Source organism: Mycolicibacterium bacteremicum (assembly GCF_002086115.1).
GTDB lineage: Bacteria > Actinomycetota > Actinomycetes > Mycobacteriales > Mycobacteriaceae > Mycobacterium > Mycobacterium bacteremicum.
This window is the reverse complement of sequence record NZ_MVHJ01000017.1, coordinates 1-57,671: the sequence shown is the minus strand read 5'-3', so window position 1 is coordinate 57,671 and position 57,671 is coordinate 1. Positions and strand designations below refer to the sequence as shown.

The 57,671-nt window shown below is 69.9% G+C and carries 29 protein-coding genes (1 of these 29 running past the window's edge); 4 read left to right on the top strand and 25 right to left on the bottom strand.

Going from position 1 to position 57,671, the window contains the following annotated elements; translation table 11 throughout:
* The 16 genes from BST17_RS19060 to BST17_RS18985 form a co-directional block, all read right to left on the bottom strand.
* A protein-coding gene (locus tag BST17_RS19060; protein WP_083060470.1) for an NADH-quinone oxidoreductase subunit M crosses the window boundary here: on the bottom strand, window positions 1-107 show its 5' portion. 1,468 nt of this gene lie to the left of the window's left edge; the window shows 107 of its 1,575 coding nt (coding positions 1-107); the start codon lies at window positions 105-107; the stop codon falls past the left edge of the window.
* Window positions 104-1,993: an NADH-quinone oxidoreductase subunit L gene (gene nuoL, locus BST17_RS19055; protein ID WP_083060469.1), complete on the bottom strand. Its 1,890-nt coding sequence runs from the start codon at window positions 1,991-1,993 to the stop codon at window positions 104-106. Before nuoL ends, BST17_RS19060 begins: the two co-directional genes overlap by 4 nt.
* Window position 1,994: 1 nt before the next feature.
* Complete coding sequence (nuoK, locus tag BST17_RS19050; protein WP_083060468.1) at window positions 1,995-2,294, bottom strand: NADH-quinone oxidoreductase subunit NuoK; 300 nt, start codon at window positions 2,292-2,294, stop codon at window positions 1,995-1,997.
* The gene (locus BST17_RS19045; RefSeq protein ID WP_083060467.1) at window positions 2,291-3,016 is read right to left on the bottom strand and encodes an NADH-quinone oxidoreductase subunit J; all 726 of its coding nucleotides are present in this window, start codon (window positions 3,014-3,016) and stop codon (window positions 2,291-2,293) included. Before BST17_RS19045 ends, nuoK begins: the two co-directional genes overlap by 4 nt.
* Window positions 3,013-3,552: an NADH-quinone oxidoreductase subunit NuoI gene (nuoI, locus tag BST17_RS19040; RefSeq protein ID WP_083060466.1), complete on the bottom strand. Its 540-nt coding sequence runs from the start codon at window positions 3,550-3,552 to the stop codon at window positions 3,013-3,015. Before nuoI ends, BST17_RS19045 begins: the two co-directional genes overlap by 4 nt.
* Window positions 3,536-4,744 (bottom strand): NADH-quinone oxidoreductase subunit NuoH, encoded by a 1,209-nt coding sequence (nuoH, locus tag BST17_RS19035; protein WP_234807730.1) that lies wholly within the window; start codon window positions 4,742-4,744, stop codon window positions 3,536-3,538. Before nuoH ends, nuoI begins: the two co-directional genes overlap by 17 nt.
* Before the next feature lie 44 nt (window positions 4,745-4,788).
* Complete coding sequence (locus BST17_RS19030) at window positions 4,789-7,164, bottom strand: NADH-quinone oxidoreductase subunit G (RefSeq protein ID WP_083060464.1); 2,376 nt, start codon at window positions 7,162-7,164, stop codon at window positions 4,789-4,791.
* Window positions 7,165-7,255: 91 nt separating this feature from the next.
* The gene (gene nuoF, locus BST17_RS19025) at window positions 7,256-8,536 is read right to left on the bottom strand and encodes an NADH-quinone oxidoreductase subunit NuoF (protein WP_083060463.1); all 1,281 of its coding nucleotides are present in this window, start codon (window positions 8,534-8,536) and stop codon (window positions 7,256-7,258) included.
* Window positions 8,533-9,375, bottom strand: coding sequence for an NADH-quinone oxidoreductase subunit NuoE (nuoE, locus tag BST17_RS19020; protein ID WP_083060462.1), 843 nt, complete (start codon window positions 9,373-9,375; stop codon window positions 8,533-8,535). Before nuoE ends, nuoF begins: the two co-directional genes overlap by 4 nt.
* A complete protein-coding gene (gene nuoD / locus BST17_RS19015; protein ID WP_083060461.1) occupies window positions 9,372-10,673 on the bottom strand; it encodes an NADH dehydrogenase (quinone) subunit D in 1,302 nt (433 codons plus the stop codon). Before nuoD ends, nuoE begins: the two co-directional genes overlap by 4 nt.
* The gene (locus tag BST17_RS19010; RefSeq protein WP_083060501.1) at window positions 10,673-11,374 is read right to left on the bottom strand and encodes an NADH-quinone oxidoreductase subunit C; all 702 of its coding nucleotides are present in this window, start codon (window positions 11,372-11,374) and stop codon (window positions 10,673-10,675) included. Before BST17_RS19010 ends, nuoD begins: the two co-directional genes overlap by 1 nt.
* A 31-nt stretch (window positions 11,375-11,405) precedes the next feature.
* Complete coding sequence (locus BST17_RS19005; protein WP_019514407.1) at window positions 11,406-11,960, bottom strand: NuoB/complex I 20 kDa subunit family protein; 555 nt, start codon at window positions 11,958-11,960, stop codon at window positions 11,406-11,408.
* A complete protein-coding gene (locus BST17_RS19000) occupies window positions 11,951-12,325 on the bottom strand; it encodes an NADH-quinone oxidoreductase subunit A (RefSeq protein ID WP_083060460.1) in 375 nt (124 codons plus the stop codon). Before BST17_RS19000 ends, BST17_RS19005 begins: the two co-directional genes overlap by 10 nt.
* Window positions 12,326-12,539: 214 nt before the next feature.
* On the bottom strand, window positions 12,540-12,938 hold the full coding sequence (locus BST17_RS18995; protein WP_083060459.1) for an Rv3143 family two-component system response regulator: 399 nt from the start codon (window positions 12,936-12,938) through the stop codon (window positions 12,540-12,542).
* Between the two features lie 10 nt (window positions 12,939-12,948).
* Window positions 12,949-13,458 (bottom strand): YceI family protein, encoded by a 510-nt coding sequence (locus tag BST17_RS18990; protein ID WP_083060458.1) that lies wholly within the window; start codon window positions 13,456-13,458, stop codon window positions 12,949-12,951.
* 9 nt (window positions 13,459-13,467) lie between these two features.
* The gene (locus BST17_RS18985) at window positions 13,468-13,848 is read right to left on the bottom strand and encodes a nuclear transport factor 2 family protein (RefSeq protein ID WP_083060500.1); all 381 of its coding nucleotides are present in this window, start codon (window positions 13,846-13,848) and stop codon (window positions 13,468-13,470) included.
* Between the two features lie 41 nt (window positions 13,849-13,889).
* Here BST17_RS18985 and BST17_RS18980 point away from each other — a divergent pair, with 41 nt between their 5' ends.
* Window positions 13,890-14,498: a class I SAM-dependent methyltransferase gene (locus BST17_RS18980; RefSeq protein ID WP_109750208.1), complete on the top strand. Its 609-nt coding sequence runs from the start codon at window positions 13,890-13,892 to the stop codon at window positions 14,496-14,498.
* A gap of 26 nt (window positions 14,499-14,524) precedes the next feature.
* Here BST17_RS18980 and BST17_RS18975 read toward each other — a convergent pair whose 3' ends face one another.
* The 9 genes from BST17_RS18975 to BST17_RS18935 form a co-directional block, all read right to left on the bottom strand.
* Window positions 14,525-14,872, bottom strand: coding sequence for a DUF6285 domain-containing protein (locus BST17_RS18975; protein ID WP_083060456.1), 348 nt, complete (start codon window positions 14,870-14,872; stop codon window positions 14,525-14,527).
* Window positions 14,869-15,816, bottom strand: coding sequence for a phosphotransferase family protein (locus BST17_RS18970; RefSeq protein ID WP_083060455.1), 948 nt, complete (start codon window positions 15,814-15,816; stop codon window positions 14,869-14,871). Before BST17_RS18970 ends, BST17_RS18975 begins: the two co-directional genes overlap by 4 nt.
* On the bottom strand, window positions 15,813-17,051 hold the full coding sequence (locus tag BST17_RS18965; protein WP_083060454.1) for an acyl-CoA dehydrogenase family protein: 1,239 nt from the start codon (window positions 17,049-17,051) through the stop codon (window positions 15,813-15,815). Before BST17_RS18965 ends, BST17_RS18970 begins: the two co-directional genes overlap by 4 nt.
* 16 nt (window positions 17,052-17,067) lie before the next feature.
* Complete coding sequence (locus BST17_RS18960; protein ID WP_083060453.1) at window positions 17,068-17,694, bottom strand: TetR/AcrR family transcriptional regulator; 627 nt, start codon at window positions 17,692-17,694, stop codon at window positions 17,068-17,070.
* Window position 17,695: 1 nt separating this feature from the next.
* A complete protein-coding gene (locus BST17_RS18955) occupies window positions 17,696-18,598 on the bottom strand; it encodes a hydroxymethylglutaryl-CoA lyase (RefSeq protein ID WP_083060452.1) in 903 nt (300 codons plus the stop codon).
* Between the two features lie 2 nt (window positions 18,599-18,600).
* Complete coding sequence (locus tag BST17_RS18950; protein WP_083060451.1) at window positions 18,601-19,812, bottom strand: CaiB/BaiF CoA transferase family protein; 1,212 nt, start codon at window positions 19,810-19,812, stop codon at window positions 18,601-18,603.
* A gap of 109 nt (window positions 19,813-19,921) precedes the next feature.
* Window positions 19,922-21,112, bottom strand: coding sequence for an alpha/beta hydrolase family protein (locus tag BST17_RS18945; protein WP_083060450.1), 1,191 nt, complete (start codon window positions 21,110-21,112; stop codon window positions 19,922-19,924).
* A gap of 63 nt (window positions 21,113-21,175) precedes the next feature.
* Entirely contained in the window at window positions 21,176-22,279 is a 1,104-nt protein-coding gene (locus BST17_RS18940) for a homogentisate 1,2-dioxygenase (protein ID WP_083060449.1), read from the bottom strand.
* Window positions 22,280-22,442: 163 nt separating this feature from the next.
* Window positions 22,443-22,886: a DUF3887 domain-containing protein gene (locus tag BST17_RS18935; RefSeq protein ID WP_165762305.1), complete on the bottom strand. Its 444-nt coding sequence runs from the start codon at window positions 22,884-22,886 to the stop codon at window positions 22,443-22,445.
* Between the two features lie 549 nt (window positions 22,887-23,435).
* Here BST17_RS18935 and BST17_RS18930 point away from each other — a divergent pair.
* Genes BST17_RS18930 through BST17_RS18920 form a run of 3 tightly spaced genes read left to right on the top strand, consistent with a single transcriptional unit; the run spans window position 23,436 to window position 57,528 of the window.
* Entirely contained in the window at window positions 23,436-23,651 is a 216-nt protein-coding gene (locus BST17_RS18930; RefSeq protein WP_083060447.1) for an MbtH family protein, read from the top strand.
* Window positions 23,652-23,689: 38 nt separating this feature from the next.
* Window positions 23,690-54,586 carry a non-ribosomal peptide synthetase gene (locus tag BST17_RS18925; protein WP_083060446.1) on the top strand — a complete coding sequence of 10,299 codons (30,897 nt, stop codon included), beginning with the start codon at window positions 23,690-23,692 and terminating at the stop codon, window positions 54,584-54,586.
* Window positions 54,583-57,528: an MMPL/RND family transporter gene (locus BST17_RS18920; RefSeq protein ID WP_234807726.1), complete on the top strand. Its 2,946-nt coding sequence runs from the start codon at window positions 54,583-54,585 to the stop codon at window positions 57,526-57,528. The genes BST17_RS18925 and BST17_RS18920 overlap by 4 nt, the downstream gene beginning before the upstream one ends.
* Window positions 57,529-57,671 lie beyond the last annotated feature (143 nt).

Below are 57,671 nucleotides of genomic sequence, written 5' to 3'. Positions count from 1 at the left end.
GCGAGCGCGGCCCACCGGGCAAACAGCTTGGACGGCAGCAGGATCACGATCGCCGCGCCCACCATCGGCACCGCCCACAGCGCGGTCAGCCAGCCGATCCCGTTCACCAGACCCTCACCATCAGAATCGCCCCGATCACCAGGACCGTGCCGGCCAGCATGGACAACGCATACGACCGGGCGAACCCGGTCTGCCAGCCCCGCAGCCGCCGCGAGGTACCGGCGATCAGCGCGGCCAGCCCGCGGGTGGCGCCCTCGACGGCCTCGTCGTCGATCTCGACCAGCCCGGCGGTCAGCTGCGCACCGGGACGCATCAGGGCCCGCTCGTTGAGGGCGTCACCGTAGAGATCCTGGCGTGCGGCGACGGTCAACGCCGAACCCGCCGGTGCGGTTTCGGGGATCGGCCGGGTGGCGTACATGCGGTAGGCGATCACAACGCCGATCGCCACGACGGTCAGGATGACGGCCGTCATCGCCCACACCGGGATGACGTGGTGCACCTCGGTGCCGCCCGGGTTGACGACGGGTTCCAGCCAGTGCGCCAGACCGCCGCCGACCGCGAGGAGCGCGCCGGCGCCGACGGATCCGAGGGCCAGGATGACCATGGGGGCGGTCATGATCGCGGGGGACTCGTGTGGGTGCGCAGTGTTGTCGTGCCAGCGGCTGTCGCCGAAGAACGTCATCAACATCACCCGGGTCATGTAGAACGCCGTGATCCCGGCGCCCAGCAGCGCCGCCCCGCCCAACAACACACCCTTGACACCGCCTGCGCCGAAGGCGGTTTCGATGATGGCGTCCTTGGAGAAGAACCCGGCGAACGGGGGCAGCCCGATGATGGCCAGGTAGCCCAGGCCGAAGGTGACGAAGGTGATCGGCATGACCTTGCGCAACCCGCCGAAGCGGCGCATATCGGTCTCGTCGTTCATCCCGTGCATCACCGAACCTGCTCCGAGGAACAGCCCGGCCTTGAAGAACCCGTGCGTGATCAGATGCATGATGGCCACTGCGTAGCCGACCGGACCGAGTCCGGCGGCCAGCACCATGTAGCCGATCTGACTCATCGTCGAGGCGGCCAGTGCCTTCTTGATATCGTCCTTCGCACAACCGATCACCGCGCCGAACAACAGCGTGACCGCACCGACGACCGTGACGGCGACCTGCGCGGCGGGTGCCAGGTTGAACACCGGCCCGGCGCGCACGATCAGGTAGACCCCGGCGGTGACCATGGTGGCGGCGTGGATGAGCGCGGACACCGGCGTGGGGCCCTCCATCGCATCACCCAGCCACGACTGCAGCGGCACCTGCGCGGACTTACCGCACGCCGCGAGCAGCAGTAGCAGTCCGATGGCGGTGAGCGTGCCCTCCGACAGTTGCGGGGCGGCGGCGAACACGCCTGCGTAGGAGACGGTGCCGGCCGAGGAGAACATCACCATCAGCGCGACGGCCAGGCCGATATCGCCCACCCGGTTGACGACGAACGCCTTCTTGGCCGCCGTGGCCGCACTGGGTTTGTGCGACCAGAAGCCGATGAGCAGGTAGGACGCCAGACCGACACCCTCCCAACCCATGTAGAGCCCCAGGAAGTTGTCGGCGAGCACCAGCAGCAGCATCGCCGCCAGGAAGAGGTTGAGGTAGGCAAAAAAACGTCGACGACCGGCGTCCGCCCGCATGTAGCCCACCGAGTACAGGTGGATCAGCGACCCGACCCCGGTGATCAGCAGGACGAAGCAGATCGACAGCGCATCGACCTGCAGGCCGAAGTCGACCCGCAGCTGCCCGACCGGCACCCAGCTGAACAGCGTCTGCGTCACCGCGCGGTCTTCGGCGGGCCGGCCCAGCAGGTCGGCGAACAGCACCACGCCCAGCGCGAAAGAGCCCAGCGCGGTGGCGCAGCCGAGCAGATGCCCCCACCCGTCGGTGGCACGGCCGCCGAGCAGCAGCACCGCCGAACCCGCCAGCGGCAGGGCGATCAGCAGCCAGCTCAGCGTGTCCATGTCAGTTCTTCAGCAGACTGGCGGCGTCCACCGAGGCGGACTGGCGGGCCCGGAAGATGGCCATGATGATGGCCAGCCCGACGACCACCTCGCAGGCGGCGACGACCATGACGAAGAAGGCGACCGTCTGACCGTCGAGGTGGCCGTGCATCCGGGAGAAGGTGACGAAGGCGAGGTTGGCGGCGTTGAGCATCAGCTCGACGCACATGAACATGACGATCGCGTTGCGCCGCAACAGTACTCCGGCCGCCCCGATGGTGAAGATCAGTGCCGACAGGTAGAGGTAGTTCGCCGGGTTCACTGGTCACGCTCCCGGGTGCGCGGGATCAGCACCGAACTGACCGAGGTGGGTGCGGCGGTGCCGTCGGGCAGTCGCGCCGGCACGTCGACGGCGTTGTGCCGGGCATACACACCGGGATTGGGCCGTGGTGTCGGATGCCCGCCGGGGGCGAACCGCTCGGCGGCCAGTTCGCGTTGCGTCTTGCGCCGGTCGAACCGCTCCCGGTGAGCCAGCAGCATCGCGCCGACCGCCGCGGTGATCAGCAGCGCGCTGGTCAGCTCGAACGCCCAGACGTAGCGGGTGAAGATCAGCACCGCCAGGCCCTCGACGTTGCCCGCGCCGTTTGCCTGCGCGAGTCCGGTGAATCCGCCCATCGTCCCGTCGACGAAAGAGTTGCCGATGCAGCCGATCAGCAGCACACCGAAGCCCAGCCCGGCGACGATGGCCGCGATGCGCTGTCCGCGAATGGTTTCCACCAGCGACTCCGAGGAGTCGACCCCGATGAGCATCAGCACGAACAGGAACAGCATCATCACCGCGCCGGTATAGACGACGATCTGCACCACACCGAGGAACACGGCATCCTGGGCGATGTAGAGCACCGCCAGGTTGATCATGGTGACGGCCAGGAAGAGCGCGGAGTACACCGCCTTCGGCGCGGCCACCACGCCGATCGCGCCGATCAGCGCCAACGCGCCGAGTACCCAGAACACCACCGCCTCACTTGTCGACGTCACCGTCATCGCGTCGTCTCCGACTCGTGCGCCAGCCCCTGGGCGCCGATGTTGCCGCGGTAGTAGTCCTCGTCGGTGCTGCCGGCGGCCATCGCGTGCGGCGGCGCGGTCATGCCGTCGGCCAGCGGGGCCAGCAGTTTGTCCTTGCCGTAGATCAGGTCGGCGCGGTTGTCGTCGGCCATCTCGTAGTCGTTGGTCATCGTCAGCGCGCGGGTCGGGCAGGCCTCGATGCACAGTCCGCAGCCGATACAGCGCAGGTAGTTGATCTGATAGACGCGTCCGTACCGTTCGCCGGGGGAGAAGCGTTCCTCGGCGGTGTTGTCTGCCCCCTCGACGAAGATGGCGTCGGCCGGGCAGGCCCAGGCGCACAATTCGCAGCCGATGCACTTCTCCAGGCCGTCGGCATACCGGTTGAGCTGATGTCGCCCGTGGTAGCGCGGGGCGACCGGTCCGGGTTTCTCCGGGTACTGCTCGGTGATCGGCTTCTGCAGCATCGCCTTGAACGTGACACCGAAACCGGCAAGTGCGTCACCGACCTTGGACATCGGAGTACTCCTTCGGTTGGATGCGCGGCGGGCTCGGAATCGGGGGAATCGGGAAGGAACTCACCGCATCCGGGTCGGTGGGCAGGGTGAAGTGCGGGACGGCTCGGCGGCGCAGCGCGCGGCGGATCAGGACGGCCAGTGCCAGCGCCGCGACCGCGGCGGCACCGACCGCGGCCGTGGTCCAGGCCGGCGCGCCCTGATCGCGCAGCGTCTTGGTGATCGAGACGATGACGATCCAGCCCAGCGACAGCGGGATCAGCACCTTCCAGCCCAGCGTCATGAACTGGTCGTAGCGCATCCGGGGCAGGGTGGCCCGCAGCCACATGAACAGGAACAGGAAGCCCCACACCTTCGCGACGAACCACAGCAGCGGCCACCACCCGGAGTTGGCGCCGTCGATGAGGCTGAACGGCAGCGGGGCCTGCCAGCCGCCGAGGAACATCGTGGCGGCCAGCGCCGACACCGTCGTCATGTTGACGTACTCGGCGAGCATGAACATCGCGAATTTCAGTGAGGAGTACTCGGTGTGGAACCCGCCGACCAGTTCGCCCTCGGCCTCGGGGAGGTCGAACGGGGCCCGGTTGGTCTCACCGACCATCGAGGTCACATACACCAGGAACGACGGCAGCAGCAGGAACACGAACCACGTGCTGTGCTGGGCGGCAACGATTCCCGAGGTCGACATGGTGCCGGCGTAGAGGAACACCGCCACGAAGGACAGTGCCATGGCGATCTCATAGGACACCACCTGGGCGCTGGATCGCAGACCGCCCAGCAGCGGGTAGGTCGACCCGGAGGCCCAGCCGGCCAGCACGATGCCGTACACGCCGATGGAGGTGACGGCCAGCACGTAGAGCACCGCGACCGGCAGGTCGGTCAGCTGCAGCGCGGTGGTGTGCCCGAACACCGAGACCTCACCGCCCATCGGGATGACGGCGAACGCCATGATCGCCGGGATCACCGAGATGACCGGTGCCATCAGGTAGATCGGCTTGTCCACCCCGGCCGGAATCAGGCCCTCCTTCAGGGCCAGCTTGACACCGTCGGCAAGGCTCTGCAGCAGGCCGAACGGGCCGACCCGGTTCGGGCCGAACCGCAACTGCATGCGGCCCAGCACCTTGCGCTCGACCAGGATGGCGACCAGCACCGTGAGCAACAGGAACACGAAGATGGCGAGGCATTTCGCGAGCATCAGCCACCACGGGTCGTGACCGAAGGAATCGAGCGTCGGGTAGTTCACATCGCCTCGATCCGGACCAGCGATCCCAGCGGCGCTTCCAGCGTGCGGTAGACCGCCGCGCCGGACGTGTTCAGCGGCACCCACACCACCCGGTCGGGCATCTCGGTGACCGCGACCGGCAGGGTCAGTGCGCCGCGTTCGGTCGACACCTGCACCGCATCACCGTCGGCGCAACCGATCTCGGCCGCGGTGGCCGCGGAGATCCGGGCGACGGCGGGGCGGGCCGTGCCGGCCAGATGGGGTTCGCCGGTCTGCATCCGGCCGCCGTCGAGCAGCATCCGCCACCCGGTGAGAACTGCCTGTCCGGGCCCCGGCACGACCGGTTCGGGACGGGTTGCCTGCGGCGCGGGCGGCCGGGTTCCGTCCCAGCTGCCCAGTCGGTCGACATCGGCGCGGACGGTCGCGGTGTCGGACAGGCCCAGATCGACACCGACCTCGTCGGCCAACGCGGCCAGTACCCGCATGTCCGCGGTGGCCGCCGGGGGCAGGGCGGCCTCGAACGACCGCTGGCGGCCCTCCCAGTTGACGAAGGTGCCCGCCTTCTCGGCGACCGGCGCGACGGGGAACACCACATCGGCGCGGTCGGTGATCGGGGAGTGCCGCAGTTCCAGGCTGACCACGAACGGTGCGGCGTCGACGGCGGCCAGCGCCGCCTCCGGGTCGGGCAGGTCGTCGACGTCCACCCCGCCGATCAGCAGGGCCTGCAGGGCACCCGCGGTGGCGGCGGCCAGGATCGCGTCGGTGTCGCGCCCCGCATCGGCGGGGAGGTCCTCGACATTCCAGGCGGCGGCGACCTCGGCGCGTGCGCGATCGTCGGCGACGGGCCGCCCGCCGGGCAGCAGGTGCGGCACGGCGCCGGCCTCCAGCGCACCGCGATCACCGGCGCGGCGTGGGATCCAGGCGATGCGGGCTGCGGTGGCCGCCGCCAGCGCGCACAGTGCCGAGCAGGCACCCGGTGCGGCGGCGATCCGTTCCCCGGCCAGGATGACGGTGCCCGGGGGCAGGTCGTCGTGCAGACCCGCCAGCACGTCGGCCTCGGCGCCCGGGGCGGCGGTGACCAACCGGCCACCCATCTTGGCCAACCCCCGGGTGGCGAACGGTGCCACGGCCGTCACCGGCAGGCCACGCTTGCGGAAGGCCTTGCGCAGCCGCAGGAACACGATCGGCGACTCTTCCTCCGGTTCGAATCCGACCAGCAGCACCGCCGGTGCCGCCTCCAGATCGGCATAGCTGACCGCGTGTGGTCGTCCGGCGACGGCGTGGGCCAGGAACTCGGACTCCTCGGCCGAATGCTGCCGGACCCGGAAGTCGATATCGTTGGTGCCCAGCATGATCCGGGCAAACTTCGCGTAGGCCCAGGCGTCCTCCATGGTCGACCGGCCGCCCACCAGCACCCCGGCCCGGCCGGTGGCCGCGGTCAGACCGCGTACCGCGACGGCGACCGCCTCGGACCAGGAGGCCGGGCGCTGGCTGCCGTCGGCATCACGGATCAGCGGGGTGGCAATCCGGTCGCCCTGGGTCGCATAGGTGAATGCCCAGCGCCCCTTGTCGCAATTCCACTCCTCGTTGACCTCGGGGTCGTCACCGGCCAACCGGCGCAACACCTTTCCGCGCCGGTGATCGGTGCGCTGCGCGCACCCCGACGCGCAGTGTTCGCAGACGCTGGCCGACGACACCAGGTCGAACGGGCGGGCCCGGAACCGGTAGGCGGTACCGGTGAGGGCGCCGACCGGGCAGATCTGCACGGTGTTACCGGAGAAGTACGAGTCGAACGGTTCGTCACCGGCGATGCCCACCTGTTGCAGCGCACCGCGTTCCAGCAGCTCGATGAACGGGTCACCGGCGATCTGATCGGAGAACCGGGTGCAGCGGGCGCACAGTACACAGCGTTCGCGGTCCAGCAGCACCTGCGCGGACAGGTTGATCGGTTTCGGGTACGTCCGTTTGACGTCGGTGAAGCGGGAGTCCGCCCGCCCGTTGGACATCGCCTGGTTCTGCAGCGGGCACTCGCCGCCCTTGTCGCAGACCGGGCAGTCCAGGGGATGGTTGATCAGCAGCAGTTCCATCACACCGTGCTGGGCCTTGTCGGCGATCTCGGAGGTCAGCTGGGTGCGCACGACCATGTCGGGGGTGACGGTGGCGGTACAGGAGGCCAATGGTTTGCGCTGGCCCTCGACCTCCACCAGGCATTGGCGGCACGCGCCGACCGGGTCGAGCAGCGGGTGATCGCAGAAGCGCGGGATCTGGATGCCCATCAGCTCGGCGGCGCGGATCAGCAGGGTGCCCTTCGGCACGCTGATCTGGTGGCCGTCGATGGTCAGCGACACCATCTCCACGGTGGCGGTGTCCTTGGCAGGTCCGGCCAGCGTCATGCGGGCGCCCCCTTCCTCTCGGCGAGCAGACGCAAAACTGCCCCTTTTCGGCCCTGAAAGGGCAGTTTTGCGTCTGCTCGCGGGGAAATGGTCACCGGCCGGCCTCCGCGGTCGCGAACACGGTCGACGCGTGCGGATCGAACGGACAGCCCGACCCCAGATGGGCCAGGTACTCGTCGCGAAAATACTTGATCGAGGAGATGATCGGGCTCGCGGCGCCGTCACCGAGGGCGCAGAACGATTTGCCGAGGATGGCATCGGAGATGTCGAGCAGCGTGTCGATGTCCTCCGGGCCCGCGTGGCCGGTCTCCAGGCGTTCGTAGATCTGGGCCAACCAGTAGGTGCCCTCCCGGCACGGGGTGCACTTGCCGCAGGACTCGTGGGCGTAGAACTGCGTCCACCGCCGGACCGCACGAACCACGCAGGTGGTCTCGTCGAAGATCTGCAGGGCCTTGGTGCCCAGCATCGATCCGACGCCGGCCACCCCCTCGTAATCCAATGGCACATCGAGGTGTTCGGCGGTCAGCAGCGGGGTCGACGATCCGCCGGGAGTCCAGAACTTGAGCTCGTGGCCGGCCCGCACCCCGCCGGCGTAGTCGAGAAGCCGGCGCAGCGTGACACCCAGCGGCGCCTCGTACTGACCCGGTCGGGTGACGTGCCCGGACAGCGAGTACAGCGTGAAACCCGGCGACTTGTCCGAGCCCATCGAGCGGAACCAGTCCACTCCGCCCGCGACGACGGCGGGCACGCTGGCGATCGATTCGACATTGTTGACCACCGTCGGGCAGGCATACAGACCGGCAACGGCCGGAAACGGCGGGCGCAACCGGGGCTGGCCGCGCCGGCCCTCCAGCGAGTCCAGCAGGGCGGTTTCCTCGCCACAGATGTAGGCCCCCGCCCCGGCGTGCACCACAAGGTCGAATCCGGCTCCCAGGTAACCGGCGTCGTATGCCTCGGCGACGGCACCCTGCAACCGGCGCAGCACCGGCACCACCTCACCACGCAGATAGATGAAGGCGTGCGCGGCGCGGATGGCGTGCGCGGCGATGATCGCGCCCTCGACCAGCACATGCGGATTGGCCATCAGCAGCGGGATGTCCTTGCACGTACCGGGTTCGGACTCGTCGGCGTTGATGACCAGATACTTGGGTTTCGGATCGTCCTGGTTGATGAACGACCATTTCTGCCCGGTCGGGAACCCGGCACCGCCGCGCCCGCGCAGCCCGGCCTCCTTCACCAGCGCGATCACGTCGTCGGGATCCATGGTCAGTGCCGTGCGCATGGCCTCGTATCCGCCGCGGCGCCGGTAGCCGGCCAGCGTCCAGGAATCGGGGTCATCCCAGTGCGCGCTCAGTACGGGGGCAAGCGTCACGGGCGGTCCCCGTTCCTGGGCGGTACGTCGACGGACGGGGCGGGGGCGGGCTGATCGCGCAGCGTCTCCTCGGCGATGCGCTCGTCATCCGGTTTCTGCACCTGGGCCGGCGTGCCGGACTCGGGTGCGGTCATACCGCGTTCGCGGGCGATGCGCAGGCCCGCCAGCGTCGCCTGTCCGGGCGCGCCGTCGTTGGCACCCGGGCGCTCGTCGGGGAATCCGGCGAGGATGCGGGCGGTCTGCTTGAACGTGCACAGCGGCGCGCCGCGGCTGGGTGCCACGACGGCCCCGGAACGCAGGGTATCGACGAGATCGGTTGCTGCGGAGGGCGTCTGATTGTCGAAGAACTCCCAGTTGACCATGATGACGGGCGCGAAATCGCACGCCGCGTTGCATTCGATATGCTCCAGGGTGATCGAGCCGTCCGGGGTGCTCTGCCCGGCGTGGATGCCGAGATGATCCTGCAGGACCTCCAGGATCGCGTCACCGCCCATGACGGCACACAGCGTATTGGTGCACACCCCGACCAGGTACTCACCGGTCGGGGTGCGCCGGTACATCGAGTAGAAGGTGGCCACCGCGGTCACCTCGGCCGGGGTGAGCGAGAGTTGACCGGCGCAGAAGGCGATACCGGCGGGGGTGAGATAGCCGTCCTGCGACTGCACCAGGTGCAACAGGGGGAGCAGTGCCGAGCGGGCCACCGGGTAGCGCCCGATGATCTGCGCGGCATCGGCAGCCAACCCGGCCGTCACCTCATCCGGATAGGACTGCGGGCCGGCGCTGATCGGTGGTCCGGCCTCGTCGGGCCGCTGGCCGAGCGTGAGATCGACAGTTGTCATCTATCTACCCCGCCCATCACCGGGTCGATCGACGCCACCGCGGAGATCGCGTCGGCGACCATGCCGCCCTCGCACATCGCCGCGACCGCCTGCAGATTCGTGAAGGAGGGGTCGCGGTAGTGCACGCGGTAGGGCCGGGTCCCGCCGTCGCTGACCATGTGCACGCCGAGTTCGCCGCGCGGTGATTCGACGGCGACGTACACCTGCCCGGGCGGCACCCGGATGCCCTCGGTCACCAACTTGAAGTGGTGGATCAACGCCTCCATCGACGAGCCCATGATCTTGGCGATGTGCTCGGGCGAGTTGCCCAGACCGTCCGGGCCGAGCTTCAGATCGGCCGGCCAGGCGAGCTTCTTGTCGGTGAGCATGACCGGGCCGGGCTTGAGCCGCGCCACGCACTGCTCGACGATGCGCAGCGACTGTTTCATCTCGTCGACACGGATCAGATAACGCCCGTAGGCGTCGCAGCCGTCGTCGGTGCAGACGTCGAAATCGTAGGTCTCGTAACCGCAGTACGGCTGGGCGCGGCGCAGATCGTGCGGTAACCCGGTGGAGCGCAACACCGGTCCGGTGACGCCGAGGGCCATACAGCCGGTCAGGTCAAGGTAGCCGATACCCTTGCTGCGGGCTTTCCAGATGTAGTTCTCGCGCAGCATCTTCTCCAGGTCGCGCAGCTGACCGGGCAGCACCTCGAGCAGGCGGCGCAGTTGCGGCATGGCCTCATCGGGCAGGTCGGCGGCCAGCCCGCCGGGCCGGATGTAGGCGTGGTTCATCCGTAGCCCGGTGATGGTCTCGAACAGCGCCAGGATCTCCTCGCGGCCGCGGAACCCGAAGAACATCGCCGACATGGCGCCCAGTTCCATCCCGCCGGTGGCCAGCGCGACCAGATGGCTGGAGATGCGGTTGAGTTCCATCAACATCACCCGGATGACGCTGGCGCGTTCGGGGATGTCGTCGGTGACGCCGAGCAGCTTCTCCACGCCCAGGCAGTAGGCCGTCTCGTTGAAGAACGGGGACAGGTAATCCATCCGGGTCACGAACGTGACACCCTGTGTCCACGTGCGGTATTCGAGATTCTTCTCGATGCCGGTGTGCAGATAGCCGATACCGCAGCGGGCCTCGGTGATGGTCTCGCCCTCGATCTCCAGGATCAGGCGCAGCACACCGTGGGTGGACGGGTGCTGCGGACCCATGTTGACCACGATCCGTTCGCCGGCGTGTTCGCGTGCCGCGGCCACGACCGCATCCCAGTCCTGGCCGCCCACCATCACCACGGGCGGATCTGTCTCGATCGTCATCAGTTGTAGGACCTCCGCTCGTCGGGCGGCGGAATCTGGGCCCCGTGATATTCGACGGGGATGCCGCCCAACGGATAGTCCTTGCGCTGCGGGTGCCCCACCCAGTCGTCCGGCATCTCGATGCGGGTCAGCGCCGGGTGCCCGTCGAAGATGATGCCGAAGAAGTCATAGGTCTCGCGCTCATGCCAGTCGGTGGTGGGGTACACCGAGAACAGCGACGGCACACGGGGATCGGTGTCGGGCGCAGCCACCTCCAGGCGGATCCGCCGGTTGTGGGTGATCGACATCAGCGGGTACACGGCGTGCAGTTCGCGGTGCTGCTCAGCGGGGAAGTGCACACCCGAGACCCCGAGGCACAGCTCGAATCGCAGGGCCGGATCATCGCGCAGGGTCTGCGCCACGGTCAGCAGGTGCTCGCGGCGCACGTCGATGGTGAGCTCGTCGCGGAATACCACGATGCGTTCGACGGCGTCGGTGAACCGGTGGCGGCCCAGCGCCGCGTCCAGGGCGTCGACCACCTCGTCGAAGTAACCGCCGTACGGTCGCGGCGAGCTGCCCGGCAGGGCCACCTCGCGGATCAGCCGACCGTAGCCGGAGGTGTCGCCGGTGCCGGTGACCCCGAACATGCCCCGACGGGTACCGATGACCTCGCGGTCCTGCTGCTCGGTCATGCGATTCCCTCGCAGGCTCGGGTCTCGCATGTCATCTGTCTGTTCGCTCCGCACGCGTCGCTCATCGCAGCAGCCCCGTCAGCTCGATGGTCGTCGGCGATGCCAGCGCGGCCTGTTCGGCGGCGGCCACCGCCTCGGCGCGGTTCACCCCGAGCGGCATCTCGGCAATCTTGGCGTGCAACTTCAGGATTGCGTTCAGCAGCATCTCCGGCCGCGGCGGGCAACCGGGCAGATAGATGTCCACCGGGACGACATGGTCGACGCCCTGAACGACCGCATAGTTGTTGAACATCCCGCCCGAGGACGCGCAGACGCCCATCGCCAGAACCCATTTGGGCTCGGCCATCTGGTCGTACACCTGACGGAGCACCGGGGCCATCTTCTGGCTGACCCGGCCGGCCACGATCATCAGGTCGGCCTGGCGCGGGGTGGCCGAGAACCGCTCCATACCGAAGCGCGCGATGTCGAACCGGGGTCCGGCGGTCGCCATCATCTCGATGGCGCAGCAGGCCAGGCCGAAGGTGGCCGGCCACAGCGACCCCTTGCGGACATAACCGGCCACCTTCTCCACGGTGGACAGCAGGATGCCGCCCGGCAGCTGTTCTTCTAATCCCATGACAGACCACCTCGGCGCCATACGTAGGCGTAGGCCACGAAGACGGTGAGCATGAACAGCAGCATCTCCACGACTGCGAACAGGCCCAGCGAGTCGAAGGACACCGCCCACGGGTACAGGAACACGATCTCGATGTCGAAGATGATGAACAGCATCGCCGTCAGGTAATACTTGATCGGGAATCGCTGCCCCGTCGCGATCTTGGCGTCCGCCGCGGGCAGCAGTGGTTCGATGCCGCATTCGTAGGCCTCGAGTTTGGCCCGGTTGTAGCGGCGGGGTCCGATGAACGTGGCGATACCCACCGAGACGATGGCGAACGCCGCCGCGATCGTCCCGAGCACCAGAATCGGTGTGTAGACGTTCATGTCTGTGCCGCTCTCTCGGTGGATTGTCGATGTGAGCTAGAACACAGCTTAGACACGTCGACGGTCGAGGCGCCGCATTTCCGATAGGATTTCAGTCAACAGCTGGGTCGCCCACCCTCATCGGCGAGGGTGATGAAGAGCAAACGGCCACAGTGTGTTTCGTGCTGTAATGCTCGTGTCTGAACTACTCGTATCTGAACTACTCGCACCCGAACTACGAAGTCGACCGGAGCAGGTCGGCCACCGCCTCGCCGAGGCGGATCGGATCGACGGGGTGTGACACCGCGGCCTCCGCGCGCGACCAGGACGCCAGCCAGGCATCGTCACGCCGCCCGGTCAGCACCAGGATGGGCGGGCACACCTCGATCTCGTCCTTGAGTTGCTTGGCAAGCCCCATGCCGCCGGTCGGTGTCGCCTCGCCGTCGAGGATCAGTAGGTCGAAGCCGCCCTCGGCGACCCGGCTGACCACCATGGGGGCGGTCGCCACCTCCAGATAGCTCAATTCGGGCAGGTCGGGGTGGATACGCCGGCCCAGCGCCGAACGCACCTGATCCCTGGTGCGGTTGTTGGAGCTGTACACCAGGATTCGCAGCTGCGCATCGGGGTCGGCCACAGCGCCGATGCTACGGCTGCCGGACGAACACCGCGGCCGCTTCGACGCCCGCGGCGTCGCCCATCATGCCCAGCAGATTGCCGTCCACACCCAGGCTGCGCCGATTCAGGGTGGCCGTGGTGCTCAGCTGCACCGCGCCCCCGCCCAGGTTGCGCACGTGCGTCGGCAGGTCGAGCTCCTGCTCGCGTCCCTTCGCGGTCAGCCGTACATGCAGCGTCACCCATGACGGCGAGGTGACCTCACCGGATTCGGCGACGATCTCCACCGTCGGGAACGCCTCGACATCGAAGAACTCCGCCGACCGCAGATGCGTGTCACGGCGCTTGATGCCGGTGCGTACCGAGGCCGCATCGATCCGCAGCGTGCCGGTCAGCCGGTCGTCCTCGACCTCGGCGCGGCCGTCCAGGGCGCTGAACACGCTCTTGACGTGGACGAACCCCCAGAATGTCGGGCTGTGCGTGGTGATCGTGGTGCGTTCGGGATCCAGCAGCCAACGACCCTGGAAATCCTGCAGGTCCATCTGTGCTCCTCAGTGGCCCAGCAACGGCGCCATCTCTGCGGGGTCGAAGTACTCGTCGATCCTGGTGATCAGTCCCTCGGTGCCCACCTTGATCACGATGCATACCCGCAATCGGATCGAAGCGCCATGGCCGGCCGCGGCGTGCAGGATGTGTTGCTGCACGAACCCGCCGTCGAAGAACTCACGATCCAGGATCTCGTACCGGCGCGTGGTTGTCACCCGCAGGAACCAGCGGATGACCTTCAGGGCCCGGGCGCGATCGTTGTCCGCGGCGTCGCCGCTGTGCCACACCAGGACGTCCTGGGCCCACAGCGCCTCGACGTCGGGGTAGTCACCGCGTTCGATGGCCCCGAACAGTCGGTCCGCGGTGTTGTTCAAGGCTGTCGACATGTACTTGACCTCAACTCCCATTCAGGTTGAACACTGGCGGCATGAGACAACACTTCGACACCGCCTACGAAACACACACCGCGCCTTGGGTGATCGGTGAGCCGCAGCCCGCAGTGCTGGCATTGGAGCGCACCGGCGTGCTGCGCAGCCGCATGCTGGACATCGGTTGCGGGCTCGGTGAGCACACCATCGCGCTGACCCGGCTGGGCTACGACGTGCGCGGTGTCGACTTCGCGCCGCACGCCATCGAGCAGGCCCGGGCCAACGCCGCCGCGCACGGGGTGGACGCCCGCTTCGACATCGGCGATGCGTTCACCCTCGACGGCGTATACGACACCATCCTGGACAGCGCGTTGTTCCACATCTTCGACGACGCCGACCGGACCCGCTATGTCGACAGCGTGCACCGCGCCCTGGTCCCGGGCGGGTACCTGCACCTGCTGGCGCTCTCGGATACCGGCCGCGGCTTCGGGCCACAGGTCGGCGAAGAGGTGATCCGGACGGCTTTCGCCGTCGGCTGGGAGCTGGAGTCGCTGACCACCACCACCTACCGCGGGGTGGTGGGGGAGGCGCACGCGCCGTTGCTGGGCCTGCCGGCCGGCACGGTGGTCGACGAGCCGGCCTGGCTGGCCCGGGTGCGCCGGATCTGAACAGGCGGTGCTCACCGCCCGCACGCTCACTCCTGCTCGTAACCGGGATGCGCCACGGCCACCCGACGCGCCACCAGGGCGTGCAGCACGGGCAGTAGCTCGGCGTCGCGGCCGTCGAGATCCCCGGCCCGGATGGCCGCCGCCAGCGCCGCCTCATCGGCGAAACCCAGCAGTGCGGGGGCGGGCTCGGTGTCGAGCAACTCACGTTCGACGGTGCGCAGGACGTTGGCGGCGACGCGGGCGTGGAAGTTGAGCGCGGCCGCATCGGCGAGCCCACTGTTCGGCCCGGTGTTCGCCCGGACCTCGCCCTCCAGGAACTCCGCGACGGCGGCGACGAGTTCGGCCGCGGTGGGCCGATAGTGCAGATCCGTCACGGTGTTCCCTTCAGCAGGCTCAGCAGGTCGTATTCGGTTTCGCAGACCCGGCGCCCGATCGCCGCGAGCTCCACCGAGCGGGTCTGCCCGGACCGGTGCCGCTCGAACTGATAGCGGCAGATGACACCCCAGCGCAGCGTGGCGGCCACCAGCCACCAGCGCAGCGCGCTGCGGTCGACCGCGGCGCCGCCGGCGGCCTCATACGCGGCGACGAAGTCCTCGATGCTGCCCAGCCCGCCGGCGCCGAGTTGGCGCGGGGCGCCGAACCGCCAGGCCCGGATGCAGAACCAGGCCAGGTCGTCGAGTGCCTCACCGATGTGGGTGAGCTCCCAGTCCAGCACGGCGGCCAGCCCGTCGTCGTCGACGATCAGGTTGCCCATCCGGAAGTCCCCGTGCACCAGCACCGGGGGTGTACGCGCCGGCCGATGGTGTTCCAGCCACCGGAAGGCGTACTCGAATATCGCTGTGGTGTCGCCCATCTCGTCGAGTTGGGTGCGCCACTCCGTCAACGGGTCGGTGGGCGACAGTCCGATACCGTCCGGGTCGGCACGGTGGATGGCGGCCAGCGCCTGCGCGCACTGGTTCAGCAGCCGCGCGCGGGCGGTGTCGTCGAGGGTGCGCGCGATCTTGCGCACGATCGTCTCCCCGCCGATGAAGTCACAGATCAGGTAGGGATCGCCCACGATCGCACCGGAATCGTCGGCGGCCAGGATCTGGGGGACGGGCGCTCCGGCGGCCGCCGCCCGGCGCAGCGCGGCGGCCTCCAGTTCCATGCCGGCGTGCACATCGTCGGGTGGGCCGGTGCGCAGGATGAGCGGCCGGTCGTCGGCGCTGAACGCCCAGGTGGCCCGGCTCGCGCCGCCGGTGAGTACGCGCAGGTCGGTGACGCGCTCGGCGCCCAGCACCGTGGCCAACCGGTCGGCGAGCTCGCCCTGATCGGTCATTTGTGGCCGAACTTCAGCATCCGTTGGGCCACCCGGCGGATCTGGATCTCCTCGGCGCCCTCGGTGATCCGGTACCGGCGGTGGTGGCGGTAGATGTGCTCGAACGGCTCGTGCCGGCTGTAGCCGATACCCCCGTGGATCTGCATGGCCCGGTCGGCGGCCTCGCACACCAGGCGGTTGGCGCGGTAATTGGCCATCGAGACCTTGTCGGAGACCTCCATGTGGTGGTCGCGATCCAGGTGCCAGGCGGCGTAGTAGACCAGCAGCCGGACCATCTGCGCCTCGGTCTGCAACTCGGCCAGCGGCCACTGCACGGCCTGGTTCACCGACAGCGGCTTGCCGAACACGATACGTTCCCCGGCGTAGCCGGCTGCGCGGTCGATACAGTACTGCGCGGCGCCCAGGCTGCTGGCGGCCTGGCGAATCCTGTTCTCGTGCAGGAAGGTCTGGCCGACCGCCAGGCCGTGATCGACCTCACCGAGCACCGCATCCGACGGCACCCGGACGTCGGTGAGTTCGACCTCGCCGTGATCGCTGGGCATGTTGAAGGTCCACCAGTAGTACGGCACCGTGAAGCCCGGGGTGTCGGTCGGCACCAGGAATGCGGTGATACCCACCGCCGAGCCCGCCTCGCCGGAGGTACGGGCGAAGATCAGGTCGTGGGTGGCCCGGTGCACCCCGGTGTTCCAGCGCTTGGAGCCGTTGATGACCCAGTCGTCGCCGTCCCGCACGGCGGTGGTCTCCAGCCAGGTGGCGTCGCTGCCGTGACCGGGTTCGGTGAGGCCGAACGCCATCGATCGGGTCCCGGTGAGCATGGCTTCGATCCATTCGGCCTTCTGGACCTCGGTGCCGAACGTGCTCATCATGATGACCTGCGGGAAGTTGCCGACGATCGAGGACTCGTCCTGCAGATCGTTGTGCAGCCCGAGTCCCTTGTGTGCCAGGTGCTCTCGGATGACGGCCATGTCCAGGTTGGAGCCACCGCGGCCGCCGAACTCCTCGGGCAGCCCGTAGCGCAGCCAGCCGGCGGCATCGGCGCGGCGGCGCATCTCGTCGAGCAGGTCCTCCCATTCCCGGGCCGGGACGCCGCCGTTGTCGAGGTCGGTGCGGGCGAATTCCCGGCGCCGGTCGAAAAACTGCATGTTCTCGCGTTCCAGCGGCTTGATCTCGGCCTCGATGAAGGCGTCCATCTCTGCCAGCAGACCCGGGAGATGTTCCGGTAGGGCGAAATCCACGTTGACCTCTTTCGATTCAGTTGCCGTACAGGGTTTTCTTCCAGATCGTCGACAAGGTGGTGATGGCGTCGGCGTCGCTGATCTGCAATTCCGTTCCCGGATTTCCGACGACGACGACGGTGAAGTTCTCGAACAGCAGCGCAATGGCCGCCGCGATGTGTTCGGCTTCGAGGTCCTGGGCGTAACCCTGTTCGCGGGCGCGGCGCACCGATTCGGCCACCATGTCCATCCCGAACCGGCGGAACTGGTGCTGCACCTTGGCGAATCGCGGCTGGGTGGCGGCAAGCTGGGCGACGGCGATCATGATGCCGATGTTGCGTTTGAACAGATTCCAGTAGCCGGTGACCACGGTGTGGAAATAGTCGGTATCGGCCGGGGAGTCGGGCAGCGGGACCTTCGTACCGGACGGTTCGACGATATCGTGCAGGAAGGACTCGGCCAGCGAGGCCAGCAGATCCTCCTTGTCGTCGAAGTACCGGTAGAACACCGCGGCGGATTTGCCGGCCGCCGAGGTGATGTCGGCCAGGGTGGTGCCGTGGAAACCGCGCTCGGCGAACAGTTTCCGGGCGGCGAGCGCGATGGCCTCCCGGGTCTGTCGGCCCTTGGCCGTCAGCGGCGCCGGCGCGCCGGAGGGTTGCGCCATCTCAGCCCACGATTCGGTCCCCCGCGCGCAGCAGCGCGCTGGGAAGCTCGTGGCCGACGGCCCGTTGGGCGACCCCGGCCGCCGCGATGGCGGCACCGAGGTCGACATCGGTGGCGATACCACTGTCGCGCAGCAGATAGACCAGATCCTCGGTGGCGATGTTGCCGCTGGCACCCGGTGCGAAGGGGCAGCCGCCCAGCCCGCCGATGGACGCGTCCAACCGGGTGATGCCGGCCTGCACGGCGGCGAACGCGCTGGCCAATCCGGCCCCGCGGGTGTTGTGGAAGTGCGCGCCGAGGGGCAGCCCGTCGACGATCGGCCGGATGGCCTCGACCAGGGCGCCGACCCGGACCGGGGTGGTGGTGCCGATGGTGTCGGCGATGGCGATCCGGTCCACCCCCAGCTCCACTGCAGCCGTGGCGATCTCGAGGACGCGGCGCGGGTCGGTGGGGCCGTCGAACGGACAATCCCAGGCCGTCGCGATGATCACCTCGACGGCGGCCCCGTGGTCGTGGGCGATGCGCGTGACATCGGCGATCGCCGCGGTCGACTCCGCAGTGTCGCGTCCCACGTTGGCGCGGCTGTGCGCGTCCGATGCCGATACGACGTATTCGATGGAGTTCAGCCCGGCGGCGACGGCGCGTTTGGCGCCGTTGGCGCTCGCGACCAGTGCGGAGAACTCGACTCCGGCGAACCGGTGCAACTCGGCGGCCAGGTCGGCGGCGTCGGCCAGCGCGGGCACCTTGGACGGGGACACGAAGGCGGTCGCCTCCACCTCCCGGACGCCGGTGGCGACGATGGCCTCCAGGATCTCGATCTTGGCGGCCAACGGGATCGGCGCCTCGATCTGCAGGCCGTCGCGCAGGCACACCTCACGGATGTCGACCTTGCCGGGCAGATCCATCGTCACAGCACCCCCTCGGTACGCAGGGATTCGAGTTCCTCGGCGGTGTGACCGAGCAGGCCGGTGTAGACCTCGTCGTTGTGCTGACCGGGCCGCGCGGACCCGGAACTGCGGATGGTGCCCGGGGATTCGGAGAGCACCGGCACGATGCCCGGCCCCTTGACGTTGCGCTGGATCCGTTCGTCCCAGTGGTCGGCGATCATGCCGCGGGCTTGCAGTTGCGGGTCGGTGACGACCTCGGCGACGGTGTTGATCGGGCCGCTGATCACCCCGGCGTCCGAGAGTGTGGCGATGATGTCCTCGGGGCGGCGTTGCGCCGCCCAGTCGCCGATGATCTTGTCCAGTTCGTCCTGATTGCGCCCGCGCGCAACGTGATCGACGAACCTTTCGTCGGTGGCCAGGTCCGGATTGCCCATCGCCGCGCACAACCGGCGGAAGACGGTGTCCTGGTTGGCCGCGATGACCACCCAGCTGCCGTTGGCGCTCTGGTAGATGTTCGACGGCGCGATGCCCTCCAGCCGGGTTCCCGACGGGCCGCGGACCACGCCGCCGACGTCATAGTCGGGAATGGTGGATTCCTGGACGGCCAGGCAACTCTCGGTGAGCGCGGTGTCGACGATCTGGCCCTCGCCGGTGACGGTGCGCCGGTACAGCGCCGCCAGCGCGCCCTGGGCGGCGAACATCCCGGCCAGGCTGTCACCGAGGGACAGCGCCAACCGCGGTGGCGGTCCGCCCGGGAAGCCGTTCATGTGGCGCAGGCCGCTGGCGGCTTCGGCCACCGAGGCGTAGCCGGCCTTACCGGCATCCGGCCCGGTCTGCCCGTAGCCGGAGACCCGGACCAGGATGATGCCCTTGTTGCGGTCCTTGAGCACGTCGTAGCCCAGGTCCCACTTCTCCAGCGTGCCGGGGCGGAAGTTCTCCACGATCACATCGCTGCGGTCGACGAGTTCGAGGAATAGTTCCCGGCCGCGGGCGGTGCGCAGATCCAGGGTCACGGCCTTCTTGTTGCGGGCATGCACCGTCCAGAAGAAGTGGTGCCCGTCGAGTTCGGCCTGCCCCCAGGTGCGCAGCGGGTCCGGGGTGCTCGGCAACTCGATCTTGATGACCTCGGCACCCATGTCGCCGAGCAGTCGCGCCGCGAACGGACCGGAGATCAGGGTGCCCAGCTCCAGCACCCGGATACCATCGAGCGGTCCCGTGACCGCCGCACTCATGTGCCCGGCCTCTCCGCGAGCTGGGGGCACCTCCCGGTTGCGGGGGAACGCCAACTCGCCGCACATCCTGCCCAAATGTGCACGTTTGTGTCTGCTCGCCGGTGCGTCATCACTGCGAGAGCCCGTGCCGGTGCAGCCAGTCGGTGCAGATGCCGACCGCCTCACGCAGCGTGCCGCGCTGATCGGGACCGGAGTAGTAGTGGTTGGCACCGTGGATCTCGTGCATCTCCTTGTCGGGGTGCCCGATCGCCTCGAAGAGCCGGCGGGTGTGGCTGGGCGTGCAGGCATCGTCGGCCAGGTTGCCGATCACCAGCGTGGGCACCGCGATATCGGGTCCGGCCTTGACCGCGTCGCCGTTGGCGTCGTCATAACTCCACTGTGACAGCCAGCTGCGCAGGGTGCAGAACCGGGCCAGACCCACCGGGCTCATGTTCACCACCTGAGGATCGCCCAGATAGCACTGTCCCGGGGTGCGTTCGTTGGGATCCACCGCCGGGTCCAGCCAGCGCGGGTCGGCCATGGTGCCGTGCACGACGAAGGCGTACTCGTCATCCGGGCGGCCGGCCGCCTTGAGCTCGGCCAATTTCTCCTTGACCCAGGCCGTGATTCGCCGGTTCCGCGCGATCTGCGCCGCGTGGTAGCGGTCCAGGAACTCCTGGGTGTACGGCGGTTGGTTGGGATTGTCCGGGTTGTACAGATCGAGCTCGGGATCGCGGACGGTGGGGTCGGACTCGTCCAAGATGGAGGCGTCCATCCACTCGGTCATGGTGCCGTGCCGGCTGATGTGCGCCGCCAGCAACAGGATGGCATCGGCGGGGATGAGGCCCAGCGTGGTCAGGTCCGGGCCGTCGCCGGACGGGCTGGCGGTGACGGTGGGATGCTGTGCCTGCTGCTGATAGAACACCGACAGCGAGCCGCCGCCGCTCCAGCCGGCCAGCACCACCTTGTCGTAGCCCAGCCGGTTCTTGGCGTCCTTGATGCACTCGCCGAGGTCCTCGACCACCTTCTCCATCAACAGCGCGGAGTCGGTGCCGCGGAACCGGCTGTTGCAGTAGATGACATGGTGGCCAGCGCGGGCCAGGGCGTTGATCATCGGCAGGTAGGCGCCGCCGCCGATGGGATGCATGAACACCAGCACGGTGTCCGAGGGCTTGGCCTTGGGCTTGAGCAGATAGCTCTCCAGGACCACGAGTTCGGCGACACCGCCGTAGACGTCGCGCACCGCGGCCGTGTTCTGGTAGGCGACCAGATACGGGATGCGGTCGTACTCGTGCTTCACGGGTGCTTCGGTCGTTGTCATCAGTGCTCTCTGTTCTTCGCGCAGGCGCTCATCAGTGCTGGCTGTTCTTCGCGCAGGCGCTCATCAGTGCTGCCCCAGGTCATTGGCGAGGATCTCGGCGGACGGGACGAGCCGGCGTCGCGTGTCGATGGCGATCACCGACCAGTCCACCCGGTCGTAGTCGTCGAACTTGCGGCGGGCGCGCTCGCGGGCCTTCTCCGGTGCACCGTGGTGAACCCCCTGCGGGGCATGCGAAACCAGCCCCGGCGGCATCGGGATGCCGTAGAGCGAACCGGAGTGGAAGAACGCGATCTCGTCGTAGTCGACATTGCGGTGATACCACGGGGTGCGCTCGGTGCCGGGCACGCTCTCGGCGGGCTTGGGCAGAAAGTTCATCACGTACACCCCGGTGGCCTGCATGAACAGATGCACCGTCGGCGGCAGATGCACGCTCTCGGAGGTGATGACGGTGTAGTCCTCGATGTTGAAGGTGAACGGGAAGTTGTCGCCGCGCCACCCTTCGACGTCGAGGGGATTGTGTTGGTAGAACAAGGAAGTGGAGCCCACCCCGTCGACCGGTGAGTGGATGAGCCGCACCTCGTACTCTTCCCTGCCGTCATCGTCGATGGGGGAGGGTTCGGGAATGGTCACCTGTGCCGGGTCGAACGGGAAATGTCGGCCCAGCGTGCCTGCCGGCGGAACCCGGAAGTCGTCGGTGGCCTGGATCATGAGCCAGGTCGATTCTTCGTCGGGGATCTGCCGGAAGGTGCACGCCTTCGGGATGTAGACCCAGTCGCCCTCCCGGTAGCGCAGCGGACCGAACTCGGTCTCCAGCAGGCCGGCGCCCTTGTGCACGAACACCAACAGATCGCCGTCGACGTACCGCACGAAGAATGGCATCGGCTCACTGCGCCGGCTCAGCAGCACCTGGCAGTCGTCGTTGGCGAACATCAGCAGCGGGCCACCGTGCGCGTCGGTCGCATCACCGGGCTTGAGTTCCGAGGACAGCACGTCGGTCGGGCGTAGCGGGCCGACGGTGCGGTAGGCGGTCGGGTCGTTGCGCCGATACATGTTGGCGGTGCGACCGACGAATCCGCCGCGGCCGAGTTCGTCGTCCTTGAGGCCGTCGAGATCGGCGTGCACACGCTTGGGTGTCTTACCTTTGCGCAGGTGAACGAAGGATTCCATGATGCTCCTCGGCAGTCGGAAACCATAAAACTGAAAGTGACGTTACTTTTTGTTTCGGTACCGCGCAAGGCCTGTTCGTGACGAGTGGCCGCACACCGTGCGCCTCGATCGGCGTGTCGTGTACCGACGCGGTCGGTCGCGGAGACAGGGGATGGAGCCGGGCCTACGGGACCGGGACGCCCTCACGCAGGAAGGTCAGGCTGGCGACGCTTCCGTCGGGCTGGACCGTCAACCGGAACTGCCCGGGACGCTGCGCCATCTGCAGGGGCACGTTGACGACGGTGGCGTCACCGCGCGCGATGTTCTCCGGCATGCCGTGCGACACATAGCGCCCGAACATCTGCTGATACATGTCCCAGGACTGCTGCAGCGCGGGCGGCGACAGGAACATCTTCATGGTCGGGTTGAACTCCGCCGCGGCGGCCGGGAAATCGCCGCGCACGATCTCGTCCAGCGTCGACAGCGCGACCTGGTCGGGCGCGACCTCCGCCGCGGCAGTGGGCGGCATGGCCAACGATGACATGCCCAGGCCGGCAGCGGTCAGCGCGCAGGCCGCCCCTGCTGCGGTGCGCCGTCGAAGATCGGTGAGCGTCTTTGCTGGGCGCATGAGCATCACAATAGGGCGCGGCGGGGGCGCATTCGACGGTTTCGCCGATCCGATTTCGGTGGTCGACGACGCGTCGACCCGATGTGTGCGCATCTGACTGCGCCGCAGTAATTTTCGCACAGGTCAATTCGCGACGGATCGGCGTTGCACGGCCTGCGGTTTTTGTCTTGACACGGCTCGATGTCGCGGTGAGGTTGGGTATGCTCGCGCCCGGGTGGTTGCCAGGCGGGAGGTGATGATTGGATATGTGCGGGAACGAAATCCGGTCTCGGCACCACACCGGTTGCACCCGAGTGCCGCTATCGCGGAGAAGGTTGTTTTCGCTTTGACGTCTGTGGGTTCACCTGCGCCCATCCTCTCGGGGAGCCCCGGAGGCTGCTCCGTCCCGGCCGGCCCGGGCAACGCCCCGCATGTCGGCGACACCCGCACTGAACTGCCGAACCCGGTGGCGGCGGTGTCCTCAGGAAACACATCGACGGCACCCGGCGCGTGTCACCGGTGCGGCCACCGCCATGAATCGTCCTATTCGCCAACTATTTCGGAGGCAGCGTGACCACCAACCCGTTCGACGATGACAACGGCCGCTTCGTGGTGCTCGTCAACGACGAGGAGCAGCACAGCCTGTGGCCGACATTCGCCGACGTCCCGGCCGGGTGGCGTGTCGTCTTCGGCGAGGACGACCGTGCCGCATGCCTGGACTACATCGAACGCGAGTGGACCGATATCCGACCCAAGAGTCTGCGTGACCGATTGGCCGCCAACTGAGCGAGCCGGTGGGCCGAATTCGCGATCCGAGGGTGGGGATGGAAACTGGTGAAGTAGCCGCACCGGTCAGCCGTGCGCAGCTGGACATCTGGTTGGCGCAGGAAACGGGTCAGTCCGACACGGAATGGCAGCTCGGGCTGTTCGTCGAGATCGACGGGACCCTGGACCGGCGTGCCCTCAAGTGGTCGGTCCGCCGTGTCGTCGAGGAATCCGAGCCGCTGCGTGTCAGCTTCTTCGAGGACGACGGTCGGGTGTACCAACGCCTGGCCGACGATGCGCCGGCCGAGCTCACGGTCATCGATCTGCGGAAATCGGCCGACCCCGCCGGGGAGGCCATGCGGCACGCGCTGGACATCCAGCGCACGCCGATGCCGCTGGACGGCCGGCTGTACACGTTCACGCTCTTCCGGGCGGGCCCGACGAAGAACTACCTGTTCGTCTGCGCACACCACATCGTCGTCGACGGTATCGGCATGGTGCTGGTGTGTCAGCGGATCGCGGCCATCTACTCCGCGGCCGTCGCCGGCGCCCCGATCTCCCCGAGCGTGTTCGGTTCCCTGACCGACCTGCTGGAATCGGAACGCGCCTACGAGGATTCCACGGCCTACGCCGCCGACGAGGCGTACTGGCGCGAGCATCTGCCCAGCGGTTACGGTCGCGAACGTGCGGCGGCCGGTATCGCCGCCGGCGAGCCGGACCTCGCGCTGGAACGGATCCCGCTGGATCCGGAGATCCTGGCCCGGGTCGAGAAACTGACCCAGACCCAGAACATCCCGCGATCCTCCCTCATCACCGCCGCATGCGCACTGATGCTGCGCGGACTCTTCGCCGACGGGGACGAGATCGTCTTCGACTTCCCGGTCAGCCGCCGCGTCGAGGCGGAATCCAAGACCCTGCCCGGCATGGTGGCCGGGGTGGTTCCCCTGGTGCTGCAGCTGTCACCCCGGATGTCGGTGGCCGACTTCTGCGCCCACGTCGACGAGCGTATCCGGGAAGCCGTTGCGCATCAGCGCTTTCCGGTGGAGGCATTGGAACGCGAAGTCGATATGCGCGCACCTGGCGAGGTGGCCGACCGCCCCGTCATCGACTTCCTCCCGTCGGCGTTCACCGTGCCGTTCGGTGGCGCCACCGCGTCGGCCGTCCTGATGTCCGGTCTGGGTCGCGGCTCCGGGCTGATGTTCACCGGCGCCGGTGACGACCTGCTGCTGAGCACCTTCGGCAGCGACCCGGCCTTCGCGACCGTGCCGGTCACCGAGATCGCCGGCCGGCTGCAGCGGGTGCTGGCCGCGATGACCGCCAACCCGGTCCGCGCCCTGTCCACCGTGGACCCCGGCGCCCCGGGCGCCGACCTTGCCGCACTGGGCAATTGGTCGACACTGCGCGATGCGGCCGGTGCGCCGATGTCCATCCCGGCGATGTTCGCCGCCCACGTGCGCGCCACCCCCGACGCCGTCGCGCTCAGCGGACCCGACACCGCACTGAGCTATGCACAGCTCGACGAGGCGTCGAACCGGTTGGCGCAGCGCCTGATCGGCGACGGTGCCGGCCCGGGGCAGGTGGTCGCCATGCTGCTGCCGCGCACGGTCGACGCCGTCGTCGCCATCATGGCGATCCTCAAGACGGGTGCGGCCTACCTGCCGATCGACCCGTCGCTACCCGCGTCCCGCATCGCGTTCATGCTTTCCGACGCCGCCCCGTCGGCCGCCGTCACCCACGCCGAGTTCGCCGACCGGCTGGGCGATTTCGCCGGCCGGGTCATCGACATCACCGAACCCGCCGACCACCCTGCCGCGGCCGTGCCGGTCGCGGTGTCGCCGGCCGATATCGCCTACCTGATCTACACCTCCGGCACGACCGGAACCCCGAAGGGGGTGGCGATCACCCACCACAACCTCACCCAGCTGATCGCCTCGCAGGACGGTGGGCTGCCCGCCACCGCGGAGCAGGCCTGGTCGCACTGGCATTCCTACTCGTTCGACTTCTCGGTCTGGGAGATCTTCGCCGCACTGCTACGCGGCGGCCGGCTGGTGGTGATCCCCGAGTCGATCGTCGGCGCACCCGAGGAGTTCCACGACTATCTGGTGGCCCAGCGCGTCACTGTGCTGACCGAAACCCCCTCTGCCATCGCCGTGTTGGACCGCGACGGCCTGGAATCGACGGCGCTGGTGATGGGCGGTGAGGCCTGCTCGGCCGCGGTGGTGGATCGGTGGGCGCCGGGCCGGGTGATGATCAACGCCTACGGGCCGACCGAGACCACCATCTACGTCTCGGTCAGTGCGCCGCTGCAGGCCGGATCCGGGCCGGCCCCGATCGGGGCGCCGGCGCCGGGGTCGGCACTGTTCGTTCTCGACGGTTGGCTGCGGCCCGTCTCGGCCGGGGTGATCGGTGAACTCTACGTCGCCGGTGCCGGCGTGGGTGTCGGCTACCTCGGCCGGTCCGGGCTGACCGGATCTCGTTTCGTGGCATGCCCGTTCGCGTCCGATGGGCAGCGCATGTACCGGACCGGTGACCTGGTCTACTGGGGCGCCGACGGTCAGCTGCGGTACGTCGGCCGCGCCGACGAGCAGGTCAAGATCCGCGGCTACCGCATCGAGATCGGCGAGGTACGCGCGGCGCTGGCCGGTCTCGACGGTGTCGAGCACGCGGTCGTGATCGCCAGGGAGGACCGGCCCGCGGATGTGCGGCTGGTCGGGTACGTCACCGGCGCGGTGGACCCGGCACAGGCCCGCGCCGCGCTCGGCGCGCGGTTGCCCGGCTACATGGTCCCCGCCGCGGTGGTGGTGCTGCCCGAGCTCCCGCTGACCTCCAGCGGCAAGCTCGACACCCGGGCCCTGCCCGCGCCCGAGTACGCCGGTGCCGAACACCGGGCTGCTGAGACGTCGACCGAGAAACTGCTCGCCGGAATCTATGCCGAGGTGCTGGGTCTGGATCCCGCGGCGATCTCCGTCGACGACTCCTTCTTCGAACTCGGCGGCGACAGCATCATGTCCATGCAGGTCGCCTCACGGGCCCGGGCCGCCGGCCTGACGTGTCGCCCCCGCGACATCTTCGTCGAGGAGACGGTGGCCAAGCTGGCCCGCGTCATCGGCGCGGGCGCGGATCCCGATGCCCCCATCGATCACGGCATCGGCGCCGTCACCGCCACCCCGATCATGCGCTGGCTCGGCGGTCTCGGTGGTCCCGACGGGTGGGCGGCGGGTTTCAACCAGACCATGGTGCTGCACCCGCCCGCCGGAGCGGATCGCGCCGAGGTCGAGGCGGCGCTGCAGGCGGTCCTGGACCAGCACCCGGCGCTGCGGCTGCGGGTCGGCGAGGACGGGTCCCTCGACATCCCTGCGGCGGGCAGCGTCCGGGCGGGCGACTGCATCCACATCGTCGACGAGTTGACCGACGACGCAGTGCTGTCCGCGCGGGACAGCCTGGACCCGGCGACCGGCAACATGCTCAGCGCGCTGTGGGCGCCGGCCCGCGGGGAGCTCGCACTGATCATCCACCACCTCGCCGTGGACGGCGTGTCCTGGCGAATCCTGCTGGAAGATCTGAGTATCGCCTCCGCCCAGCGGCGCGCCGGACGACCTGTCGAGCTCGGGCCCACCGGCACCTCGTTCCAGCGCTGGGCGCAACTGCTCGCCGAGCACGCCCATCACCCCGACGTCGTCTCCAGCGCCGATACCTGGCGACGGGCCGTCCGCCCCGCCGCGCTGCCCGCTCCGTCGGAGGCCGACACCTTCGCCACGGCGGGCCGGGTCTCGGCGAGCCTGGATGCCGAGAACACCCGCACCCTGCTCGGCGCCGCACCGGCGGCCTTCCACGCCGGCGTGCAGGACATCCTGCTGATCGGATTCGCGCTCGCGGTGGCCGAATTCGTCGGCGAGCCGAGCATCCTCGTCGACGTGGAGGGCCACGGCCGGCACGAGGAACTCGCCGATGTCGACCTGTCCCGCACCGTCGGCTGGTTCACCACGAAGTATCCCGTCGGCCTGGTGGTCGACGTACCGTCCTGGTCGCAGGTGTCGGCCGGCGGCGCGGCGCTGGGCGCGGTGATCAAGCGCGCCAAGGAGCAGCTGCGGGCGCTGCCGCACCCGCTGACCTACGGCCTGCTGCGCTACCTCAACGACGATGTCGAACTCGACGGCGCCGACCCGGCGATCGGGTTCAACTACCTCGGCCGGCTGGCCGCCACCGCCACGCACGGTGACGAGGACACCTGGCGGGTCGGTCCGGACGGACTGTCGCTGACCGCGACCGCCTCGGCGCTGCCGATGCCGCTGCCGCACACCGTCGAACTCAACGCCGGCACCGTGGACACCGCGGAAGGGCCGCGGTTGCAGGCGGATTGGACGTGGGCTACCTCGGTGCTCGCCGAGGACCAGGTCGCCCGGCTGAACCGCCTGTGGTTCGAGGCGCTGGCCGGTATCTGCGCGCACGTGCGCGCCGGCGGGGGCGGGCTGACGCCCTCGGATATCGCTCCCGCGCGGTTGACCCAGTCGCAGATCGACGAGCTGACCGCCAGGCATCGCATCGCCGACATCCTGCCGCTCACTCCGCTGCAACAGGGTCTGCTCTTCCACACCGGCGGCGCGCACGCCGACATGTCCGCCGACATGTATTCGGTGCAACTGGACTTCACCCTGACCGGCACGCTGGACCCGGAGCGACTGCACCGGGCCGTACAGGCCGTGGTGGCCCGCCACCCGCACCTGGCGGCCCAGTTCATTTCCGACTACGACGAACCGGTGCAGATCCTGCTGCGAGATCCCGAAATCGCCTGGAAGTACCTGGATTTCAGCGGTGAACCCGACGAGGACGCGATCGCCCGGCTGTGCGCCGACGAACGGGTGGCCGTCGGCGACCTGGCGAACCAGGCGGCGTTCCGCGCCATGCTGATCCGGGTCGGCGCCGACCGGCACCGGTTCGTGCTGACCAACCACCACATCCTGCTGGACGGCTGGTCCATGCCCATCCTGCTGCGCGAGATCTTCGCCAGTTACGCCGGCACCCGGCTACCCGCGGCCGCGTCGTACCGGACCTTCCTCACCTGGCTGGCCGACCGCGATCTGGACGCCGCGCGCGATGCGTGGCGCGGCGCGCTCGCCGGGTTCGACACCCCGACGCTGGTGGCCGCACCGCACCGGCGCCAAGACCGACTGGGCCGGGGCGGACGCGGTTTCGCCGCCTTCGAGATACCGGCGCAGACCACCACCGCGCTCGGCGAACTCGCCCGTGCGTGCCGCACCACCGTCAGCACGGCGCTGCAGGGCGCCTGGGCGGTGCTGCTCACCTCGATGACCGGCCACACCGACGTCGCCTTCGGCACGGCCCGGTCCCGATTGGGTCAGATCGACATGGCCGACGCCGAATCGATGATCGGCCTGCTCATCAACACCGTGCCGGTGCGGGCGAACATCACCGCGACCACCACCGCCGCCGAACTGCTGGAACAGTTGCACACCGCGCACAACGACACGCTGGCCCACCAGCACCTCGCGCTGGCCGACATCCACCGCGCCGCCGGCCACGAGCAACTGTTCGACACCCTGTTCGTCTACGAGAACTACCCGGTGGACACCGGTGCGGCGCTGGGCGTCGACGATCTGGCGATCGCCGAGTTCAGCAACCGCGAGTTCAACCACTACCCGCTGACGGTCGAGGCCCTGCCGGGTGACCAGCTCAACCTGCACGTCGAATACGACACCGATGTCTTCACCGCGGGCGCCATCGACGCGCTGATCGCCCGGCTGGCAAGGCTGCTGCAGGCGATGACGGCCGACCCCACCCAGCGGCTGCTGTCCATCGACATCCTCGGCGACGAGGAGCAGCGCCGGCTGGCCCAGTGGTCCGGTGCCGGGGTACGGGCGCCCGTCGGCCTGGCGCAAGACCTGCTGACCGCCGCCGTGACCGCCGACCCCGATGCCCCCGCCATCATCGACGGTGACCGCGAGCTGACCTACCGCGACCTCGACACCTGGTCGAACCGCCTGGCGCGCAAACTCATCGACGCCGGAGTCGGACCCGGATGCGCCGTCGGCGTAACCCTGGACCGCAGCGCCGAACTGGTGGCCGCCTGGTGGGCGGTACTCAAGGCCGGTGGCACCTATGTGCCGGTGGACCGCACCCATCCGGTGGAACGCATTGCCACCGTGCTGAATTCGGTGCGCGCGGTCACCGTGCTGACGACCGGCGCCGACACCGTCGCCGGCGCCGGGACACGCCCGGTGCTGCGCATCGACACCGTCGACCTGTCCGGTGTGACCGGTGACGCGCTCACCGATGCAGACCGCCCGGCCGCGCTCGGCATCGACGACACCGCCTACGTCATCTTCACCTCGGGCTCCACCGGTGAGCCCAAGGGCGTGGCCGTCGGGCACGCCGGGCTGCTGGGAGCCGCAGCGGCGCAACGCACCATGTACGGACTCGGCCCGCAGTCGCGGGTGCTGATGGTCGCCGCACCGACCTTCGACGCGTCGCTGTTCGAGATCCTGATGGCCACCGGATCGGGTGCGGCGCTGGTCGTCGCGCCCAAGGACGTCTATGCCGGCGATACGCTGACCGCGTTGATGCAGCGCCATCGGGTCAGCGCCACCCTGCTCACCCCGACGGTCGCGGCATCGCTGGACCGGTCCCGCCTGGACTGCCTGGACACCCTGGTGACCGGCGGGGAGGCCTGCCCGGACGAGCTGGTGGCGGCCTGGGCTCCCGGGCGGCGGATGTTCAACGCCTACGGCCCGAGCGAGTCGACCATCTGGGCGGCCGGCACCCCGCTGGCACCCGAGCGCCCGGTCTCCATCGGATCCCCGATCGCCGGTACCCGCACCCTGGTGCTCGACGCCGGCCTGCGACCGGTGTCGGCCGGCGTGGTCGGCGAACTGTATCTGGCCGGATCGGCGCTGGCGCACGGTTATATCGGCCGGGCCCGGCTGACCGCGGACCGGTTCGTCGCCGACCCGCACGGCGGCCCCGGTGAGCGGATGTACCGCACCGGCGATCTCGCCCGGTGGAACGACGACGGCACCCTGGACTATCTGGGCCGGGTGGACACCCAGATCAAGCTGCGCGGGCAACGTATCGAACTGGGCGAGATCGAGAGCGCGCTGCTTGCCTGCCCACAGGTCGGCCAGGCTGCCGCCGCCGTCCACCACGGCACCGCCGGTTCGCAACTGGTCGCCTACATCACCTTCGAACACGCCACCGATGCCGGCCGCGACGACGGCCACGACAGCGAGATCGTCGGGGAGTGGCAGAGCATCTACGACGAGCTGTACGGCGCCGATATCGAGGCGCCCGGGTTCGGTGACGACTTCCGCGGCTGGAACAGCAGCTACACCGGCGAGGCCATCCCGCTGGACCAGATGCGCCAGTGGCGGGCAGGCACCGTCGAACGGATCCTCGCACTGCAACCCCGCCGGGTACTGGAAATCGGCGTCGGCTCCGGCCTGCTGCTGTCCCAGGTCGCCGGCAGCTGCGAACAGTACGTCGGCACCGACATCTCCGGGGTCGTCGTCGACTCCATCGCCCGGGCGTTGCAGCACAACGACATCGGATGGCGGGACCGCGTCGAGCTGATGGCCCGTCCCGCCCATGTCACCGATGGGCTGCCGCACGCGCACTTCGACACCATCGTCATCAACTCGGTGGTGCAGTACTTCCCCAACGCGGCGTATCTGGCGGAGGTCATCGACAACGCGCTGGACCTGCTGGTTCCCGGCGGGACGCTGTTCATCGGCGACGTCCGAAACCACAGCCTGCAGAACGCGTTCCAGACCGGTATCGCGATGGCGCGGCACGCCGGGGCGCAGCTCGACGCCGCCGTCATCCGCCAACGCGTCCAGCACGCCGTGCTCGGCGAACCCGAACTGCTGCTGGCACCGGAGTTCTTCACCTCTCTGGTCGAGCGTCACGAGGCGGCCGCCGGGGTCGACATCCAGGTCAAACGCGAAGCGTCGGACAACGAACTCAGCCGCTACCGCTATGACGTCGTCATCCACAAGGGCCCCGTCGCGGTGCGCTCGGCGGCCGACGTCCCCGTCCGGGCGTGGGCGGACGTCGCCGATGTGGCCGGCCTGCGCGCCGAGCTCACCGCCACGGACGCGGTTCGCGTCACCGGCATCCCGCGCGCCGGGGTGCTCGCAGATGTACGGCTCGAGCAGTCCCTGACGTCCGGGGCACCGGCCGACGCCGAAACCCTCTCGCTCACACCGCACGAGCTCTACACGTTCGGGGAGGAGTTCGGCCACCGGGTGGCCGTCACCTGGGGTCGCGAACCGGGCACGGTGGACGCGGTGTTCCTGCGAACCGCCGACCGGCAGGCACTGACCGACCTGTACCTGCCCGCGCCGCACGCCGCGCACGCCAACGAACCGCACAGCGCCACCAAGGTCAGCGCGGTCCGGCAGCGGTTGAGCACCTGGCTGCCCGACTACATGGTGCCGCCGCACATCGTGGTGCTCGACGAGATGCCGCTGACCTCCTCGGGCAAGCTCGACCGCCGTGCGCTGCCCGCGCCGGAATTCGGTGAGGCCGACGGCTACCGGGCACCCTCGGGTGTCGTCGAGGAGATCCTGACCGACATCTTCGCCCACGTGCTGGGACTGCAGCGGGTCGGCGTCGACGACTCCTTCTTCGACCACGGCGGGGACTCGCTGTCGGCGATGCGACTGATCGGTGCCATCAACACCAGCCTGGACGCCGACCTGTCGGTGCGCACCATCTTCGAGGCACCGACCGTCGCCGAGTTGGCCCCGCGGGTCGGCGGGGATGCCGCCCGACTCGCGCCGCTGGTCGCCGGTGCGCGTCCCGAGGTCATCCCGCTGTCCTTTGCGCAGAACCGGTTGTGGTTCTTCGACCAGCTGCAGGGCCCGTCCCCGATCTACAACCTGGCAGTCGCGCTGCGGCTGCGCGGACACCTGGACGCCGATGCGCTGCGGCTGGCGATCAACGATGTGGTCGCCCGCCACGAATCGCTGCGGACCCGCTTCATCGCGCCCGGGGGCACCCCGCAACAGGTCGTCATCGCCGCCGAGGATGCCGATATCGGTTGGGAGAGCGTCGATGCCGCCGGATGGCCGGAAGAGCGCATCGACGAGCAGGTCGGCGCGGCGGCGCGGCACACCTTCGACCTGTCCGCCGATATACCGTTCCACGCCACCCTGTTCCGGGTGGCCGAACGCGAACACATCCTGGTGGCCGTCGTGCACCACATCGCCGCCGACGGCTGGTCGGTGACCCCGCTGGTCCGCGATCTCGGTCTGGCCTATGCCGGCCGGTGTGTGGGGCAGGCGCCGGGCTGGGCGCCGCTGCCCGTGCAATACGTCGACTACACGCTGTGGCAGCGCACCCAGCTCGGTGAGCTCGACGACGCGGACAGTCCGATCGCCGCGCAGCTGGCCTACTGGGAGACCGCGCTGGCGGGGATGCCCGAGCAGCTGCAGATCCCGACCGACCGCCCGCATCCGGCGGTCGCCGACCACCACGGCGCCCGGGTCGTGGTGCAGTGGCCGACCGACCTGCAGCAGCAGGTTCGGCGGGTGGCCCGCGAGTACAACGCCACCACCTTCATGGTGATCCAGGCGGCATTCGCCGCGCTGCTCGCCCAGATCAGTGCGTCGACCGATGTCGCGGTGGGCTTCCCGATTGCCGGGCGGCGCGACAGCGCACTGGATGATCTGGTCGGCTTCTTCGTCAACACCCTGGTGCTGCGCGTCCAGCTCGACGAATTCCCCGGCGCGGACCCGACTTTCGCCGAGCTGCTCGGCCAGGTGCGCGGCCGCAGCCTGGCCGCCTACGAACATCAGGACGTGCCGTTCGAGGTGCTCGTCGAGCGGCTCAACCCGACCCGCAGCCTGACCCGACACCCGCTGGTGCAGGTGCTGCTGGGCTGGCAGAACTTCGCCTGGCAACCCGGGGACGCCGCCGGCCTGGCGCTGGGCGACCTGCAGGTCAGCCCGATCGCGGTCGACACCGAGACCGCCCGGATGGATCTGGCGTTCTCGCTGGGGGAGCGGTGGACAGGCGACGGTGACCCCGACGGACTCGATGTCACCGTCGAGTACCGCACCGACATCTTCGACGCAGCCGGGGTGCAGGCGCTGGTCGCGCGGCTGGAGCGAATGCTGGTCGCGCTCACCGATGATCCGCAGCGCCGGCTGTCCTCGATGGATCTGCTCGACGATGTCGAGCGCGCCAGGCTGGACCACTGGGGCAACCGGACCGTGCTGCACCAGCCGTACACCGCGGCCACGGTGCCGCAACGCTTCGGCGCCCAGGTGGCCCGCACACCCGACGCGGTGGCGGTCGTCTGCGGACAGACCGCCCTGACCTACGCCCAACTGGACGAGGCCGCCAACCGGTTGGCGCACCTGCTCATCGCGCACGGCGCCGGCCCCGGCCGGTCGGTGGCGCTGCTGTTCGGCAAATCCGCCGAGGCCATCGTGGCGATCCTGGCGGTGCTGAAATCCGGTGCGGCGTATCTGCCGATGGATCCCGCGATCCCCGATGCCCGCATCGAATTCATGCTCGCCGACGCCGAACCGGTCGCGGCGCTGACCACCCCGGCGCTGGCCGACCGGATCCACGGTGCCCCGGTGATCACCTACACCGGTCCCGTTGATACCGCCGCGCAGCCGGCCACCGCACCACCGGGCCCGGCCGTCGACGATCTCGCGCACATAATCTACACCTCCGGCACCACCGGGGTGCCCAAGGGCGTGGCCGTCAACCACGGCAACGTCGTGCAGCTGTTCGACGACCTGGACATCGGAATCGACCTGGCGCCACACCAGGTGTGGACCCAATTCCACTCCTACGCCTTCGATTTCTCGGTGTGGGAGATCTGGGCCGCGCTCCTGCACGGCGGCCGCCTGGTCGTGGTGGGCGACGATATCGCCCGCTCGGCGCAGGACTTCCACGACCTGCTGATCACCGAACGGGTGACCGTGCTGACTCAGACACCGTCGGCGGCTGCGGTGCTGTCCGCCGACGGCCTGGACGTCGACCTGGTGATCGGCGCCGAGGCGTGCCCACCGGAACTGGTGGACCGCTGGGCGCCGGGGCGGGTCATGGTCAACGTCTACGGACCCACCGAGACGACGATGTGGGCCTGCAAGAGCCTGCCGCTGACCGAAGGCTCGGGGGCACCGCCCATCGGGTCGCCCACCGCCGGTGCCGCCTTCTTCGTACTCGACGAATGGCTGCGACCGGTCCCACCCGGGGTGGTCGGCGAGCTGTACCTGGCCGGCCGTGGCGTGGGCGTCGGCTACCTGCGCCGGACCGCCCTGACCGCAACGCGTTTCATGGCCTGCCCGTTCGGCGAACCGGGAACGCGGATGTACCGCACCGGCGACCTGGTGTCGTGGCGCCCGGACGGTCAGCTGGACTACTTCGGTCGCGCCGACGACCAGGTGAAGGTGCGCGGCTACCGCATCGAACTCGGCGAGGTGCGCTCGGCGCTGGCCGCCCTCGACGGGGTGGAGCAGGCGGTGGTCATCGCCCGCGAGGACACCCCCGGCGACAAGCGCCTGGTCGGCTACGTCACCGGAACCGCCGACCCGGCCGCCGCGCGTGCCGCGCTGGCCGACACCCTGCCCGGCTACATGGTCCCGTCCACCGTGCTGGCGGTGCCCGAGATGCCGGTGACGGTCAACGGGAAACTGGACATCCGCGCACTGCCCGCCCCGGACTTTCAGGACAGCACCCGCTACCGGGCGCCGGCCGGCGCCGTCGAGCAGACCCTGGCCGAGATCTTCGCCGACATCCTCGGTCTGGAGCGGGTCGGCGTGGACGACTCGTTCTTCGACCTGGGCGGGGACTCCCTGTCCACGATGCGCCTGATCACCGCGGTGAACACCGCGTTGGCGGCCGACCTGCCGGTGCGCACCGTCTTCGAGGCGCCGACCGTCGCGCAACTCGCCCAGCGCATCGACCGCGGCGCCGTACAGCGCCAACCGCTGGTGCCCGTCGAGCGGCCCGCACAGATTCCGCTGTCCTTCGCGCAGAACCGGTTGTGGATCGTCGACCAGCTGCAGGGACCGTCGCCGGTGTACAACATCGCGGTGGCGCTGCGGCTGCGCGGCACCCTCGACCCCGCCGCGCTGCGGGCGGCCATGACCGATGTGGTCCGCCGGCACGAAAGCCTACGCACCGTCTTCACCGCCACCGATGGCGTGCCGCAGCAGGTGGTGCTGCCCGCCCGGGAGATCGTCGTGGACTGGGACACCGTCGATGCCACCGGCTGGACCCCCGATCAGCTGAACACCGGCATCGGCGATGCCGCCCAACACGCGTTCGACCTGTCGGCCGAGATCCCGCTGCGCGCAACACTGTTGCGGGTCGCCGACGACGAGCATCTGCTGGTGGGCGTCGTGCACCACATCGCCGCCGACGGCTGGTCGCTGCGACCGCTGGTCACCGACCTCGGGGCCGCCTATGCCGCGAGAAGCGCAGGACGGCAACCTGATTGGGCACGGCTGCCGGTGCAGTACGTCGACTACACCCTGTGGCAGCGCGCCCACCTCGGTGACATCGACGAGCCGGAGAGCCCGATCGCCCGGCAGCTGGCCTACTGGGAGGCCGCCCTGTCCGGCCTGCCGGAGCACCTCGACCTGCCGACCGACCGGCCCTACCCGCCGGCGGCCGATCACCGCGGCGCCACCATCGAGGTGGACTGGCCCGCCGAGCTGCAGCAGCAGATCACCCGCGTCGCCACCGAACACAACGCCACCAACTTCATGGTGGTGCAATCCGCGCTGCTCGCCCTGCTGTCGGCGATCAGCTCCAGTACCGATGTGGCCGTGGGCTTCCCGATTGCCGGGCGCTCCGACACCGCGCTCGACGACCTGGTCGGATTCTTCGTCAACACCCTGGTGCTGCGCGTCGACCTCGCCGGCGCCCCGACCGTCGCCGACCTCATCGAGCAGGTGCGCACCGCGAGCCTGGCCGCCTTCGAGCACCAGGACGTCCCATTCGAGGTGCTCGTCGAGCGGCTCAACCCGGCGCGCAGCCTGACCCACCACCCGCTGGTGCAGGTGATGCTGGGCTGGCAGAACCTGCCCTGGCAGCACGACGACACCGCCGCCGGGCTGGTCCTCGGCGAGCTGGAGATCACCCCGCTGCCTGTCGACACCCATGCCGCGCGCATGGATCTGGCGTTCTCGCTGGCCGAACGCTGGACCACGACCGGCGCGCCCGCCGGCATCGGCGGCATCGTCGAGTTCCGCACCGACGTGTTCGACGCCTCGACGGTGGCGCACCTGGTCGACCGACTGCAGCGGATGCTGACCGCGATGACGACCGACCCGGCACGCGCGCTGGCCTCGCTGGACCTGCTGGACCCCACCGAACGCACCCGGCTGCACACCCTGGGCAACGCCGGCGCGCTCACCGGTGCACCGCAACCGATCTCGATGCCCGAACTGTTCGCCGAGCAGGTCGCGCGCATCCCGGATGCGGTGGCCATCAGCGGTCAGCGGTCACTGACCTACGCCGCACTCGACGAGGCATCGACCCGGCTGGCGCACCTGCTGACGCGCCACGGCGCGGCCCCGGGCGCCACGGTCGCGCTGCTGCTGCCGCGCTCGGCCGAGGCCATCATCGCCATCCTGGCGATCCTGAAGACCGGCGCCGCCTACCTGCCGATCGATACCGGCTGGCCGGCCGAGCGCATCGACTTCGTCATGAACGATGCCCGACCGGTCGCCGCCATCGCAGACGGTGACACCGCGCACCTGGCGGCGGGTCGTCCCGTCATCGACATCCACGATGTGCCCGACACCGGGGACCTCACCGCGCTGCCCGCACCCGCGCCGGATGACCTGGCCTATGTCATCTACACCTCGGGCACCACCGGGGTGCCCAAGGGCGTCGGACTGACCCATGCCAACGTGACGCAGCTGCTGGCGACCCTGGACGCCGGACTGCCCGCCGGCGGTGTCTGGAGCCATGCCCACACCCTGGCCTTCGACGTGTCGGTGTGGGAGATCTTCGGGGCGTTGCTGCGCGGCGGTCGGGTCGTCGTGGTCCCGCCGGCGGCCACCGCCGATGTCGCCGAATTACACAGCCTGTTGGTCGCCGGCGGGGTCACCGTGCTGACCCAGACCCCCTCGGCCGCAGCGGTGCTGCCGTCCGACGGTCTGGAGTCCGCGGTGCTGGTGGCGGTCGGCGAGGCGTGCGCACCGGAGGTCGTGGCGCGCTGGGCCGCCGACGGCCGGGTCATGCTGAACGCCTACGGACCCACCGAGACGACCATGTGCGTCACCATCAGCGCCCCGCTGCCGGCCGCGCCGGGCATCATCCCGATCGGTGTGCCGGTGCCACACGCCGCGCTGTTCGTGCTCGACCCCTGGCTGCGGCCGGTGCCCGCCGGGGTGATCGGCGAGTTGTACGTCGCCGGACCGGGTGTGGGCACCGGGTACCTCGGCCGGACCGGGCTGACCGGATCCCGGTTCGTGGCATGCCCGTTCGGGCCGGCGGGACAGCGGATGTACCGCACCGGCGATCTGGTGCGCTGGCGCGCCGACGGGCAGCTGGACTACCTGGGCCGCGCCGACGAGCAGGTCAAGATCCGCGGCTACCGCATCGAACTCGGTGACGTGCAGACCGCGCTGGCGACGGCGCCCGGGGTCGATCAGGCCGCCGTCATCGCCCGCGAGGACCGCCCCGGTGATACACGTCTGGTCGGGTACGTCACCGGATCGGCCCGGCCGGGTGAGGTGCGTGCGGCGCTGACTTCGCGGCTACCCGCCTATATGGTGCCGGCCGCCATCGTGGTGCTCGACGCCCTGCCACTGACCGCCAACGGCAAACTGGACACCCGCGCGCTACCCGCGCCCGACTACGTTGCCGGGGTGTACCGGGCGCCGACGGGCGCGGTCGAGGAGATCCTGGCCGGTGTCTACACCGCCGTGCTGGGACTGGAAACTGCTGTCGGCGTCGACGATTCGTTCTTCGACCTGGGCGGGGACAGCATCACCGCCATGCGCCTGATCGCGGCGGTGAACACCAGCCTGCACACCAACCTGGCGGTGCGCACCATCTTCGAGGCGCCGACCATCGCCGAACTGGCACCGCGGATCGCCGACGGCAGCAGCCCGCTGGAACCACTGGCGGCCGGTGAGCGACCGGACGTCATCCCGCTGTCCTTCGCACAGAACCGACTGTGGTTCCTGGAACAACTGCAGGGCCCGTCGGCGGTCTACAACATGGCCACCACGCTGCGGCTGCGCGGCGACCTGGACACCGCCGCGCTGCGCGCCGCGCTCGACGATGTCGTCGCCCGGCACGAGAGCCTGCGCACCCTGCTGATCGCGCCGGACGGTGTCCCGCAACAGGTCGTGCTGCCCGCCGAGAACGCCTCATGTGGATGGCAATTCACCGATGCCGACGGCTGGACCGACGAACAGCTGGACCTGGCCACCCACGCCGCGACCCGGTACGCCTTCGACCTGTCCGCCGAGATCCCGCTGCGGGTACACCTGTTCCGCCGGGTCCGCGACGAACACATCCTGGTCGCCGCGGTGCACCACATCGCCGCCGACGGGTGGTCGATGACCCCGCTGGCCCGCGATCTCAGCGTGGCCTATGCCTGCCGGTGCGCCGGGCAGGCACCGGACTGGGCGCCGCTACCCGTGCAGTACGTGGACTACACGCTGTGGCAGCACCGGCAGTTCGGCGAACTGGACACCCCGGACAGTCCCATCGCCGGGCAGCTGGCCTACTGGCAGCGCACGCTGGCCGGGCTGCCCGAGCGGTCGCCGCTGCCGACCGACCGGCCCCACCCGCTGGTCGCCGGGCAGCACGGTGGGGTCATCCCGGTCCGGTGGCCTGCCGAATTGCAGCGCCGTATCACCCGATTGGCCCGGGAACACAACGCGACCGGCTTCATGGTCGTGCAGGCGGCGCTGGCGGTGCTGCTCGCCAAGGTCGGTGCGACCACCGATGTGGTCGTCGGCGTTCCGGTGGCGGGCCGGCGCGACGCCGCGCTCGACGAACTGGTCGGCTTCTTCGTCAACACCCTGGTGCTGCGCGCCGACCTGGCCGACGATCCCACCTTCGCCGACCTGCTGGCCCAGGTGCAGCAACGCAGCCTGGAAGCCTACGAGAACCAGGACGTGTCCTTCGACGTCCTGGTCGAACGCCTCAACCCGTCCCGCAGCCTGAGTCACCACCCGCTGGTCCAGGTCATGCTGGCCTGGCAGAACCTACCCGGCCAACGCGACAGCAATTCGGTTCTGTCGCTGGGCGATCTGCACATCGAACCGCTGCCGGTCGACACCAAGACCGCGCGGATGGATCTGACCTTCTCCCTCGGCGAACTGTGGACCACCGAGGGTGAGCGCGCCGGCATCGGCGGCTCCGTCGAATACCGCACCGACATCTTCGACGCCGCTACCGTCGTCAGCCTTGTCGAACGGCTGCAGCGGGTGCTCGACGCCGTCACCGACGCACCGGCACAACCGCTTTCGGTGATCGACCTGCTTGACGACACCGAGCGGGCCCGGCTGGACGCGCTGGGCCACCGCGACATGCTGGCCTTACCCGCCGCGGCCGCGTCGCTCACCGAGCTGTTCGCCGCCACGGTCGCCGAGAACCCGGATGCCACCGCGTTGACCTGTGCCGGCCGGTCGCTGAGCTACGCCGAACTCGATGCCGCGGCCAACCGGATGGCGCATCTGCTGGCCACCCACGGTGCCCGGCCCGGTGCCACCGTGGCGCTGCTGCTGCCGCGCTCGGCCGAGGCCATCGTGAGCATCCTGGCGGTGCTGAAATCCGGTGCGGCCTACCTGCCGCTCGACCCGGCGCTGCCACCGGCCCGCATCGCGGTCGTGCTGGCCGATGCCGCGCCCGTCGCGGTCCTGCGCACCGCCGAGCTCGCCGCGAAGCTGCACGGGTACGACGGCGCCGTGCTCGACGTGCACGACGGCGCCGTGACCGATCAGCCCGGCACCGCGCCCGTCGGCCCGGCCGCCGACGACCTGGCCTACCTGATCTACACCTCGGGCACCACCGGTGTGCCCAAAGGCGTTGCCGTCACCCATCGCAACGTCGTCGGGTTGCTGCGTACCGGTGCCAACGGTCTGCCCCGCTCCGGGGTGTGGTCGCAGTGGCACTCGCTGGCGTTCGACGTGTCGGTATGGGAGATCTTCGGCGCACTGCTGAACGGCGGGCGGCTGGTCGTGGTTCCCGAGTCGGTGGCGCGTGCTCCCGAGGAGCTGCACGCCCTGCTGATCGCCGAGCAGGTCAGCGTGCTGAGCCAAACCCCGTCGGCGGCAGGCGCACTGCCCACCGCCGGGCTGGCCGGGGTGACGTTGATCGTCGCCGGTGAGGCCTGCCCGGCCGAGCTGGCGGATCGCTGGCCCGGGCCCATCATCAACGCCTACGGCCCCACCGAGGGCACCATCTACGCCGCGGTCAGCACGCCGCTGACCGCGGACTCCGCGGTGCCGATCGGCGCACCGGCCGGCGGCGCCGCGCTGTTCGTGCTCGACACCGCGCTGCGTCCGGTACCCGAGGGCGTGATCGGCGAGCTGTACATCGCCGGCAGCGGGGTGGCCGCCGGGTACGTCCACCGCGGCGGCCTTTCCGCCGCCCGTTTCGTGGCATGCCCGTTCGGCCCTGCCGGACAACGCATGTACCGCACCGGTGACCTGGTGCGCTGGCGGGCCGACGGGCAACTGGACTACCTGGGCCGCGCCGACGAGCAGGTGAAGATCCGCGGCTACCGCATCGAACTCGGTGACGTGCGCACGGCGCTGGCCGCGCTCGACGGGGTGGAGCAGGCCGTCGTGATCGCCCGCGAGGACCGCCCGGGCGACAAGCGGCTGGTCGGCTACATCACCGGCGCTGCCGACCCCGCGATCGTGCGCGACGCCCTCGGCGACACGCTGCCCGGGTACATGATCCCCGCGGCCGTCATCATGATGGCCGAACTCCCGTTGACCCCCAACGGCAAGCTCGATGTGCGGGCCCTGCCGGCACCCGATTACGGCAGCGGTGAATACCGGGCGCCCGCCGGGGCGGTCGAGGAGATCCTGGCCGGCATCTACGCCGACGTGCTGGGCGTCCAGCGGGTCGGCACCGACGAATCGTTCTTCGATCTCGGCGGGGACAGCATCTCCTCGATGCAGGTGGTCAGCCGCGCTCGCGCGGCCGGGCTGAACTGCCGCACCCGGGACATCTTCGTCGAGCAGACGGTGGCCAGGCTGGCCCGTGCGGTGAGCACCGGCACCGGCGCCACCGAGATCGACGATGGTGTCGGCGCGGTGGCGGCCACGCCGATCATGCGCTGGCTGCACGATGTCGACGGGCCGACCACCGAGTTCAACCAGACCATGCTGGTGCAGGCACCGGCCGGGGTCATCGAAGCCGATGTGCTGGCCGTGCTGCAGGCGCTGCTGGACCGGCACACCGCGCTGCGGTTGCGGCGGATCGACGGCGCCACGCTACAGGCGGGGGAGCCGGGCAGCGTCGATGCCGGGACGTGCCTGCACACCGCCGCCGCGGTCACCGACGCGGTACTGGCCGAGGCCCGCGCCGGGCTCGACCCGGCCGCCGGCGCACTGCTGCGCGCGGTCTGGGTACCGGCCACCGGGCAGCTCGTGGTGATGATCCACCACCTGGCCGTGGACGCCGCATCCTGGCGAATTTTGCTGGAGGACATCAACATCGCCTGGGGTCAGCTGCAGTCCGGGCAGCCGGTGCAGCTACCGGCCGGTGGCACCTCCCTGCAGCGGTGGTCGGCACTGCTCGTCGAGCACGCCCACCGGCCCGACGTCGTCGACACCGCCGACGCCTGGCGACGGATTGCCGCGACACCACCCGCGCTGCCCGCGGTGCAACCACGCAGCGACACCTTCGCCGCCGCCGGGCAGCTGACCGCCCTCCTGGACGCCGAGACCACCGCCACCCTGTCCGAGCGCGCCACCAAGGCGTTCGGCGTCGGGGTGCAGGACCTGCTGCTGATCGGATTCGCGCTGGCAGCAGCCGAATTCACCGGCACCCCGACGGTGTGCATCGACGTCGAGGGACACGGCCGGCACGAGGAACTGGCCGCCGATATCGACCTGTCCCGCACTGTCGGCTGGTTCACCACCACGTCTCCGGTCGCCCTGGATGCCGGCCGGCTGCCGTGGGCGCAGGTCGCCGCCGGTGCCGACGCACTGGGCGCGGAACTCAAGGGCATCAAGGAGCAGCTGCGCGCCCGCCCCGACGCGCTGACGTACGGACTGCTGCGCCACCTCAACCACGACGTGGACCTACCCGCCGCCGACCCGGCGATCGGGTTCAACTACCTGGGCCGCCAGACCGGGCTGTCCGGGCTCGCCGAACAGCTCTGGCGACCCGGTGACGACTGGTCGCTGACGGCGTCGGCCGCGGCGGTCGACATGCCGCTCATGCACACCCTGGAACTGGGTGCGGCCACCGTCGATGGCCCCGAAGGCCCGACACTGCAGGCGAATTGGACCTGGGCGCCGTCGGCGCTGGACCGCGATCAGGTCGACGATCTGAACCGGTTGTGGTTCCAGGCGCTGGCCGGTATCTGCGCGCATGTCCGCGCCGGTGGTGGCGGACTCACCCCGTCGGACATCGCACCGGCCCGGCTGAACCAGCAGCAGATCGACGACCTGGCGCAGCGGCACCGGATCGCCGACATCCTGCCGCTCACCCCGGTCCAGCAGGGACTGCTCTTCCACGCCGCCGAGGGCGCCGAGGACCTGTACGCCGGGCAGATCGGCATCGAGCTGACCGGTCCGCTGGATCCGGAGCGGCTGCGCGCGGCCGTGCGCGCGGTGATCGGGCGCCATCCCCATCTGGTGGCGCACTTCACCCAGCCCGGGCCCGTCCAGGTCGTCCCCGCCGACCCGGATGTGCCATGGCGCGTCGTCGATCTGGGCGCCGAGGATCCGGGCATCGAGCGCATCTGCGCCGAGGAACGCGCCGCCGTCGCCGACCTCGACCGCCGGCCGCCGCTGCGCACCGCGCTCATCCGCATCGCAGCCGACCGACACCGGTTCGTGCTCACCAACCACCACATCGTGCTCGACGGCTGGTCCATGCCGATCCTGCTGGGCGAGATCTTCGCCGGCTATCACGGACACCGGCTGCCCGCCGCCGCGCCGTACCGGGGCTATCTGGAATGGCTTGGAGCACTGGACCTCGACGCGGCACGCGCGGGCTGGGCGAATCTGCTCGGCGATCTGGACGAGCCCACCCTGGTCGCCGCGCCGGGACGGGCGGCGCCGGGGCCGCGCGCCGTGCACACCGCGACGCTGGCCGACGGGATGGCCGACGCGGTGGCCGCCCTGGCGCGCGCGCACCACACCACCGCCAACACCGTGCTGCAGGCCGCCTACGCTCAGACGCTGGGCTGGCTCACCGGGCGATCCGATGTCACCTTCGGCACCACGGTGTCCGGCCGGCCCGCCGAGGTGGCCGGCGTGCAGACCATGATCGGGCTGTTCATCAACACCGTGCCGGTGCGGGCGAGGAGCGCCGCGACCACCACCACCGCGGACCTGTTGGCCCAGCTGCACGGCGCGTACAACGACACCCTGGATCACCAGCATTTGGCGCTCACCGAAATTCACCGCGTCACCGGGCACGATCAGCTGTTCGACACGATGTTCGCCTACGAGAACTACCCGGTGAACGCCGAAGCGCTGTCCGGCGATGACGAGCTCACGGTCACCGACGTCAGCACGCGCGAATCCAGCCACTACCCGTTGACGGTGCAGGCACAGCCCGGCCCGCACCTGACGCTGCGCATCGAATACGACACCGAGGTCTTCGACGCCGCCGACATCACTGCGCTCACCGATCGGTTCAGCACGGTGCTGACCGTCATGACCGCCGAGCCGCAGCGTGCGCTCGCGACCATCCCGGTGCTCGACCCGCGCGCCACCGACCTGCTCGCGGGCTGGGGCAACCACCGCGTCCTGGCCGAAAGCCGTTCGCAGACAACGGTCACCGAGCTGTTCGCCGCGCGGGTGGCCGCCGCCCCGCAGACGGCGGCGGTCGTCTGCGGTGACCGGACGCTGACCTACGCCGAACTCGACGACGCCGCCGACCGGCTGGCCGGACGTCTCGTGGCGGCCGGTGCCGGCCCCGGCCGGATTGTCGCGCTGCTGATGCCCCGCTCGGCCGAGGGGGTCATCGCGATCCTGGCGGTGCTCAAAGCCGGTGCGGCCTATCTGCCGATGGACCCGGCCATGCCGGCGGCGCGCATCGACGTCATGATCGCCGACGCCGCACCGGTGGCGGCCGTCACCACCGCGGCGCTGGCGGACCGCTTCGACCGCCACCCGCTGGCGGTCATCGACATCGGGCACGACGACACCGACGAACCCGTCGGCGCGCTGCCGTCCCCGCGACCCGACGACATCGCCTACGTGATGTTCACCTCCGGCACCACCGGCAGGCCCAAGGGCGTCGCGATCGCGCACCGCAACCTGACCCAACTGTTCGACGGGCTGCAGATCGGCATCGACCTGACCGCCGCGCAGGTGTGGTCGCAATTCCACTCCTACGCCTTCGATTTCTCGGTATGGGAGATCTGGGGTGCCCTGCTGCACGGCGGCCGACTGGTCGTCGTCGATGACGCCACCGCGCGCTCGGTCACCGACCTGCACGCTCTGCTGGTCCGCGAACGGGTCACCGTGCTGTGCCAAACCCCCTCGGCGGCAGCGATGTTGCCCACCGACGGACTGGACGCGGTGACGCTGATGGTCGGGGCCGAGGCCTGCCCGCCGGAACTGGTGGACCGCTGGACCGCGCATCCGGACCGGGTGATGGTCAACCTGTACGGCCCCACCGAGATCACCATCTGGGCGGCGGCCAGCGCTCCGCTGCGGCCGGGAACCGGGGTGCCGCCGATCGGGACCCCGCCGCCGGGGGCGGCGCTGTTCGTGCTCGACGACTGGCTGCGGCCGGTCCGCCCGGGAGCCGCCGGTGAGCTGTATGTCGCGGGCGCCGGAGTCAGCGTCGGGTACCGGCAGCGACCGGGCCTGACCGCGGGCCGGTTCGTGCCGTGCCCGTTCGGGCCTGCCGGACAACGCATGTATCGCACCGGCGATCTGGTCCGCTGGCGCGCCGACGGTCAGTTGGAGTACCTGGGCCGCGCCGATGATCAGGTCAAGATCCGCGGCTACCGCATCGAACTCGGCGAGGTCCGCTCCGCGCTCGCGGCCCTGCCCGGGGTCGAGCACGCCGCGGTGATCGTGCGCGCCGACGGGGCCGGTCGTACCCGGCTGCTCGGTTATGTCACCGGGCCGGCCGACCCGGCCGCGGCGCGGGCCGCACTGGCCGAGCGACTCCCGAACTACATGGTGCCCTCGGCGGTCACCGTCGTCGCTGCCCTGCCACTGACCGTCAGCGGCAAGCTCGACGTCCGCGCCCTGCCCGAGCCCGACTACACCGGCGCCCCGCACCGGGCCCCGGAGAGCATCGCCGAGCAGGTGCTGGCCGGTATCTTCGCCCGCGTCCTGGGTATCGGCGCAGTGGGCGTCGACGATTCGTTCTTCGACCTCGGTGGCGACTCGCTGTCCAGCATGCGGCTGATCGCCGAGATCAACACCGCCCTCGAGGTCGACCTGCCGGTGCGTGCGGTGTTCGAGGCGCCGACCGTCGCCCAGCTGGCGCAGCGCGTCGAGCAGGGCAGCACGCAGCGCGAGCCACTGGTGCCCACGGCGCGACCCGCCGTCATCCCGCTGTCCTTCGCGCAGAACCGGTTGTGGTTGGTCGACCAGCTGCAGGGGCCGTCGGCGGTGTACAACATGGCCTCGGCGCTGCGGTGCAGCGGCCCGCTCGACAGCGAGGCGCTGCGGGCCGCGTTCGGTGACGTCGTCACCCGGCACGAGAGCCTGCGCACCCTGTTCATTGCGCCGGAGGGCACCCCCGAGCAGGTGGTCGTACCGGCCGAACGCGCCGACGTCGGTTGGCGGGTCATCGATGCCGCCGACTGGCCGGCCGACCGGCTGCACGACGCGGTGACCGCGGCGGCGCGGCACACCTTCGACCTGACCACCGACATCCCGCTGCGGGTCACCCTGTTCCGGGTGGCGCAGGACGACCACGTGCTGGTGACGGTGCTGCACCACATCGCCGCCGACGGATGGTCGCTGCGGCCGCTGGTGGCCGACCTCAGCCTGGCCTACGCGGGCCGCTGCGTCGGCCAGGCGCCGGACTGGGCGCCGCTGCCGGTGCAGTACGTCGACTACACGCTCTGGCAGCGTGCGCAATTCGGTGATCTGCACGATGCCGACAGCCGGGTTGCCGGGCAGCTCAGCTACTGGGAGCAGGCGCTGGCCGGGCTGCCCGAGCGCCTCGAACTGCCCACCGACCGGCCCTACCCGCTGATCGCCGACATGGCCGGCGCCACCGTCGGCGTCGACTGGCCGGTGGCCCTGCAGGAGGCGATCGGGCGGGTGGCGCGGGCGCACAACGCCACCGCGTTCATGGTCATCCAGGCCGCGCTGCTGGCGCTCATGTCCCGTGTCACCGCCAGTTCCGATGTCGCCGTGGGCTTCCCGATCGCCGGGCGGCGCGACCCGGCACTCGACGATCTGGTCGGCTTCTTCGTCAACACCATGGTGCTGCGCGCCGACCTGGCCGACGATCCCAGCTTCGCCGATCTGCTGGCGCAGGTGCGCACCCGCAGCCTGGAGGCCTTCGAGAACCAGGACGTGCCCTTCGAGGTGCTGGTCGACACGCTCAACCCGGCCCGCAGCCTGAGCCATCACCCGCTGGTCCAGGTCATGCTGGCCTGGCAGAACTTCACCGGCTTGCACGACGCCGCCGGCGGACCCGGACTCAAGGGTGTCGACGTCACCTCGGTACCGCTGACCACGCAGTCGGCCCGGATGGATCTGACCTTCTCGCTGGCCGAACGCTGGAGCGCGGCCGGCGCACCCGCCGGGATCGGTGGTGAGGTCGAGTACCGCACCGACGTGTTCGACGGTGACACCGTCGCCACCCTGATCGACCGGCTGGAGCGGATGCTGACCGCCGCCACCGCCGACCCGCACCGGCCATTGTCGACGGTCGCGCTGCTGGACGACGACGAGCGGGCCCGCCTGGACGCCCTCGGCCACACCGCGGCGCTGTCCGGCGCGCCGGACAGCCCGGTATCGCTGGTCGAGGCGTTCGCCGCCCAGGTCGCCCGGACCCCGGACGCGCCGGCGCTGACCGACCCGCGCACCGACCGCACCTGGACCTACGCCGAACTCGACGCCCTGTCGAACCGGTTGGCGCATCTGCTGTCCGCGCGCGGCGCCCGCGCCGGGCAGACCGTCGCGCTGCTGCTGCACCGTTCGGCCGAGGCGATCACCGCCATCCTTGCCGCACTCAAATCCGGTGCGGCCTATCTACCGATCGACCCCGCGCTGCCGCCGGCCCGGATCGACTTCGTGCTCGCCGATGCCCGACCGGTCGCCGTGCTCACCACCGCCGATCTGGCCGAGCGGCTCGACGCACCGATCGTCCTCGATCTCGACGATCCGGCGCTGCACGCCCAACCGACCGCGGCGCTACCCGTACCGGATCCCGGCGACATCGCCTACCTGATCTACACCTCGGGCACCAGCGGTGTGCCCAAAGGTGTTGCCGTCACCCACCGCAACGTCATCGGCCTGCTGGGGGAGGCCGGTGACGCGCTGGCCCCCGCCGGGGTGTGGAGCCAGTGGCATTCGCTGGCGTTCGACGTCTCGGTGTGGGAGATCTTCGGTGCGCTGCTGCGCGGCGGTCGCTTGGTGGTCGTGCCCGAATGGGTGGCCCGCTCACCGGAGGACCTGCACACGCTGCTGGCCGCCGAAAAGGTCACCGTGCTGACCCAGACCCCCTCGGCGGCCCTGATGCTCTCCCCGGACGGGCTGGACGTGACCACCCTGGTGGTCGCCGGCGAGGCCTGCCCGGCCGAGCTCGTAAACCGCTGGGCCCCACGGATCACGATGCTCAACGCGTACGGGCCCACCGAGGGCACCATCTACGCGACGGTCAGCGCGCCGCTGCGCGCCGAGACCGACACCGCCACGCGCGCGGTGCCGATCGGTGCTCCGGTGCCCGGGGCGGCCTCCTTCGTCCTGGACGCCTGGCTGCGGCCGGTCCCGGTCGGCGTCGTCGGCGAGCTGTACCTGGCCGGCACCGGCGTGGCCGCCGGCTACGTGCGCCGCGGCGAGCTGACCGCGTCCCGTTTCGTGGCCTGCCCGTTCGGCGCGGCGGGGGAGCGGATGTACCGGACCGGCGATCTGGTGCGCTGGGGTGCCGACGGTCAGTTGCAGTACCTGGGCCGCGCCGACGAGCAGGTCAAGATCCGCGGCTTCCGCATCGAACTCGGCGATGTGCAAACGGCTTTGGCGGCACTCGACGGGGTGCGCCAAGCCGTCGTGATCGCCCGCGAGGACCGACCCGGCGACAAGCGGCTGGTCGGCTACGTCGTCGGCGATATCGACACCGCCGCCGCCCGCGAGGTGCTGGGCACCCGGCTGCCGGGCTACATGGTGCCCGCCGCCATCGTGACCATCGACGCGTTGCCGCTGACCCCCAACGGCAAGCTGGACCGCCGCGCCCTGCCGGCGCCCGGCTACGACCGACCCGACCGGTACCGGGCGCCCGGCAGCGCCGTCGAAGAGACGCTCGCCGGCATCTACGCCGAGGTGCTCGGCCTACAGCGGGTGGGGGTCGACGACTCGTTCTTCGAACTGGGCGGCGACAGCATCATGTCGATGCAGGCCGTGGCGCGCGCCCGGGCGGCCGGCCTGAGCTGCCGGCCGCGCGACATCTTCGTCGAGCAGACGGTGGCGCGGCTGGCCCGGGTGGTCGGCACCGCCGACGACGCCGGTGCCCTCGACGAGGGCGTGGGGCCGGTGGTGGCCACCCCGATCATGCGCTGGCTCGACGCAGTGGACGGACCGACCGGCGAGTTCAACCAGACCGTGGTGCTGCAGGCACCGGCCGCGGCCACCGAGTCCGATGTGCGGATCCTGTTGCAGGCCCTGCTCGATCGGCACGCCATGCTGCGGCTGCGCGCCGACGGTGCCGCCCTGCATGTTTCCGAACCCGGCGCCGTCGATGCCGCGACCTGCCTGCACATCGTCGACGAGGTGTCCGAGGAGGCGGTGCTGGCGGCCCGTGCCGAACTCGACCCCGCGGCCGGAGCGGTGCTGCGCGCACTGTGGGCGCGCGACGCCGGCCGGCTGGTGCTCATCGTGCACCACCTCGCGATCGACGGCGTGTCCTGGCGAATCCTGTTCGAGGACATCAACATCGCGTGGGGTCAGCACCACAGCGGGGCGCCCGTCGCGCTGCCGGTGTCCGGGACCTCGTTCGCCCGGTGGTCACAGGTGCTGGCCGCGCACGCGCGGTCGGCCGATGTGCTGGCCGACGCCGACACCTGGCGCCGCATCGCCGACACCCCCGCCGCCCTGCCGGCGGCCGGCGCCAACACCTACGCCACCGCCGGGCGGTTGTCGCTATCGCTGGATGACCCCGACATCGTGCAGACCCTGCTGCGCGATGCGCCGGCCGCGTTCCATGCCGGTATCCACGACATCCTGCTGCTCGGCTTCGCGTTCGCCGCAGCGGAATTCGTCGGCCAGTCGCGCATCGCGATCGATGTCGAGGGCCACGGCCGGCACGAGGAACTGGCCGCCGATATCGATCTGTCCCGCACCGTCGGCTGGTTCACCACCAAATATCCGGTGGCATTGGATATCCCAGCGCTCACCTGGGCGCAGGTATGCGCCGGCGACCCCGCGCTGGGCGCGGTGCTCAAGGATGCCAAGGAACAGTTGCGCGCCCATCCGGACGGGCTCCGCTACGGGCTGCTGCGCTACCTGCGCGCCGATGTCGACCTCGACGGTGCCGAACCGGCCATCGGGTTCAACTATCTGGGCCGCCTCGCCGGTGGTGCCGAACTCACCGGCGAGCTGTGGCGGCCGGCCACCGACGGGTCGGCGGCCACCGCCGTCAGCACCGCGGTACCGATGCCGCTCATGCACACCGTCGAACTCAACGCCGCGACCGTCGACACCGCCGACGGTCCACAGCTGCACGCCAACTGGACGTGGGCACCCTCGGTGCTCGACGACGATCAGGTCGCCCAGCTGAGCCGGTTGTGGTTCGAGGCGCTGCGCGGTATCAGCGCCCATGTGCGCGCCGGTGGCGGCGGGCTCACCCCGTCCGATATCGCGCCGGCCCGGTTGACCCAGCACCAGATCGACGACCTGCAGCAGCGGTACCCGGTCGTCGACATCCTGCCGCTGACACCGCTGCAGCAGGGTCTGCTGTTCCACGCCACCACCACCGAGGGCGCCGATCTGTACGCGGTGCAACTCGACCTCACGCTGGCCGGGCCGCTGGACACCGACCGGCTGCGCGACGCCGTGCAGACGGTGATCGGGCGGCACCCGCATCTGGTCGCCCGGTTCGAGGAACGCTTCGACGAACCGGTGCAGGTCATCTCCGCCGCCCCCGAAGCCGGCTGGCAGCTGGTCGAATCGGGCTCGGCCGCCGAGATCGAGCGGTTGCGGGCCGCCGAGCGCGCCGCGGTCTGCGCGCTGTCCGAGCAGCCGCCGCTGCGGGTGGCGGTGGTGCGCACCGGCACCGACCGGCACCGGCTGATCCTGACCAACCACCACATCGTGATGGACGGCTGGTCGCTGCCGATCCTGCTGCACGAGATCTTCACCGCCTACCAGGGCCGGCACCTGCCCGGCGCGGTGTCCTTCCGGTCGTTCGTGACCTGGCTGGCCGACCGCGATGCGGACGCCGCGCGGGCCGCCTGGTCGCAGCTGCTGGCCGGGTTCGACACCCCGACGCTGATCGGAAGACAGCACCCGCAGGGTGAGCGGGCCGTCCGCTCGTTCCAGCTGTCCACCGAAACCACCGCCGCGATAAGCGAACTGGCGCGCGCCCGGCGGACGACGGTCAACATCGTGCTACAGAGCGCCTATGCTCAGCTGCTGATGCGGTTGACCGGACAGCGCGATGTCGTGTTCGGCACCCCGGTCTCGGGCCGGCCGACCGAGATGGCCGGCGCCGACGCCATGGTGGGTCTGATGATCAACACGGTGCCGGTGCGGGCGAGCGTGCGCACCGACACCACGGCGGCCGGCCTGCTCGACCAACTGCAGGCCGCGCACACCACCACGCTGGACCATCAGCACCTGGCGCTGGCCGAGATCCACCGCATCACCGGTCAGGACCACTTGTTCGACACGATGTTCGCCTACGAGAACTACCCGCTGGGTGCGGCGGCCGCCGGCGTCGGCGACGCGCTCGCGGTCACCGACTTCGACGCACACGAACAGAACCACTACCCGCTGACCGTGCAGGTGTCCCCGGGCACCGAGCTGGGCCTGCGCGTCGAATACGACACCGAGATCTTCGGTGGCGCCGAGATCGACACGCTCATCGCACGATTCGAGCGGCTGCTGGCCGCGATGAGCGCCGACCCGGGCCGCGCGCTGGCCACCGTCGACCTGCTCGACGACGCCGAACGCCAAGGCCTGGACGGCTTCGCGCACCGGTCGGTGCTGACGGCGGCACCGGCGGCGGCGTCCATCCCGGAGCTGTTCACCGCGCAGGCGGCCCGCACCCCGGACGCGGTGGCGATCACCTGCCCGGACCGCGCACCGATGACCTACCGCGAACTGGAGCTGGCGGCAAACCGGTTGGCGCACCTGCTCATCGGGCACGGCGCCGGGCCGGGGGAGTTCGTGGCGCTGATGTTCGCCCGGCGCACCGAGGCCATCGTGGCGATCCTGGCGGTGCTCAAGACCGGTGCGGCCTACCTGCCGATCGACCCGGCGATGCCCACCGACCGCCGCGATTTCATGCTCACCGACACCGCACCCGTCGCCGCGGTCACCACCGGTGATCTGGCGCAGCGGTTCGGCTCGCTGCCCGTGGTCGATGTCGCCGATCCGCGCATCGCCGCGCAGCCGGCCACCGCGCCACCGCCGCCCGCCCCGGACGACCTGGCCTACGTCATCTACACCTCGGGCACCACCGGCGTCCCGAAGGGTGTGGTGGTCGACCATCGCAACGTCACCGGACAGTTCTCGGCGCCGGTCCTGGCGGGGTCCCCGGATCAGGTGTGGGCGCAGTGCCACTCCTATGCCTTCGACTGGTCGGTCGGCGAGATCTGGGCGGCGCTGCTGCACGGCGGGCGCCTGGTGGTGGTGCCCGAGACGGTCACCGCCGCACCCGATGACTTCCACGCCCTGCTGATCGCGCAACGGGTCACCGCGCTCGGCCAAACCCCTTCGGCGGCCGCCTTGTTGGCCACCGAGGGGCTGGAGCAGATGACGCTGCTCGTCGGTGGTGAGCCGTGCCGCCAGGAACTCGTCGACCGCTGGAGCGCCGACGGCCGCACGCTCATCAACATCTACGGCCCCACCGAATCCACGGTCTACGCGTCGTCGAGTACACCGCTGACCCCGGGCGGGCCGATGCCCGTCGGGGCACCCGTACCGGGTGCGGCGACCTTCGTCCTCGACGAGTTCCTGCGGCCGGTGCCCATCGGCATGGTCGGCGAACTGTACGTCGCAGGCACCGGTGTCGCCGTCGGCTACGGCCGCCGGCCCGCCCTGACCGGCACACATTTCGTGCCATGCCCGTTCGGCGCACCGGGACAGCGCATGTACCGCACCGGCGATCTGGCGCGCTGGGGCGCCGACGGGCAGCTGGAGTACCTGGGCCGCGCCGACGAACAGGTCAAGATCCGCGGGTTCCGCATCGAACTCGGTGATGTGCGTGCGGCGCTGGTGGCCTGCGACGGGGTCGAGCAGGCCGCCGTGATCGTCCGCGAGGACCAGCCCGGTGTGCCGCGCCTGGTCGGGTATGTCACCGGCACTGCCGATCCCGCGACGGTGCGCGCCGCCCTGAAGGAGCGGTTGCCCGGCTACATGGTGCCCGCGGCCGTGGTGGTGCTGGCGGCGCTGCCGGTCACCGTCAACGGCAAGCTGGACACCCGTGCGCTACCGGCCCCGGAGTTCACCGGCACCTACCGCGCCCCGGCCACCGCGACCGAGCGGGTGCTGGCCGAGGTGTTCGGTCGGGTCCTGGGCCTGGACCCGGCGACGGTGTCGGTCGACGAGTCGTTCTTCGATCTCGGCGGCGACAGCATCGCCGCGATGCGTCTGGTCGCGGCCGTCAACGAGAAGTTGGACGCCGACCTCGCGGTGTCGGCGGTCTTCGCCGCGCCCACGGTGGCCGCGCTGGGCGCCCAGCTGGACGGCGGAACCGGCGGCGGGCAGCCGATCGCGGCGCTGCAGATCCTGCACCGCGGCACCGGAACCCCGGTCTTCACCCCGCACGCGGTCACCGGGGTCAGCTGGCCCTACCAGGCGCTGGCCGGTGTGCTCGACACTCCGGTCATCGGCATCCAGCAGCTACCCGGTGACACCGATGCCGCATCGCTGGCCGAGCTGGCCGCCCGGCACGCCGACCGCATGCAGGAGCGCCACCCCGAGGGTCCGTACCGGTTGCTCGGCTGGTCCTATGGTGGGGTGCTCGCCCACGCCATCGCCGTCGAACTGCAGCGCCGCGGCGCCGTGGTGGATCGGCTGGTGCTGCTCGACGCCGAACCGACGCTCAGCGAGCACGCCGCGCCCGCGGTCGACCGCCGCCAACTCGACGAGATCCTCGGTGACCGCGGCGGGCTTGACCTCGGTGCCATGCTCGATCAGATGGTGCACAACTTCGACGCCAACATCGCGCACTACCGCGGCCACACGGCCGGGGTGTTCCGCGGGGAGCTCGTGCTGTTCTCCGCCGACCGCGACGGCGCCGACCGTGCCGGGTATCTGCAGCGCCGTTGGCAACCGCATGTCGAGGGCGCCGTGCGCGTGCATGCGGCGGACTGCTCGCACCAGGACATGCTCGACGCCGCGGCCCTGTACACCTACGGTGCGGCGCTGCGGGCCGTCCTCGGCAGCGAGGCGCCGTGAAACTGCGCGCATCCCGGCCCGAGGGCGCCGCCCGGGGCTGGACGGTCAACGGCTTCTTCGGGGTCATCGGCCGCGTCATCGTGCGCCGGCCGTGGATGGTGATCATCGGCTGGCTGATCCTGGTGTCGGTGCTCGCGTCGACGATCCCGCCGCTGATCCAGCTGGCCAGTGACCGCGACCAGGAGATGCTGCCCGGCGACGCCGCGGTGATGGTCGCCACCAAGGAGATGACCGAGGACTTCGGCGAACCGGGCATCCAGAACATCGCTCTGGTGGTGCTCACCAACGACGACGGTCTCACCGAGGCCGACGAGGATGTCTACCGTCGACTGGTCGACCGGTTGCACGACAGCACCCGCGATGTGGTGATGGTGCAGGACTTCGTCAGCCAGCCGCCGCTGCGCGAGGTGTTCCAGAGCAAGGACGACCGGGCCTGGTTCATCCCGGTCGGCATCGTCGGCGAACTGGGCTCGCCGGAATCGACCGACGCCTATCAGCGGGTGGTGGACACCGTCGAGGACACGGTGGCCGGATCCGATCTGACACTGCACATGACGGGGTTGACCGCGACCGTCGCCGAACGCGAAGAGATCGGGCTGCGCGACCTGCGGCTGATCGAAACCGTCACCGTCGGTTTGGTGCTCATCATCCTGCTGGTGGTGTACCGCAGCATCGTCACGATGCTGCTGCCACTGCTGACCATCTCCATCTCGCAGGTGGCCGCCGCGCAGATCGTCGCCGCGCTGGCCGAGATGGGGCTGGCCATCTCGCAGCAGACGCTGGTGTTCATGTCGGCGATGATGATCGGCGCGGGCGTGGACTACGCGGTGTTCCTGATCAGTCGCTACCACGAATACCTGCGGGCCGGGCTGACCCCCGATGACGCCGTCGCACAGGCGATCACCGCGATCGGCAAGGTCATCGCGGCATCGGCGGCGACCGTCGCGGTGACGTTCCTGGGCATGGGGTTCACCACCCTGAAGGTGTTCTCCACCGCCGGGCCCGCGCTGGCGGTGTCGATCCTGGTGGCCTTCGTCTCCTCGATCACGCTGCTGCCGGCGTTCCTGGTGCTGTGCGGGCGGCGCGGCTGGGCCAAACCCCGGCGCGAACTCACCAAGACGTTCTGGCGCCGGTCGGCGATCCGCATCGTGCGGCGCCCGACCGCGCACCTGGTCGGCAGTCTGGTCATCCTGCTGCCGCTGGCGCTGTGCGTGCTGGCGATGGACACCAGTTACGACGCGCGCACCGCGCTGCCCCCGTCGGCGCAGAGCAATGTCGGGATGGCCGCCATCGAGGAGCATTTCCCGGCCAGTATCACCGCGCCGCAATACATCTTCATCCAGTCGCCGCATGATCTGCGGACCACCGAGGCGCTGGCCGATATGGAGCAGTTGGCGCAGCGGGTCAGCCAGCTGCCCGATATCGAGACCGTGCGCGGTGTCACCCGGCCCACCGGCGAGCCCCTGGAGCAGGCGACGCTGAGCTTCCAGGCCGGCGAGATCGGCAGCCGGTTGGCCGATGCCACCGACAAGATCACCGAGAGCACCGATGCGCGTGCGCAATTGACCGGGGGAGCGGACAAGCTCGCCGACAGCCTGGCCTCCGTGCGGGCCCAGCTGACCCAGGCCACGTCGATGTTCGACGGGTTGAAGAAGACGATGTCCGATGTCCGCAGCCAGCTCACCAATTCCGAGCTGCTACCCCAGATGCCCGGCGGGCCGGTGGTCACCGACGCCCAGAGCTTCAAGGAGTCACTGGAATTCACCCGGTTCGTGGTCGGCACGCTGCGCAACAACCCGAACTGCGATATGGATCCGGCCTGCGCCGCCGACCGGGACCGCTGGCAGCGCGTCGTGGAGGTGCTCGACAAGGTGCAGCCCTCCCTGGACGCGGCGTCCAAGGTGCTCTCGACACTGGGTTCCGGCGGCGCCGGCGGGCTGCAGGCCCAGATCGCCCAGATCGACCAGGGCGCCACGGCGCTGGCCGAGGGCAGCCGCCAGCTCGCCGAGGGCGTGAAGGTGCTCGACGAGCAGACCGACGAACTGGGCAAGGGGCTCTCGGATGCGTCGAGGTTCCTGATGTCGATGAAGCGCAACGCCTCCGACCCGGGCACGGCCGGTTTCTTTGTCTCCCCGGAAATCCTGGACAACGAGCAGTTCCAGGATGTCGTGCAGGTGTTCATGTCCCCGGACGGGCACTCGGCGCGCTATCTGGTGGAGTCCTCGCTCAGTCCGTATGAGACCGAGGCGATGGATCAGGTGAAGACGATCCTGGCCACCGCGCGGGGGGCGCAGGCCAACACGGTGCTCGCCGACGCGTCGATCTCGATGTCGGGTATGACGCCGTATTACAGCGAGCTGCGCGACTACTACGACCAGGATCTCCTGTTCATCGTCGTCATGACGGTCGCCGTGGTGTTCATCATCCTGGTGCTGCTCCTGCGGGCGGTGGTCGCGCCGCTGTATCTCGTTGTGTCGGTGATCATCTCGTGCCTGTCCGCGCTCGGCATCGGGGTACTGGTGCTACAGGTGTTCGCCGGTCAGCAGATCGCGGCCAGCACACCGGGGCTGGCGTTCATCGTGCTGGTGGCCGTCGGCGCCGACTACAACATGCTGCTGATCTCGCGGATCCGTGATGAATCGCCGCACGGCATCTCCTCCGGCGTCATCAAGACGGTGCGCGCGACCGGCAGCGTCATCACCTCGGCGGGCATGATCTTCGCCGCGCCGATGCTGGCGATGTGCTTCTCCAGTATCAGCTCGATGGTGCAGGGCGGGTTCATCATCGGCGTCGGATTGTTGCTGGACACCCTGCTGGTGCGCACCCTGACGGTGCCGGCGCTGGCGGTGCTGGTGGGCAGGTACAACTGGTGGCCCTCGGGACGGCGGGCGCCACGCGAGCGGCCGACGCCCGCGGATGAGGAACCGGTGCCGGTGGGCTGAGGTCAGCGGCGGTTGGCGCGCCGCCGACGGAACCGCCACACCTTGTAGGTGACGAAGCCCGCGGTGAAGAGCAGCACCATGGTCGGGCCGCCCGGTGTCGTCGCGCCGTCCTCACCCGCCGGGGTGGGCGGTGCGGGGCGGGG

Bases quoted from the DNA above. Each gene is read 5' to 3' on its own strand.
- BST17_RS19045 (WP_083060467.1), bottom strand. From the start codon at position 3,016: ATGACGGTGACGTCGACAAGTGAGGCGGTGGTGTTCTGGGTACTCGGC.
- BST17_RS18990 (WP_083060458.1), bottom strand. From the start codon at position 13,458: ATGGACCTGCAGGATTTCCAGGGTCGTTGGCTGCTGGATCCCGAACGC.
- BST17_RS18970 (WP_083060455.1), bottom strand. From the start codon at position 15,816: ATGACCGATCAGGGCGAGCTCGCCGACCGGTTGGCCACGGTGCTGGGC.
- BST17_RS18925 (WP_083060446.1), top strand. From the start codon at position 23,690: ATGGAAACTGGTGAAGTAGCCGCACCGGTCAGCCGTGCGCAGCTGGAC.
- BST17_RS18980 (WP_109750208.1), top strand. From the start codon at position 13,890: ATGAGACAACACTTCGACACCGCCTACGAAACACACACCGCGCCTTGG.
- BST17_RS19010 (WP_083060501.1), bottom strand. From the start codon at position 11,374: ATGCGAGACCCGAGCCTGCGAGGGAATCGCATGACCGAGCAGCAGGAC.
- BST17_RS18955 (WP_083060452.1), bottom strand. From the start codon at position 18,598: ATGGATCTGCCCGGCAAGGTCGACATCCGTGAGGTGTGCCTGCGCGAC.
- BST17_RS19000 (WP_083060460.1), bottom strand. From the start codon at position 12,325: ATGAACGTCTACACACCGATTCTGGTGCTCGGGACGATCGCGGCGGCG.
- BST17_RS18960 (WP_083060453.1), bottom strand. From the start codon at position 17,694: ATGGCGCAACCCTCCGGCGCGCCGGCGCCGCTGACGGCCAAGGGCCGA.
- BST17_RS19030 (WP_083060464.1), bottom strand. From the start codon at position 7,164: ATGACGCTGGCCGGACCTGCCAAGGACACCGCCACCGTGGAGATGGTG.
- nuoL (WP_083060469.1), bottom strand. From the start codon at position 1,993: ATGGACACGCTGAGCTGGCTGCTGATCGCCCTGCCGCTGGCGGGTTCG.
- nuoH (WP_234807730.1), bottom strand. From the start codon at position 4,744: ATGCTCGCGAAATGCCTCGCCATCTTCGTGTTCCTGTTGCTCACGGTG.
- BST17_RS18935 (WP_165762305.1), bottom strand. From the start codon at position 22,886: ATGCGCCCAGCAAAGACGCTCACCGATCTTCGACGGCGCACCGCAGCA.
- BST17_RS18945 (WP_083060450.1), bottom strand. From the start codon at position 21,112: ATGACAACGACCGAAGCACCCGTGAAGCACGAGTACGACCGCATCCCG.
- BST17_RS18985 (WP_083060500.1), bottom strand. From the start codon at position 13,848: ATGTCGACAGCCTTGAACAACACCGCGGACCGACTGTTCGGGGCCATC.
- nuoD (WP_083060461.1), bottom strand. From the start codon at position 10,673: ATGACGATCGAGACAGATCCGCCCGTGGTGATGGTGGGCGGCCAGGAC.
- nuoE (WP_083060462.1), bottom strand. From the start codon at position 9,375: ATGACAACTGTCGATCTCACGCTCGGCCAGCGGCCCGACGAGGCCGGA.
- BST17_RS18950 (WP_083060451.1), bottom strand. From the start codon at position 19,812: ATGAGTGCGGCGGTCACGGGACCGCTCGATGGTATCCGGGTGCTGGAG.
- BST17_RS19005 (WP_019514407.1), bottom strand. From the start codon at position 11,960: ATGGGATTAGAAGAACAGCTGCCGGGCGGCATCCTGCTGTCCACCGTG.
- nuoI (WP_083060466.1), bottom strand. From the start codon at position 3,552: ATGTCCAAGGTCGGTGACGCACTTGCCGGTTTCGGTGTCACGTTCAAG.
- BST17_RS18940 (WP_083060449.1), bottom strand. From the start codon at position 22,279: ATGGAATCCTTCGTTCACCTGCGCAAAGGTAAGACACCCAAGCGTGTG.